The sequence below is a fragment of the Streptomyces sp. WI03-4A genome (genome assembly GCF_033792105.1).
Taxonomy (GTDB): Bacteria; Actinomycetota; Actinomycetes; order Streptomycetales; family Streptomycetaceae; genus Streptomyces; species Streptomyces collinus_A.
The window spans coordinates 230687-283100 of sequence record NZ_JARAUO010000006.1; the positions used below are offsets into that span (position 1 = coordinate 230687).

The 52414-nt window shown below is 73.5% G+C and carries 42 protein-coding genes, 1 tRNA gene and 1 pseudogene (1 of these 44 only partly in view); 24 read left to right on the forward strand and 20 right to left on the reverse strand.

Annotation, left to right across the window (positions count from 1 at the left end; all coding sequences use genetic code 11):
* On the reverse strand, positions 1 to 79 hold the 5' end (the start) of the coding sequence (locus PV343_RS10010; protein ID WP_319146473.1) for a hypothetical protein. Its footprint begins 389 nt before the window's first position; the window shows 79 of its 468 coding nt (coding positions 1–79); its start codon is at positions 77 to 79; the stop codon falls past the left edge of the window.
* A 343-nt stretch (positions 80 to 422) separates the two neighbouring features.
* On the opposite strand from PV343_RS10010, the gene PV343_RS10015 reads away from it, so the two are divergent.
* Together PV343_RS10015 and PV343_RS10020 are read left to right on the forward strand one after the other, a co-directional pair.
* The gene (locus tag PV343_RS10015; protein ID WP_319146474.1) at positions 423 to 1772 is read left to right on the forward strand and encodes a transaminase; all 1350 of its coding nucleotides are present in this window, start codon (positions 423 to 425) and stop codon (positions 1770 to 1772) included.
* A 14-nt stretch (positions 1773 to 1786) separates the two neighbouring features.
* Positions 1787 to 2227 (forward strand): Lrp/AsnC family transcriptional regulator, encoded by a 441-nt coding sequence (locus PV343_RS10020; protein ID WP_317441536.1) that lies wholly within the window; start codon positions 1787 to 1789, stop codon positions 2225 to 2227.
* Between the two features lie 44 nt (positions 2228 to 2271).
* Here the strand turns inward: PV343_RS10020 and PV343_RS10025 are convergent, their stop codons facing one another.
* The 5 genes from PV343_RS10025 to PV343_RS10045 form a co-directional block, all read right to left on the reverse strand.
* Positions 2272 to 3378 (reverse strand): PP2C family protein-serine/threonine phosphatase, encoded by a 1107-nt coding sequence (locus PV343_RS10025; protein WP_319146475.1) that lies wholly within the window; start codon positions 3376 to 3378, stop codon positions 2272 to 2274.
* A gap of 98 nt (positions 3379 to 3476) precedes the next feature.
* Positions 3477 to 4373, reverse strand: coding sequence for a Gfo/Idh/MocA family protein (locus tag PV343_RS10030; RefSeq protein ID WP_319146476.1), 897 nt, complete (start codon positions 4371 to 4373; stop codon positions 3477 to 3479).
* Between the two features lie 35 nt (positions 4374 to 4408).
* Positions 4409 to 5398 carry an ATP-grasp ribosomal peptide maturase gene (gene tgmB / locus PV343_RS10035; protein WP_319146477.1) on the reverse strand — a complete coding sequence of 330 codons (990 nt, stop codon included), beginning with the start codon at positions 5396 to 5398 and terminating at the stop codon, positions 4409 to 4411.
* Between the two features lie 16 nt (positions 5399 to 5414).
* The gene (gene tgmA / locus PV343_RS10040) at positions 5415 to 5606 is read right to left on the reverse strand and encodes a putative ATP-grasp-modified RiPP (protein WP_319146478.1); all 192 of its coding nucleotides are present in this window, start codon (positions 5604 to 5606) and stop codon (positions 5415 to 5417) included.
* Positions 5607 to 5761: 155 nt separating this feature from the next.
* Positions 5762 to 6628: a fructosamine kinase family protein gene (locus PV343_RS10045; protein ID WP_319146479.1), complete on the reverse strand. Its 867-nt coding sequence runs from the start codon at positions 6626 to 6628 to the stop codon at positions 5762 to 5764.
* 187 nt (positions 6629 to 6815) lie between these two features.
* Between PV343_RS10045 and PV343_RS10050 the strand changes: the two genes are divergently transcribed.
* Together PV343_RS10050 and PV343_RS10055 are read left to right on the forward strand one after the other, a co-directional pair.
* The gene (locus PV343_RS10050; RefSeq protein WP_319146480.1) at positions 6816 to 7526 is read left to right on the forward strand and encodes a tRNA-dependent cyclodipeptide synthase; all 711 of its coding nucleotides are present in this window, start codon (positions 6816 to 6818) and stop codon (positions 7524 to 7526) included.
* Positions 7523 to 8722, forward strand: a complete 1200-nt coding sequence (locus PV343_RS10055; protein WP_319146481.1) for a cytochrome P450 — start codon at positions 7523 to 7525, stop codon at positions 8720 to 8722. Before PV343_RS10050 ends, PV343_RS10055 begins: the two co-directional genes overlap by 4 nt.
* Before the next feature lie 84 nt (positions 8723 to 8806).
* On the opposite strand, the gene PV343_RS10060 is transcribed toward PV343_RS10055, so the two are convergent.
* A complete protein-coding gene (locus tag PV343_RS10060; RefSeq protein WP_387951795.1) occupies positions 8807 to 9658 on the reverse strand; it encodes an SCO6745 family protein in 852 nt (283 codons plus the stop codon).
* A gap of 172 nt (positions 9659 to 9830) precedes the next feature.
* Positions 9831 to 10832 (reverse strand): hypothetical protein, encoded by a 1002-nt coding sequence (locus tag PV343_RS10065; RefSeq protein WP_319146483.1) that lies wholly within the window; start codon positions 10830 to 10832, stop codon positions 9831 to 9833.
* Between the two features lie 570 nt (positions 10833 to 11402).
* Here PV343_RS10065 and PV343_RS10070 point away from each other — a divergent pair.
* The 4 genes from PV343_RS10070 (at position 11403) to PV343_RS10085 (ending at position 16146) form a co-directional block, all read left to right on the forward strand.
* Positions 11403 to 12065 carry a hypothetical protein gene (locus PV343_RS10070; RefSeq protein ID WP_319146484.1) on the forward strand — a complete coding sequence of 221 codons (663 nt, stop codon included), beginning with the start codon at positions 11403 to 11405 and terminating at the stop codon, positions 12063 to 12065.
* A gap of 112 nt (positions 12066 to 12177) precedes the next feature.
* Positions 12178 to 12855: a class F sortase gene (locus PV343_RS10075; RefSeq protein ID WP_319146485.1), complete on the forward strand. Its 678-nt coding sequence runs from the start codon at positions 12178 to 12180 to the stop codon at positions 12853 to 12855.
* 251 nt (positions 12856 to 13106) lie between these two features.
* The gene (locus tag PV343_RS10080; protein WP_319146486.1) at positions 13107 to 14060 is read left to right on the forward strand and encodes a LysR family transcriptional regulator; all 954 of its coding nucleotides are present in this window, start codon (positions 13107 to 13109) and stop codon (positions 14058 to 14060) included.
* A gap of 151 nt (positions 14061 to 14211) precedes the next feature.
* Positions 14212 to 16146: a collagenase gene (locus PV343_RS10085; RefSeq protein WP_319146487.1), complete on the forward strand. Its 1935-nt coding sequence runs from the start codon at positions 14212 to 14214 to the stop codon at positions 16144 to 16146.
* Between the two features lie 84 nt (positions 16147 to 16230).
* Here PV343_RS10085 and PV343_RS10090 read toward each other — a convergent pair whose 3' ends face one another.
* Positions 16231 to 17694, reverse strand: a complete 1464-nt coding sequence (locus PV343_RS10090; RefSeq protein WP_319146488.1) for a glyceraldehyde-3-phosphate dehydrogenase — start codon at positions 17692 to 17694, stop codon at positions 16231 to 16233.
* A 208-nt stretch (positions 17695 to 17902) separates the two neighbouring features.
* Between PV343_RS10090 and PV343_RS10095 the strand changes: the two genes are divergently transcribed.
* The 7 genes and pseudogenes from PV343_RS10095 to PV343_RS10125 form a co-directional block, all read left to right on the forward strand.
* Positions 17903 to 19111: a glycosyltransferase family 39 protein gene (locus PV343_RS10095; RefSeq protein WP_319146489.1), complete on the forward strand. Its 1209-nt coding sequence runs from the start codon at positions 17903 to 17905 to the stop codon at positions 19109 to 19111.
* Between the two features lie 126 nt (positions 19112 to 19237).
* Complete coding sequence (locus PV343_RS10100) at positions 19238 to 19930, forward strand: alpha/beta fold hydrolase (protein WP_319146490.1); 693 nt, start codon at positions 19238 to 19240, stop codon at positions 19928 to 19930.
* A 133-nt stretch (positions 19931 to 20063) separates the two neighbouring features.
* The gene (locus tag PV343_RS10105) at positions 20064 to 20387 is read left to right on the forward strand and encodes a hypothetical protein (protein ID WP_020938085.1); all 324 of its coding nucleotides are present in this window, start codon (positions 20064 to 20066) and stop codon (positions 20385 to 20387) included.
* A 102-nt stretch (positions 20388 to 20489) separates the two neighbouring features.
* Positions 20490 to 21344: a PP2C family protein-serine/threonine phosphatase gene (locus tag PV343_RS10110; protein ID WP_319146491.1), complete on the forward strand. Its 855-nt coding sequence runs from the start codon at positions 20490 to 20492 to the stop codon at positions 21342 to 21344.
* A 50-nt stretch (positions 21345 to 21394) separates the two neighbouring features.
* Positions 21395 to 22426 (forward strand): MASE1 domain-containing protein, encoded by a 1032-nt coding sequence (locus tag PV343_RS10115; RefSeq protein WP_319146492.1) that lies wholly within the window; start codon positions 21395 to 21397, stop codon positions 22424 to 22426.
* 157 nt (positions 22427 to 22583) lie between these two features.
* Positions 22584 to 24050 carry an L-seryl-tRNA(Sec) selenium transferase gene (gene selA, locus PV343_RS10120; protein WP_319146493.1) on the forward strand — a complete coding sequence of 489 codons (1467 nt, stop codon included), beginning with the start codon at positions 22584 to 22586 and terminating at the stop codon, positions 24048 to 24050.
* Between the two features lie 5 nt (positions 24051 to 24055).
* Positions 24056 to 25798, forward strand: a pseudogene (locus tag PV343_RS10125) (SelB C-terminal domain-containing protein); the annotation flags it as partial.
* Positions 25799 to 25833: 35 nt separating this feature from the next.
* Here PV343_RS10125 and PV343_RS10130 read toward each other — a convergent pair.
* Positions 25834 to 25926, reverse strand: a tRNA-Sec gene (locus PV343_RS10130).
* 34 nt (positions 25927 to 25960) lie between these two features.
* Here PV343_RS10130 and selD point away from each other — a divergent pair.
* Positions 25961 to 26977, forward strand: coding sequence for a selenide, water dikinase SelD (gene selD / locus PV343_RS10135; protein ID WP_319146494.1), 1017 nt, complete (start codon positions 25961 to 25963; stop codon positions 26975 to 26977).
* A gap of 61 nt (positions 26978 to 27038) precedes the next feature.
* Here the strand turns inward: selD and fdh are convergent, their stop codons facing one another.
* The 4 genes from fdh to PV343_RS10155 all read right to left on the reverse strand — a co-directional run bounded on the left by fdh (position 27039) and on the right by PV343_RS10155 (position 33107).
* The gene (gene fdh / locus PV343_RS10140; protein ID WP_319146495.1) at positions 27039 to 30308 is read right to left on the reverse strand and encodes a formate dehydrogenase; all 3270 of its coding nucleotides are present in this window, start codon (positions 30306 to 30308) and stop codon (positions 27039 to 27041) included.
* A 410-nt stretch (positions 30309 to 30718) separates the two neighbouring features.
* A complete protein-coding gene (gene nrfD / locus PV343_RS10145; protein WP_319146496.1) occupies positions 30719 to 31747 on the reverse strand; it encodes an NrfD/PsrC family molybdoenzyme membrane anchor subunit in 1029 nt (342 codons plus the stop codon).
* Positions 31744 to 32769 (reverse strand): 4Fe-4S dicluster domain-containing protein, encoded by a 1026-nt coding sequence (locus PV343_RS10150; RefSeq protein WP_319146497.1) that lies wholly within the window; start codon positions 32767 to 32769, stop codon positions 31744 to 31746. The genes nrfD and PV343_RS10150 overlap by 4 nt, the downstream gene beginning before the upstream one ends.
* A gap of 161 nt (positions 32770 to 32930) precedes the next feature.
* Positions 32931 to 33107: a hypothetical protein gene (locus PV343_RS10155; protein WP_319146498.1), complete on the reverse strand. Its 177-nt coding sequence runs from the start codon at positions 33105 to 33107 to the stop codon at positions 32931 to 32933.
* Positions 33108 to 33600: 493 nt separating this feature from the next.
* On the opposite strand from PV343_RS10155, the gene PV343_RS10160 reads away from it, so the two are divergent.
* Both PV343_RS10160 and PV343_RS10165 read left to right on the forward strand, forming a co-directional pair.
* The gene (locus tag PV343_RS10160; protein ID WP_319146499.1) at positions 33601 to 37857 is read left to right on the forward strand and encodes a HAMP domain-containing protein; all 4257 of its coding nucleotides are present in this window, start codon (positions 33601 to 33603) and stop codon (positions 37855 to 37857) included.
* A 241-nt stretch (positions 37858 to 38098) separates the two neighbouring features.
* A complete protein-coding gene (locus tag PV343_RS10165; protein ID WP_415923474.1) occupies positions 38099 to 40477 on the forward strand; it encodes a SpoIIE family protein phosphatase in 2379 nt (792 codons plus the stop codon).
* 73 nt (positions 40478 to 40550) lie between these two features.
* On the opposite strand, the gene PV343_RS10170 is transcribed toward PV343_RS10165, so the two are convergent.
* On the reverse strand, positions 40551 to 41000 hold the full coding sequence (locus tag PV343_RS10170) for an ATP-binding protein (protein ID WP_319146500.1): 450 nt from the start codon (positions 40998 to 41000) through the stop codon (positions 40551 to 40553).
* Between the two features lie 135 nt (positions 41001 to 41135).
* Positions 41136 to 41309 (reverse strand): CsbD family protein, encoded by a 174-nt coding sequence (locus tag PV343_RS10175; protein WP_319146501.1) that lies wholly within the window; start codon positions 41307 to 41309, stop codon positions 41136 to 41138.
* Positions 41310 to 41473: 164 nt separating this feature from the next.
* Here PV343_RS10175 and PV343_RS10180 point away from each other — a divergent pair, with 164 nt between their 5' ends.
* Positions 41474 to 41887 carry a MarR family winged helix-turn-helix transcriptional regulator gene (locus PV343_RS10180; protein ID WP_319146516.1) on the forward strand — a complete coding sequence of 138 codons (414 nt, stop codon included), beginning with the start codon at positions 41474 to 41476 and terminating at the stop codon, positions 41885 to 41887.
* Between the two features lie 101 nt (positions 41888 to 41988).
* A complete protein-coding gene (locus PV343_RS10185) occupies positions 41989 to 43668 on the forward strand; it encodes an MFS transporter (RefSeq protein WP_319146517.1) in 1680 nt (559 codons plus the stop codon).
* Positions 43669 to 43687: 19 nt separating this feature from the next.
* On the opposite strand, the gene PV343_RS10190 is transcribed toward PV343_RS10185, so the two are convergent.
* The 3 genes from PV343_RS10190 to mgrA all read right to left on the reverse strand — a co-directional run bounded on the left by PV343_RS10190 (position 43688) and on the right by mgrA (position 45698).
* Complete coding sequence (locus PV343_RS10190; protein ID WP_319146502.1) at positions 43688 to 44308, reverse strand: DedA family protein; 621 nt, start codon at positions 44306 to 44308, stop codon at positions 43688 to 43690.
* 49 nt (positions 44309 to 44357) lie between these two features.
* Positions 44358 to 44543, reverse strand: coding sequence for a hypothetical protein (locus PV343_RS10195; RefSeq protein WP_319146503.1), 186 nt, complete (start codon positions 44541 to 44543; stop codon positions 44358 to 44360).
* A gap of 111 nt (positions 44544 to 44654) precedes the next feature.
* Positions 44655 to 45698, reverse strand: coding sequence for an L-glyceraldehyde 3-phosphate reductase (gene mgrA / locus PV343_RS10200; protein ID WP_319146504.1), 1044 nt, complete (start codon positions 45696 to 45698; stop codon positions 44655 to 44657).
* A 344-nt stretch (positions 45699 to 46042) separates the two neighbouring features.
* Here mgrA and PV343_RS10205 point away from each other — a divergent pair, with 344 nt between their 5' ends.
* From PV343_RS10205 to pgm, 3 genes are all read left to right on the forward strand, one after another.
* Positions 46043 to 47536 carry an MFS transporter gene (locus tag PV343_RS10205; protein ID WP_387951800.1) on the forward strand — a complete coding sequence of 498 codons (1494 nt, stop codon included), beginning with the start codon at positions 46043 to 46045 and terminating at the stop codon, positions 47534 to 47536.
* Between the two features lie 216 nt (positions 47537 to 47752).
* Entirely contained in the window at positions 47753 to 48601 is an 849-nt protein-coding gene (locus PV343_RS10210) for a chitosanase (RefSeq protein WP_319146506.1), read from the forward strand.
* A 144-nt stretch (positions 48602 to 48745) separates the two neighbouring features.
* Entirely contained in the window at positions 48746 to 50386 is a 1641-nt protein-coding gene (gene pgm / locus PV343_RS10215; RefSeq protein WP_319146507.1) for a phosphoglucomutase (alpha-D-glucose-1,6-bisphosphate-dependent), read from the forward strand.
* 81 nt (positions 50387 to 50467) lie between these two features.
* On the opposite strand, the gene PV343_RS10220 is transcribed toward pgm, so the two are convergent.
* Entirely contained in the window at positions 50468 to 51382 is a 915-nt protein-coding gene (locus tag PV343_RS10220) for an SGNH/GDSL hydrolase family protein (protein WP_319146508.1), read from the reverse strand.
* 254 nt (positions 51383 to 51636) lie between these two features.
* On the opposite strand from PV343_RS10220, the gene PV343_RS10225 reads away from it, so the two are divergent.
* On the forward strand, positions 51637 to 52296 hold the full coding sequence (locus PV343_RS10225; RefSeq protein ID WP_319146509.1) for a maltokinase N-terminal cap-like domain-containing protein: 660 nt from the start codon (positions 51637 to 51639) through the stop codon (positions 52294 to 52296).
* Positions 52297 to 52414: the final 118 nt, after the last annotated feature.

Sequence of the window (52414 nt, forward strand, 5' to 3'; positions counted from 1 at the left end):
ACTCCCACTTGCAGGCGCGCGGATCGGCCGCCGCCGCGGCCAGCCACTCCACACCCCGCATCCACATCGTGTTCGTCATGCGCTGCTCCGGGTGATCCTCGCTCGTCCGTCAAGGCGTGGGAAACGGCCGTGGCCGGACACTCGGCGCGCCCGCACGCCAACCCGGCATATGCATGCTCGTAGATATTTCTACCTGGCGGAAGGGGTGGCGCAGCATGGCGTTTGTGACGATGTGTTCGAACACCGAACGCGATTCCGTCAGCTGCCGCAGGGGGGACGCGTCACCCTCGGCTTCTCGCCCCGCGTGTCGCGCGCACGATTCGAGCGTTCCAGCAATCGATTCGAGCGCTCATGCTTGTGTCGGCGCTGTTTTCGGTCGTAGGCTTCCACTGTTCCGTCACCGCATCCACCGAGGTAGCTCCATGGACCGCACGCGTCTGCACTCCCTCCTCGCCCGCGAGAGCGCCGAGGCCGAACGCCGCAACCCGCGCTCCCGTGAGGCATATGCGCGGGCCGACCACCTCTTCGGCCGGGTGCCGATGACCTGGATGAACAAGACGGCCGGTGCCTTCCCCCGGTATCTGGCCGGTGCCCGGGGCGCCCGGATCACGGACGTGGACGGGCACGAGTACATCGACTTCTGCCTCGGCGACACCGGAGCGATGGCCGGTCACTCGCCGGCCCCGGTCACCGACGCGGCCGACCGGCGGTTCGCCGGCCTGGGCGGGGCCACCGCGATGCTGCCCACGGAGGAGGCCGAGTGGGTCGGCGCCGAGCTGACCCGCCGCTTCGGCCTGGCCCGCTGGAGCTTCTCGCTGACCGCGACGGACGCCAACCGGTGGGCGATCCGCCTCGCCCGGGCGGTCACCGGGCGCCCGAAGATCCTCGTGAACAGCTACAGCTACCACGGCAGCGTCGACGAGTCGCTGATCGTCGTCGGCCCGGACGGCCGGGGCACAGCCCGCCCGGGCAACGTCGGCGCCCCCTGCGACGTCACCCTGACCAGCAGGGTCGCCGAGTTCAACGACCTGGAGGGGCTGGAGCGGGAGCTGGCGCACGGGGACGTCGCCGCCGTCCTCATGGAGCCGGCCCTCACCAACATCGGCATCGTCCTGCCCGAACCGGGCTACCTCGCCGGCGTCAGGGAGCTGACCAGGCGCCACGGCACCCTGCTCATCAACGACGAGACCCACACCTTCTCCGCGGGCCCCGGCGGCTGCACCGCCGCCTGGGACCTGGAGCCCGACCTGCTGACCATCGGCAAGGCGATCGGCGGAGGCATCCCGGCCGGCGCCTACGGGCTCTCCGCCGACCTCGCCGAACGGCTGCTGGGCCGCGCCGACCTGGACCTCGTCGACATGGGCGGCGTCGGCGGCACCCTCGCGGGCAACGCGCTGTCGGTCGCCGCGATGCGGGCCACCCTGGAGCAGGTGCTCACCGACGAGGCCTTCGCCCACATGACGAAGCTCTCCGAGCGCTTCGAGGCGGGTGTCCTGGCCGGCGTCGAGGCGCACCGGCTGCCCTGGTCCGTCAGCCGCCTCGGCGCCCGCACCGAGTACCGCTTCACCTCACCGGCGCCGCGCACGGGCACCGAGTCCGCGGCGGCGGCCGATCCGGAGCTGGAGGACTTCCTGCACCTCTACCTCGCCAACCGGGGCATCCTGCTGACCCCCTTCCACAACATGGCCCTCATGTGCCCCGACACCACCGAGCAGGACGTCGACACCCACACCGAGGTCTTCGCCGCGGCCCTGTCCGAGCTGGCGGGGTGAGGGACGTGGCACCCATGGACGAGACCGACCGGGCCATCCTGCGCGAGCTGCAGACCGACGGCCGTATCGCCTACGCCGACCTCGGCCCGAAGGTCGGCCTGTCCGCCTCGGCGGCCCGCCAGCGGCTGCAGCGCCTGCTGGACTCACGGGCCGTGCAGGTCGTCGGCGTCACCGACCCGATGGCGATGGGCGGGCAGGCCATGGCGCTGCTCGGCATCGGCGTCGACGGCGACCCGCGCGCCGTGGCCGACGCCCTCGCCGACCGCCCGGAGGTGGTCTACTCGGTGCTCACCTCCGGCGGGTTCGACCTGTTCGCCGAGGTCGTCGCGCCGGGCCCCAAGGACCTGCTGGACTTCGTCAACGACGCGGTGCGGCCCCTCGACGGCGTGCGCGAGATCCAGACCTTCCCGTACTTCGGGATCCACACCCACCGCTTCCTGTGGGACGTGGGCTGACCTGCCCGGCCCCGCTCCTGCCGAGCCCCCGCCCCGCCCCACCCCTAGGCGGGCGGCGGCTCGGGCGTCAGGACCAACAGGGTCGCGTCGTCCCGCACGTCGTAGCCCAGCAGGGCGATGTCCTCCCACACGGCGTCGGCGAGTTCAGCGGACGGCGTGTCGGTGAAGCGGTCAAGACGTTCGGCCAGGGGGTAGAAGGAGCCGGCGGCGTTCCGGGCCTCCCAGACGCCGTCGGAGGCGAGCAGCAGCCGGTCGCCCGGCCCGAGCGGCACCGTGACCTCCTTCGGCGGGTCGACACCGACCAGGCCGAGGCCCAGCGGCGGGGCCACCGACACCGTCACCTCCCGGGCCCGGCCCGCGTGCAGCAGCACCGGTGCCGGATGCCCGCAGGCGACCACCCGGACCGCCCGGGTGTCGGCCGTGAACTCCAGCAGCAGCGCGGTCGCGAACAGCTCCCCGTGCCGCACCCCGGCCGAGTCCACCGCCAGTCTGCGGTCCATCCGGGCCGCGACCGACTCCAGGTCGGGCTGGTCGAGCACCGCCTCCCGGAACGCCCCCAGCAGCGACACCACCGTCGCCACCGCCGTCAGCCCGTGCCCGCGCACGTCACCCATCACCGCGCGGACGCCGTGCGGCCCCTCGCGCACGTCGAAGAAGTCGCCGCCCACCAGGGTCCCGTCCTGGGCGGCGCGGTAGAGGCCGGCGCACCCGACCCGGCCGACGCGTTCGGGCAACGGCGGCATCACGGCCCGCTGCACCGCCTCCCCGATCGCGCGCTCCGTGTCCAGCTGGGCGTCGCGACGGCTGCGCACGAAGGAGACGAACACGCTCAGCAGGGCGACGAACACGATGGTGAGCAGATCGGTGTTGCCGGGCCGGTTCAGATGGGTGTTCGGCAGGTGCAGCGCCACCACGACCAGCACGCCGAGAACGGCGGTCGCCACCGGTCCGTAGGAGAGGACGGCGAGCGGCGGGATCGCGCCCAGCAGGAAGCCGAGGTCGGAGGCGTGGGGGGTGACGAGGGAGGCGAGCGTCACCCCGACGAGCAGCAGGACCGGCAGCACCCGTACCCAGCGCGGCGGTGGCGCACCCCGCAGCCAGCCGCGCTCCCCTTGGTTCCGAGGCGACGACCTGCCGTGCACCGATGTCACATCCCCAAGCTACGCCGCCACCGGCACCCGGGCCCCCGGTGCGCGGCGCGGCATCGGGGGTGGCCCGCCCCTCGTGGCCGCCCCCGGGTCGGTCCGCCTCATCCCTGGTCGGCCGGCGCCCCCGCCAGCAGGGCCTCGGCCGCCGCGAGGATCTCGGTGACCCGCAGGCCGAACCCGGCGTCGCAGGCGTGCGGGCGTCCCGTGCGCGCGGCCGTCAGCAGCGCGTCCGCGGCGCGGGTCAGGGCCGGTACCGCGCCCTCGGAACTCCTCGGCAGCAGCGCCACCCCGGAATCGCCCCGCAGTTCCAGGTCGGCCCCGGCCGCCGCGGGCGGCGCGGTCAGGCTCAGGGTCAGGGTGCTCGACGCGCCCGTGGCATGGTCCAGGACCAGGTGCACGGTGTCCGCGGGGCCGTGCGCCGCCGCCAGGACCTGCCGGACGTCACCGAGGACCGGCAGCAGCACCGACAGCGCGTGCGGCCCCACGTCCCACAGCGCGCCCTTCTCCCGCCGCCACGGCGAGGCCGCGAACGGGCTGTCCGCGGTGAACACCGCACCGAGCCACTGGGCCCGCGCCGTGAACCAGCCCGCCACCGCGGCCTGCTCGTCGATCCACGCCTCCGGTTCCTTCTGGAAGCGGGTGGTGAAGAACACCACCGACGCCACCCCGGCCCGCTCGGCCGCCTCGGCGACCGCCCGAGCCTCGGCGGCCCCCAGCGCCAGGGGCTTGTCCAGCAGCAGATGGCGGCCGGCCCGGGCGGCCCGCACCGCCATCCCGGCCTGCACGGCCGGCGGCAGCGCCACGGCCACCGCGTCCACGTCCGCCAGCAGCGCGTCCACGTCCTCGTACGCCCGGACGCCGTACTCCCCGGCCAGCGACCCGGCCGCCTCGGGGCGGCGGCCCCACACCCCGGCGAAGCGCAGGCCGGTGTGCCCGGCCAGGGCGGGGGCGTAGGCCGCCCGGGCCCAGGGGCCTGTACCCAGCAGTCCGATGCGCATCTCGCGTTCCTCTCTCCGTGCCGGTCCCGGTGCCCTCACGACGCCCTGCCCCGGTCGCTGTCGGCGCCGGCACCGGGCATCACCGGTTCCCCGTCCCCGGCCAGCCACCGCGCGATCGTCTCGGCGATCGGCAGGCCGGTGTCCATCTCGACGAAGCCGAACTGGCCGGACTGGTTGCACTCCAGGAACCACCAGATCCCGTCCGCGTCCTCCGCGAAGTCGAAGGCACCGTACGCCAGCCCGGCCTCCCGCAGATAGCGCAGGACGGCCTCGGCGACCCGCGGCGGCACCTCGGCCGGGAGCCAGGGGGAGACCGACGGCGCGAAGCGTACGTCCACGTCGTCGGGGTGGGCGTCCGGATCGGCCGGCTTGCGCGCGGCCAGCAGCCGGTCGCCGACGGCCGTGAGCCGGATGTCGGCACGCTTGGGCACCCGCCGCTGCAGCAGCGTCGGGCCGTAGGCGACGGCCGAGAAGTCGGCGTCCGGCGCGACCCTGCTGGTGGGCACCGCGCGCGGCGGCTCCTGCGGGTGCGCACCGGACACCGGCTTGACCACCAGGTCCGGGAACCGTTCGGCGAACTCCCTGGCCGCCTGCGGGAACGTGGTGATCAGCGTGGCCGGCACCGCGAGCCCGCTGCGCTGGGCGAGCCGCAGCTGCCACGGCTTGTGGCGGGCCCGCCGGGCGGCGTCCGGATCGTTCATCCAGCGGGCGTCGGTACAGCGCAGCATGCCGTACAGCGCCTGGGACGACTCCTCGGTCAGCCAGGCGGACGGCTGGGCGGCGCGCGCGGCCGCCGCCCCGGGCCTGCGCACCCAGACGGAGCGCAGGCCGCTCATGCTCACCAGGCGCCCGCCGACGGACAGGTGTCCGCCGCAGGCGCCCTGCACGTACTCGCCCGACAGGGCCACCCCGCTGGTGAGATCGGCGGGGTCGAGCCGGACCACGGGCACGCCCGCCTCGCCCAGCCGGAGGACCACCATGTCCGCCGTCACGTCCTCTTCGCTGGTCAGGATGAGCACGGTCATGATCCGCCGGCCCGCGTCAGTCGTCGAAGTGCGTCTTGGACCCGGCCGTCGAGGTCGTTGTCCCCAAAGCTCTCAGGGTCGCGTGGTCCATGGCGGCGATCCGCCCGTCCGGGAGGACGTTCAACTGCAGTCCGGAGTCGTACGCGTACGGAGTGGTGACGTCCAACTGCACTGCGGGGCGCGCGTAGTTGAGCGTGAACGGTTGCATCGGTCTCTCCCTGATTCGGCTTTCACGTCCTTATACGAATCGAACGGGTGGTTGGTTTCCTCACACTCCGTGACCATGGTCCGGAGTGGGGCCGTTCGGGCGTCCGGGAGTAGGACGCAGGAGGGGCGGGGGAAGGTGCGCCTCCGCCCCGCGATTCAGCGCGCGAGGGTGTTCCGGGCGGCGCCGAGGGCCTGTTCCGCGTAGTCACGGCCGAACAGCACGGCGTGCACGAGGAGGGGGAAGAGCTGGTGCATACCCACCCGTTCCCGCCATCCGTCGGCCAGGGGTGCCATGTCCTGATACCCCGTCACCACCCGTTCCAGATGCGGGCATCCGAACAGCCGGAGCATCGCGAGATCGGTCTCCCGATGACCCCCGTGCGCGGCCGGGTCGATGAGACGTACATCACCATCGGCACCCCACAGGACATTGCCGTTCCACAGGTCGCCGTGCAGCCGTGCGGGCGGCTCGGCGGGACCGGCGAACTCCGGCAGCAGCCCGCAGACCCGCTCCACCACTGCGGCCTCCCCGGGCCGCACGGTCCCCGCGTCGACCGCCGCGCGCAGATACGGCAGCACCCGGTGCTCGGCGTACCAGGCCGGCCAGTCGGGCATCGGCGCGTTGCGCATCGGCGCGCGGCCGATGTACGCCTCCTCGGGCCCGCCGGGCGGGGGCGCGCCGAACGCCGGTGCCCCGGCGGCGTGCAGAGCCGCCAGCGCCTGGCCGAAACGCGACGCCGCGTCCTCGTCTGGACGCCCGGTCGGTACCCGCTCGGTGACCAGCCACCGCTCGTCCTGCCCGAGCACCGCGGGCACCCGGACCGCCGCCGCCTCGCCGAGCCAGCGCAGCCCGGCCGCTTCCGCCCGGACGGCGCCGGGGGCGTCGCCGCGCTTGACCATCACCACCGTGCCGCCGTCGAGCGTCACCTCGGCCGGTGTGCCGGACGCCCGCCGCCCGCCCGCGACCGGGCGTCCGGTGAGCCGGGACGCCGCCTGCCCTGGATCCTCGTCTCGGTTGACCACGGGCTCAGCGTACGACCCGCAAATGAGGCTCTCCTGAAGGCACTTCGACCATTGCTACGACTGATTCCAGCCAAACCCAGGCGGTCACTACCCGTGTCGTCCCGGTACGGCTAGCGTGAGGGCGCCGCACCGCCACACCAGGGGCACAAGGCCCTCGCGGGACTAGCGCGCGGCGGAGGATTTCCCCGTGACCACAGCATCCGTGCTGATGGCCGACGTCTTCGAAGTCCAGCCCTACACCTCGCACTGCGAAGTCATCCTCGGCGAGGGCGCACACGCGGTGATCGGCGTGTCCCCGGGCAACAGCTACTTCTCGGCCCGGCGCCTGCACGACCTCGCCCGCTGGGGACTGGACCACTTCGACAGGGTCGACTTCGTCTACACCGACCTCTACGTGGCAGAGATGTACGAGGCGTCCGGCTACGCCCCCGACGAGGCCCGCCGCAAGGCGGTGAAGAACCTGCGGGGCGTGCGGGCCAAAGTGCGCGACGCGGTCTCCGCGGCCGACCCGGACGGCTCCCGGCTCGCCTGGCGCCCGATGTCGGCGTTCCGCACCGACCCCGCCTACCAGGAGATCCACCGGCAGCTCAAGGACAGGCTGCGCACCGACGCCGACTTCCGTGCCGTCTGCGACGCCCTGGTGAGCCGCTTCCTGGCCGCCCGCGGCGAGCCGGCCGGCGAGCGGCGGCGCGCCGTGTGCCTGGAGTACGTGTGCGCCGAGGCCCCGCTGTTCCTGGACACCCCCGCCATCCTCAAGGTGCCCTCCTCGCTCAACTGCTATCACCAACTGCTGCCGATGGCCGAGCTGTTGTACTCCCGCGGCGCCGGTCTGCGCGCCTCCCGCAACCAGGGCCACGCCATCGTGACGCCCGCCGCCCCGGAAGGAGCCGCGGCATGACCACCGCGCCCGACATCCCCGCCCCGCTGGATTTCCCGTTCTCCTGGGACGGCACCCGGGTGCCCGCCGGCGTCGAGGAACTGCGCGCCACCGCCCCGGTACGGCGGGTGCGGACCATCGCCGGCGACGAGGCGTGGCTGGTGTCCTCGTACGAGCTGTGCCGGCAGGTCCTCAAGGACGACCGCTTCTCCCTCAAGGACACCTCCGCGCCCGGCGTCCCGCGCCAGTACGCGCTGACCATCCCGCCCGAGGTCGTGAACAACATGGGCAACATCACCGGGGCGGGGCTGCGCCGGGCGGTGCTCAGGGCGCTCAACCCCAAGGCGCCGGGGCTGCTGGACCGGCTGCGCGAGGACGCCCACCGCCTGGTGGACCAGATGGTGGCCGACGGGCCCACCGCCGACCTGCGCGGGGTGTTCTGCGAGCCGTACTCGGCGGGCATGCACTGCCACCTCCTCGGCATCCCGGCGACCGAGGCACCGGCCTTCCTGCGCAGCCTGGACATCGCCTTCATGAACTCCCCGTGCCCGGTCACCGGCGCGAAGCTCAACTGGGACCGGGACATCGCCCGGATGTCCGCGCTCCTCGACGACCCCGCCACCCATGGACTCATGGGCGAACTCGCGGCCCTGCGCGCCGACCCCGAGTACGCCCACCTCACCGGCGAGATGCTCGCCACCGTCGGCGTGACCATGTTCGGTGCGGGCGTCGTCTCCACCTCGGGCTTCCTCGCCATGGCCCTGGTCTACCTGCTCACCCATCCCGTCGCCCGTGACCTGCTCAGGGGCCGGCCCGACCTGATCGGCCCGGGTGTCGAGGAACTGCTGCGGGTGAACCTCTCCATCGGCGACGCGCTGCCCCGGCTGGCGCTGGCGGACGTCCGGCTCGGCGACGTGGAGGTGCGCGCGGGCGAACTGGTCCTGGTGCTGGTGGAGGGCGCGAACCTCGACCCGGCGAAGTTCCCCGACCCGGACCGTTTCGACGTGCACCGGGACAACGCCGCCGACCACCTCTCCTTCGGCGGCGGCGCCCACTACTGCCCGGCCACCGCCCTCGGCCGCGCACACGCCCGGATCGCCCTGGAGGTGCTGCTCGACCGCCTGCCGGACCTCGCGCTCGCCGTGCCCCCCGGTCAACTGGTCTGGCGCACCGGCTTCATGAAGCGGATACCCGAGCGGCTGCCGGTGGCCTGGTAGCCACGCGTCCCGGCCCCCTGCGGGCGTCCCCGGCCCGGTGACCCCGGGCGCGGGACGCCCGCGGACACCGGCCCCACCGGTGTCTCACCGGCCGGCGAGCAGCCGTCCGGTCAGCCCCACCGGGTTGCCGGGCGGCAGCAGCCCGGAGCCCAGGACGGCGCGGGCCAGCGGCTCCAGCAGCCCGGCGAGCCGCTCGGTGCGTTCCGCGCCGAGCACCGCCCACGGCCGCCCGGCCGCCTCGTCGGTCCGGGTCTCCACCAGCGCGCGTTCCGCCTCGCCCGCCGGCGTCAGCCCGCCGTCCCCGGTGAGGAGGCCCCGTTCCCGCAGGCCGGTCCCGGCTGCCGTCCAGTCCTCCTGGGCCCACTTGCGGGTCTCGCGCAGGAACGCTCCGTCGGACTCCCCGGCGGCCGCCTTGAGCACCATGGCCTCCACCGGCCCGAGCCCCTGGCCCACCAGGACCGCGACATGTCCGTCGCCCCGGTGCTCGCGCAGGGTCGTCAGGGCCTGCCACAGCCGAGCCGCCGGTCGTTCCGGCCGCTCCAGCGCCTGGTTGGCGCCGGCCAGCACCCGGCCCGCCGTGTCCGCGCCGGCCGCCGCCTCCCACGCGAGGTCGGCCGCCTCGGCCAGCGCGGCCGACTCCACCGCCTCCGCCCCGAACAGGCCGGTCATCGCCGCCTCCATGGCCTCCGAGCGGGCGGCCAGCACGTCCCCGGGAGCCGCGTACGTCCAGGCGTCCGGCAGCGCCCGGGCCACCCGCGCGGGATGGAAGACGTAGAAACTGCTCGTCACCACCGACGGGGACACCGCGCCGAGCGGGGCAGCCCGTAGCGCGAAGTAGCCCATCCAGAACCCGCGCATGCCGAGCCCGTCCGCGGCCCGCCGGGCCTCGGGCGCGAAGTACACCAGATCGTGCACCGGCTCGAACCGCTCCCACATCTCCCGCGCGACCACGCCCGCCACTCGTTCCTCCCACCACGTCCGCCCGTGGCCACAAGACTGCGCTATGACGGCGGTCATAACAAGGGGGGCGCGAGGGGTACGTGAGGAACGCGGGCCGGCCCGGCCGTGCGGCGTCCATGCGGCTCGTGCGTGCGGCTCGCGCGCGCCGTCAGGCGGCGGGGGAGCTCACCCGCCCCACGGCGTTGCCGAACAGTTGGGTGAACCACACCGTCCGGCCGGGGCCGGCCGTGAGCCGGAAGGGCGGCACCCCCTCGGCGCCGCCCGGCACCGCGAAGGCGGTGACCGTGCCGTCCGGGCCGACCCGCCCGATCCGCCCGGCCGGGTCGGCGTACCAGACGTGTCCGTCCGGTCCGAGCGTGATCCCGCTCGCCCCGCTGTCGGCGCCGGGCAGCGCGAACCGGGTGACCCGCCCTGCGGCGTCGATCCGGCCGACCGCGTCCGGTCCCGACACGGTGAACCACATGCCGCCGGGACCGGCGACGATGTCACCGGGGAAGTCCGCGACCCCGGGCAGCGGGAACTCGGTGATCCGGCCGGTGACGGAGATCCGCCCGATCCTGCGGCCGGCCGGCTCGGTGAACCACAGGGCGCCGTCCGCACCCGCGGCGATGGCGGACGGGGCGGCGTCCGCCGTGGGCAGCGCGAACTCGGTGACCCGGCCGGCCGTGGTGATCCGGCCGATCCTGTCGCCGTCCTGCTCGGTGAACCACAGGGCGCCGTCGGGGCCGGCCGCGATCCCGGCGGGGAAGGCGCCCGCCGCCGGCACCGGGAACTCCGTGACCCGGCCGGCGGTGGTGATCCGGCCGATCCGGTTCCCCTTGCCCTCGGTGAACCACAGCGCCCGGTCCGGGCCCGCGGTGATGCCGAACGGGAAGCTGTCCGGACGGGAGGTGGGGAAGTCGGTGACCGCGCCGCCCGTGGTGATCCGCCCGATCCGGCCGACCCCCGACCCGGTGAACCACAGCGCGCCGTCCGGCCCGGCGGTGATGCCGGCGGGGAGGGTGCCGGGCGTGGTGGTGATCGGGAACACCGTCACCGGCCCGGCGTCGGCCCGCGCCGGTGCGGCGACGGCGGCGAGCCCGATCAGGGCGGCCAGGACGGTGGTGAGCAGACGGCGGGTCCCGCCGTCGGGCGGGGCTGCGGCGGGCACGGACGGCCCCTTCCCGGCGACGGGGACGCGCGACGCCGCCGTGCGGTGATGGTTCGTCGGATCCAGGCCATGGATGCCCCCGCCGCCGTACGGCCCAATCCGCCCGGACGGGGGACACCGGCCGGGCCCGACGGAGGCGCGTGCCGGGAATGGCCAACTTCGCCGTCGCCGTGCCGTGTTGATGGCCGGCCGTCCGCCGTCGGACCGCTGCCGCGGCCGCCGCGGCCGTTTCCGTGTCCACCCGGACGGAGGCGCGGCCTGCGAGCCGTCCGTGGCGGGAGGGTGGCGGACGGCCCGGGGGAGGGGGTGCCCCCTGGCTGCCGTCGAACTGCCGTCGGGCTGCCGTCGAGGTGCCGTCGGGCTGCCGTCGAGGTGCCGTCGGGGTGAAGCGCACTGGCCCGGATGGGGGGTGCACCGGCGTGTCGCTGGGACAGACGGGTGGCGTGATGACCCGGCTGGGCGGCCCGGATGGTGCGCCGCCACGGCCTGACTGACGGTGGTTCATGTCGAGGCCGGGTCCATTCAGCTGATGCCGAATCCGCTGCCCGGCCACGGCGGAAGGACCTCGACATGCGTTCTGCCCGCATCATCCTCGCCACGGCGGCCGCAACCGCCGCCCTCTCCTTCTCAGCGCCCGGGGCCGCGTTCGCCGTACCGGCCGGGGACGACTGGGGCCGCGACGACTCCTCGTACAGCAGCGACCACGACAGCGATTCCGGCCGGGGCAAGGGCTCCGACAACGAACGGGGCAAGGGCTCAGGCAAGGACCACGACAACGACTACAGCACGGAGCGCGGCAAGGGCGGCGGACGCGACGAGCCGCGCGGCGGAATGCACACGGGCGGCGGCGCCCTCGCGGCCGTCCGTGGCGACGACTGGGGGTCGGGCGGCGACGACAGCAGGTTCGACCCCGACACCTACCGCGACAAGGACCAGGGCGGTGGCAAGGAGAGCGGTGGCGGCAAGGAGAGCGGTGGCGGCCGGGACGGCGGCGGTGGCGGCAAGGAGAGCGGCGGCGGTCGCGACAGCGGCGGCGGCGGCCGGGACAGCGGCGGTGGCAAGGACGACTGGGGCGGCGGCGACGACCAGGAGAAGCCCCACGGCGGCATGCACACCGGCGGCGGCGGCCTCGCCCAGCCCGGTGTCACCGCGGGCGGCCTGGCCGTGCTCGCCGTAGGCGCGACGGGTCTGTACGCGCTGCGCCGCAAGAAGGCCGTCGCGCCGGCGTCCTGACCGCTCACCCGCCTTCGCGGGGACCGCGGACGCCGCCGGCGCGCACCGTGCCGGCGGCCCGCGCCCCGCGAACCCGAACCCCGTGCTGCCGTGCCGAATGAGGTGGTGTCCGATGGCAGCAGCTCCCCCCACCCCACCCCCCGCCGAACCGGCGCGGGACGAGCGGCAGTCCGGCCGCGGCGGGCGGCTGACCCTGTGGGGCGTGGCGATCGTCTTCCTCGGCGTCAGCCTCTTCGGCGGCCACCACGGGTCGCGCGAGACCCCGGCCGCTCCCCGCGCCTCCGGCCCGACCAGCTCCGTGCGCTCCGACACCCGGCCCGGCGAGGGCGGCGACGCGCTGCCGCACTCCGTGCCGACCAGGCTCCTCATCCCGAAGATCTCGGTGGACGCGCCGTTCGCCGCCCTGACCCTCGGCCCCACGGGCCAGCTCGAACCGCCGCCCGCGGACAACACCAACCTGGTCGGCTGGTACGCCAAGGGCGCCTCTCCCGGCGAGACGGGCACCTCGATCATCGCCGGGCACGTCGACACGGTGACCTCGGCCGCCGTCTTCGCCAACCTGGACCAGCTCGAACCCGGCGACCGGTTCTCCGTCGACCGCGCCGACGGGCGGACCGCGAACTTCGAGGTGGACGACACGGAGACGTTCGCCAAGGACGACTTCCCGAGCGAGCGCGTGTACGCCGACGCCGACCGCCCCGAGGCCCGGCTGATCACCTGCGCGGGTGACTACGACCACTCGGTGAAGGACTACACCGACAACCTGGTGGTCTTCGCCCACCTCGTGTGACGCGTGTGGGGCGCCGGCGCCGCCGGTCCGTCCCCGCTCGCCCGGCACCTCGCAGGGCGGGGACGATCCTCCGTACCCGGTGCGCCACCGGACCGGCCCGTCCGTGCGCCTTGTGCCCGCGACGGCACGGTGGAACGCTTCCGTCCGCCAGCCCGGCCCCGGCCCCGACCGGCGGGGGGCGTGAGCACCGGTTTCCCGGGTGACGGACAATCTCCGGGTGCCGGTCGTGGGACGGAACGGGGAGTGGAGCGATGGAGCTGGAGCTACGGCATCTGCGGGTGCTGTGCGCGATCGCCGACGCGGGCAGCGTCGGACGCGCCGCCACACACCTCGGGTACTCGCAGCCCGCGGTCAGCACCCAGCTCCGACGCATCGAGCGGCACCTGGGCGAGCCGCTCTTCGAGCGCGGAGCCGGCGGGGTGCGGCCCACCCCGTACGGCGCCGAGGTCGTCGCCCAGGCCCGGGACGTGCTGGCCCGCGCCGACGCCATCGGCCACCGCAGACCCTCCGCCGCGCCCCGCCGGACCCTGCGGGTGGCCTCGACCAACTCGCCCATGCTCTCCGGCACGGTGTCCCGCGTCCGCGCCCGGCTGCCCGACCTGTCCCTCACCCTGACCAGCGTCTACGCCTCCTCACGGATCGTCGAGCTGCTGGAGGAGGGCACGGTGGACGTCGCGATAGCCGCCGACTACCCGGGCATGGAGCTGCGGCACTCGGCCGCCGTGCGGCACCGGGGGATCGTCACCGAGCCGACCTTCGTGGCCCTGCCCGCCCGCCACCGGCTGCGCCAGAGCGCCCAGGTGCAGCTCGCGGACCTGGCCGAGGACGACTGGTTCGTCACCCCCGACGACGGCGCCGGCTGGCCCGGCGTGTTCTACGACGCCTGCGCCGCCGCCGGGTTCACACCGGCCGCCGTGCACGAGTTCCTGGGCGACCAGGGCCAGCTGCAGAGCATGATCGCCGACGGCCTCGGCGTCTCCCTGGTGCAGCCGACGCTGCGCCCCATCCCGCACGTCGCGGTCAAGCCGCTGGCCGGTTCGCCGCTGTGGTGCCGCTACGTGCTGGCCTGGCGGCCCGGCACCGTCTCCGAGGACGTGGCGGACACGCTCGTGCAGTCGGCGCTGGCCGCCTACCGCGATCTCGTCGCCCAGGCACCGCACTTGCGGAACTGGGCGTCGCGCACCTGGAGCACCGCCGGGGCCTGAGCCCCACCCGGCCCGGCGGGCCGCGATGTTATGGGCGAGCGGTGCCATGTGCTATGTCACACGCCATTGTTGTCGCGGGCGGGCCGCTGGGACAGTGCCACTCACGCCTCAACACCCCACAGAGGCGCGTCATTTCGTGGAGGAACCCCAGATGCGCTATCGCTTCGCGCTGCCCGGACGCATGGCCGGCGCCGCCGCCGTCTGCGTCACCGTGGCGGGCCTGCTCTCGACCCCGGCCCTGGCCTCGCCCCAGCAGCACCCCACCACCGCCCGCACGGCCCAGAAGCACGCCCCCGCCCCGCCGCCCGCCGGCCCGGCCGCGGGGGCCACCGAGCGTCCCGCGGCCCCGGCGAGGAGACTCAGCCCGGCCCAGCTCCCGCCGCGGGCACCGGCGTCCACGCGCAGCATGGAGAGCGCGCCGCGGGGCGCGGCGAGGGCGGCGTCCTGCACCCCGGCCGACTTCGGCGGCCGGTCCGGAAGCTCCCTCGTCGCGTTCGTGAAGGCGTCCACGCCGGACTGCGTGAACACCCTGTTCGCGGTCACCGGCCGGGACGCCCACGACGTCTTCCGGCAGGCCCAGATGGTCACCGTGGCGAACGCGTTCACGAGCACGGCCGGGAAGTACCGCGGGGACAACTCCGGGAGCCTGGAACAACTGGTCCTGTTCCTGCGCGCCGGCTACTACGTGCAGTTCAACCACGCCGGTGACGTGGGCGCGTACACGTCCAGGCTGACCTCAGCCGTCACGGCCGGCCTGGACACCTTCTTCGCCCGGTCCCACACGCGCGACGTCAGCGCCGCCAACGGCGACATCCTCGGTGAGGCCGTCGTCCTCACCGACAGCGCCGACCAGCAGGGCCGCTACCTGTACGTCTACCGGCGGCTGCTCAACGGCTACGACAGCTCCTACGACGCGGTCGACAGCATGATCAGGGCCGTCAACGACGTCTACACGCCGCTGTGGCGCGGCAACTGGAACCCCGAGTACGTCAGGGCGGTGGCGGCCGACCCGCGCGTCATCGACACCCTGTACGACTTCGCGCTGGCCAACACCGACCAGCTCGGCACGAATCTGGCTTTCCTCGACTCCAACGCGGGCATGAACGTGGCCCGTTACGTCGAGCATCCCGAACTCCGCGACACCGCACAGCCGTTGACGAAGGAGCTGCTGGACGCGACCGCCATGACCGGCCCGACGGCCGGCCTGTGGGTGGCCGTGGCGACCCAGGCGAGCTACTACGACGCCGCGAACTGCTCCTCCTACGGCGTCTGCGACCTGCCGGGCAAGCTGACCGAGGCCGTCCTGCCCACCGTGCACCGCTGCGACGCGAACATCACCGTCCGCGCCCAGGCCCTGACCGCCGCCGACCTCGACGCCGCCTGCGCGAGCGTCCTCGGCCAGGACGCCTACTTCCGCTCCCTGGTGAAGGCCGCGGGCCCGGTGCCCGGCCAGTACGTCTCCACCCTCCGGCTCGTCGTCTTCGCGAGCCGGGCCGACTACCAGACCTACGCGGGCGCGATCTTCGGCATCAGCACCGACAACGGCGGCATGACCCTGGAGGGCGACCCCTCGGACCCGGCCAACCAGGCCACCTCGATCATGTACCAGAAGGACTACGACGACGGCTTCACGGCCCGGATCTGGAACCTCAACCACGAGTACACGCACTTCCTGGACGGCCGTGACGACATGCTGGGCGACTTCGGCCGGCAGATCTCGGTGCCGGACGTGTGGTGGATCGAGGGCGTCGCCGAGTACGTCTCCTACGGCTACCGGGGCCTCGCCGACGACCAGGCGATCCAGGAGGCCGGCAAGCACACGTACCGGCTGAGCACCCTGTTCGAGAACACCTACGACAACAGCGACGTGACCCGGACCTACCCGTGGGGCTACCTCGCCGTGCGCTACATGGCCGAGCGGCACCCCGACGACGTCCAGCGCATGCTCGCCCGCTTCCGCGCCGGTGACTACACCGGCGGCTACGCCGTCTACCACGACGGCATCGGCACCCGCTACGACGCCGACTTCGACCAGTGGCTCACGGCGTGCGCCGCGGGCGCCTGCGCCAGGCCGGCGAAGGCCTGACCGGGCACCCGGGAAAGACGGCGGCCGCCGACCGGAACCCCGGTCGGCGGCCGCCGCACGCCGTACGCCGTCGTGGCCGGCGGGTCAGACCGCCGTGGCCGGGTACGTCGGGTACTCGACGCCCGAGACGTGCTGGACGACCCGGACGACCTGGCAGGAGTAGCCGAACTCGTTGTCGTACCAGAGGTAGAGGATCGCGTTGTCCCCGTCGACCTTGAGCGCGCCGGCGTCCACGATCGAGGCGTGCCGGGAGCCGATGAAGTCGCTGCTGACCGCGTCGGGCGCCGTGATGAAGTCGATCTGGCGCTTGAGCGGCGAGGTCAGGGAGACCTCGCGCAGGTAGTCGTGCACCTGCTCGCGGGTGGTCTCGCGGGCCAGCTGGAGGTTGAGGATCGCGATCGAGACGTCCGGCACCGGGACGCGGATCGAGCTGCCGCTGATCTTCGCCTTCAGGTCGGGCAGCGCCTTCGCGACGGCGGAGGCGGCACCGGTCTCGGTGATGACCATGTTGAGCGCCGCGGACCGGCCCCGGCGCTCTGACTTGTGGTAGTTGTCCAGCAGGTTCTGGTCGTTGGTGAACGAGTGGACGGTCTCCACGTGGCCGCGCAGCACGCCGTACTCGTCGTCCATGGCCTTCAGCGGCGGGACGATCGCGTTGGTGGTGCAGGAGGCGCAGGACAGGATCCGCTCGTCCGGCTTGATGGTGTCGTGGTTGACGCCGTGCACGATGTTCGGGACGTCGCCCTTGCCCGGCGCGGTCAGCACGACCTTCTCGATGCCGGGGCGCAGGTGCTTGGACAGGCCCTCGCGGTCGCGCCACTTGCCCGTGTTGTCGATGAGGATGGCGTCGCGGATGCCGTACTCGGTGTAGTCCACGTGCGACGGGTCGTCGGCGTAGATCACCTTGATCTCGTTGCCGTTGGCGACGATCGTGCTGTTGTCCTCGTCCACCGTGATGGTGCCCTGGAACTGGCCGTGGATGGAGTCCCGGCGCAGCAGCGAGGCGCGCTTGACGAGGTCCCCGGCGGCCCGCGCGCCGCCCCCGCGCACCACGATGGCGCGCAGCCGCAGGCCGTTGCCGGAGCCGGACTTCTCGATCAGCAGCCGGGCGACGAGCCGGCCGATCCGGCCGAAGCCGTACAGCACGACGTCGCGCGGCTCGCGGCGCTCGATCTTGTTGGCGCCCGTGGCACCCGCGACGGCCTCGGCGGTGAACTCCGCCACACTCAGCCCGCGGTCGTCGGCCTGGTACAAGGTGGCCAGCATGCCCAGGTCGATCTGGGACGGCCCGAGGTCCAGCGTGGTGAGCGCCTGGAGGAACGGCATGGTCTCGGTGACCGACAGCTCGGCGCCGGCGATCTGCCGGGCGAAGCGGTGCGTCTTGAGGATGCTGACCACCGACTTGTTCACCAGGGAGCGGCTGTGCAGCAGGACGGTCACGTCCTGCTCGCGGTGCAGCTTCCCGATGAGCGGGATCATCGACTCCGCGATCTCCTCGCGGATCTTCCAGTTGGTGAACGAGTCGTCGTTGACAGCGTTGACAGTCACGGATCCATCTTTCGAGCTAGGCAGCGCTCATATGGTAACCGCACCTCCATGTGGGCTCCGGCGGGGGGCTGCCAAGGGGGCGCGAGCAGGGCGCGCAGGGAGCGCGGGCGGAGCGTGGGCGCGCTCCGATTCCTGAATCAGGGTGGAACACCGTAAGAAACCCGGGTCGCGGATTGCGTGCCCCACGCGGCGTGACCAAGGTCGGGGCGTGAGCACGTCCTCCGTACCCCGGCCCGAGTCCGACGCGGTCTTCCGTCCGCTCCGCCGCCCCTCCCTCGCGCACCTCCGCCGGCACCGGGTCCCCGAGGGCGCCCTGCGGGCCCTCGCGCTGTTCGGGGCGGTCCGGCTCGCCGGTGTCGCCGCCGTGCTCGCCGCCGGGCACCTCACCGGGCACTCCGCGGCCAGGAGCCTGGCCCACTCCTGGGACTCCCGCTGGTACCTGCACATCGCCACGCACGGCTACGGCCGGCTCATCTGGATCACCCCCACCGGCGGGGTACAGGCGGACTGGGCGTTCTTCCCGCTTTATCCCGGCCTCATCCGCGCCCTGACCACGGTCTCCCCGCTCACCGCGGGCCAGGCCGCGCTGCTCGTCGCCTGGGCCGCCGCGCTGGTGGCCGCGTACGGCCTCTACCGCCTCGGCCACCACCTGTACGGGCGCGCCGTCGCCACCGCCCTGGTCGGCCTGTGGGCCGTGCTGCCGCACGCCGTCGAACTGACCATCGCCTACACCGAGTCCCTGTTCGCCGCCCTGGCCGTCTGGTCCCTGTACTGCGTGCTCAAGGACCGCTGGCTGTGGGCCGGTTCGCTGGCCGCGCTGGCGGGCCTGTCCCGGCCGACCGGGTTCGCGGTGGCGGCGGCCGTCGGCATCGCCGCCGCGCAGGAGGTCCTGCGGCGGCGTGGCCGGGTGCCGGCCACCGTGTGGGCCGGCGCCCTGATCGCGCCGCTCGGCTGGTTCGGCTACGTGCTCTGGGTGGGGGAGCGCACGGGCGACCTGTTCGGGGGCTACTTCAAGGTGCAGAGCGCCTGGGACTCGCGCTTCGACTTCGGCGCCGGCGCCCTGCGCTTCCTCAGGGCCCTGTTCCTGTACGGCGGCGGCGTCGTCTACCCGGCGGCCCTGATCATCGTCCTGACCTGCGTCGTGCTCTTCGGGCTGCTCTGCCTGGACCGCGCCCCGCTGGTCCTGGTGGTCTTCGCCGGGGTGCTGGTGCTGCTCGTGGCGTGCGGTTCCGGCTCGTTCTCGTCCAAGCCGCGCTTCCTGCTCCCGGTGTTCCCGCTGCTGATCCCGCCGGCGCGCGCCCTCGCCCGCACCTGGCGGGTGCGGCCGGCCCGGGCGCTGCTCGTCGTCGGCGCGCTCGCCGCGGTGTCCGTCCTGTACGGCGCCTACGTCGTCGTGGTGGCCCACTCCCCGCTGTGAGGCGCCGCTGGAGGGGCGCCGACCGCACTGCTGTCCACCCGAGTCGCCCCGCCGGCCGCGGCGGCTGGATCCGTGGCCGGCGCGCTGGAAGGATCTTCCGGGAGTCCGGACGAGAGAGGCGTGTCGATGAGGCTGCACACCCACGAGTGGGGGACCGGGGACCGGGTCGCCGTCCTGGTGCACGGGATCATGTCCGACCACAGGACCTGGCGCCGCGTCGCCCCGGTCCTCGCGGACAAGGGCTACCGGGTCGTCGGCGTGGACCTGCGCGGGCACGGAGCCAGCGGGCGCGGCGCGTACGGGGCCGAGATCTGGGCCGGTGACCTGGTGGAAACCCTCCCGGGCAAACCGGAGTTGGCGATCGGGCACTCGCTCGGCGCGATGGCGCTGGCCCTGGCCGTCGAGCGGCTGGCACCGGCCCGGGCCGTCTACTGCGACCCGGCCTGGGAGCCGGCCGCGGGCCTCGCCTCGGCCGGCGCCCTGTTCGCGGACTTCAAGACCGCGAGCCGCGCGATGATCACGCACTTCAACCCGCGCTGGGAGGAGGCCGATGTCGACGTGGAACTGGCCACCCTCGCCCTCTGGGACCCCGCGACCGCCCACGCCCTGGCGGACGTCTACGCCGTCAGCAGGACCCCGGCCCGCCCCGTGGTGCCCTCGCTGGTGGTGCGGGCCGGTTCCAGCGCCCTGGTGCCCCCCGCCCTCGCGGAGCGGCTGACTCGGGCGGGCTTCGAGGTCCGCACCGTCACGACCGCCGGCCACACCCTCTACCGGGACGACTTCGAGGGCTTCATGGCGGCCCTCGACGGCTGGGTCTGACCCCGCGGCCGGACCGGGACCGGAGCCGAACCGCGGTCGCGCCCGCTCTCTTCGCCGCGCAGAGGACCGGCCCGCGCAGGAGTCAGCGCCGGACGGCTGGGTAGGCGTGGTGACGCCCGAGGAAAGGATCGTCATGACGACCTACGTCATCACCGTGCCCGGTACCTTCACCGCGGGAGTCGGGGCCGACACCCGCGAGGTACTGGGCCGGGCGCTCAGGCCCGCCGACCCGCACAGTACGCGGATGGGCAGCACCGAGGACCTGGACGTGCTCAGCGTCAACGAGGACAACACCTTCACCCTGCGCCTCACCGTCGACGCTGACACCGGGCCGCACGCCGAGCAGGAGGCCCGCCGGCTCGCGGACTCCGCGCTGCGCAGCGCGGGGCTCGACGAGAACACGGCCCCGCTGGGACCCGCTGTGATCACCGGTATCGACTCGGAGGTCGGCGGCTGACCGGCAGGGCCGGTAGGCGCTCCCCTGGGGCAGGATCATCCGGAATAGGTAAAATCTAGGCGTTTACCCCGAAGGGCCACCCGGCCCGTCCGGAAGTGATCCATGCCCCGCAAGCGCACCACGGACGACGGCGACGAGCTGCTGGCCAGGCTCGGGTCGCTGACCGCCCAGGCGCGCGAGCGGGCGGAGCAGCAGCGCACCCAGGTCGAACTGGCCATCGCGCTGCAGCGCGGCATGCTGCCCCGGGACCTGCCCACCGCCTGCGGCCTGCACCTGGCGGTGCGGTACGCGCCCGCCACCTACGGCCTGAACGTGGGCGGCGACTGGTACGACGCCTTCACCATGCCCGACGGCCGGATCGGGCTCTCCATCGGCGACGTCCAGGGCCACAACATCGAGGCCGCCGCCTTCATGGGGCAGGTCCGGGCGGGGCTGCGCGCCCTCGCCTCCGTCACCAGCGAGCCGGGCGACCTGCTCGCCCGGACCAACGACCTGCTGCTCTCGCTGGGCAGCGACCTCTTCGCCACCTGCACCTTCATGCGGCTCGACCCGGTCACGGGCGTGCTGGAGAGCGCCCGGGCCGGGCACATACCCTTCGTGTGGGCCACGGCCGAGGGCCAGTCCGGGGTGGTCGACGACGAGGGCGGACCGCCGCTCGGCATCCAGCGGGGCATGGAGTACCCGGTGACCCGGCACCACCTGACCACCGGCGGCATGTTCGTCCTGCTCACCGACGGCGTGGTCGAGGGACCCTCGCTGGACATCGAGGACGGGCTCAAGCAGGTGGTGCGGCTCGCGGGCATCGCCGCCGTGGCCGGACTGGAGGCGCACGCGCTCGCCGGGGCCGTGATCAAGGGCGCGGAGAGCGTGGGGCACGAGGACGACGCGGCCGTCCTCGTCGTGGGCCTCGACGGGCCCTGTGTCACCGGTCTCGACGGTGCCGCCGTTCAGCCATAGGGCGGGACGCCGCACCGCTCGCGTGGCCGATCGGCGGCCATCGGTGTGAGATGGCTGCTGTGGCGGGTTTCGTGGAGGTGCGGGGACCGGGCGGCTACGCCGTCCAGGTACTGGCCGTCGCCGCCTGCTACTACGGCGCGGGCAGGCTCGGACTGCTGCGCCGGCTCGTCGTCGAGGGCGCCGTCGTCACCCCCATATGGCCGCCGACCGGTGTTGCCGTCGCCGCCCTGCTGGTCTTCGGTCTCGCCGCCTGGCCCGGCATCACCATCGGGGCGTTCTTCACCGTCCTGACCCTCTCCACCCCCGATGTCGGCATGATGGGGTTCCTGTTCGGCAACACCGTCGCCCCCGTGTGCGCGGTGCTGCTGCTGCGCCGGTCCGGCTTCCGCCTGGAGCTGAGCCGCTTGCGCGACGGGCTCGCGCTGGTGTTCCTGGGCGCGCTGTCCGCCATGATGATCAGCGCGAGCGTCGGCGTCGGCCTGCTGCTGGCCACGGACAAGCTCCCCGTGCACAGCTTCTGGGCCGTATGGCTGGCCTGGTGGGTGGGCGACGCGATGGGCGTGCTGATCGTCACCCCGATCGCGCTGCTGCTGTACAAGTCCCGCTGGCCGCTGCCGCTCGGCCGCTGGAAGGAGGCCACCGCGCTGGCCGTGGTGGCCTGCGCGGTGGTGCCCCTCGCCGCCTACAGCTCGGTCAGCCTGCTCTTCCTCGTCTATCCGCTCCTCATCTGGGCCGCCCTGCGCTTCCAGCTCGCGGGCAGCATGCTCTGCGCGCTGCTCACCTCCGTGCTGGCCACCGTCGCCGCCACGGACGGGGACGGGGCCTTCGCCGGGCTGAGCCGGATCGAGGTCATGGCGAAACTCCAGGCGTTCAACGGGGCGATGGCCCTGACCGCGCTGCTGCTGTCCGCGGTGATCACCGAACAGCGCCACACCCGGCGCTCCGTGGAACGGGCCTGCCAGGAACTGGTCGAAGTGCTCGAACACCTGACCGCAGGGGAGGTGCCGCCGGCCCCGCGGCCCGCTTCCGACCCCGAGGACCGGCCCCGTCCGGGCCGCACCCCGGGCCCCGGCCCCGGCTGACACCGGCCCGCCGCGCGGCGGCCGGGACCACGGCTGACCCGCCCCGTGAACAGGCCGTTCACGGCGTGTCGAACGGCCGGGCCTGGGCACTGGGAGACGATGGGCGGTGCCGTACGGGTACAGGAACGGGGCAGCGGGACGAGGACGGCAGGGCGGCATGGAACAGCGCGTGACAGCGGGCGGGGAAGACCGGCGGACCGCGAACGCCGGCCCCGGGGACCCGGCACGGCACCCCGAACGGCACCCGGAGCCCGCACAGCGCCAGGACTTGGCCCCGCAGCCGGACCCCGCACAGCAGCCGAACCCGGCCCCGGACCCGGCGACCGACGCCCGTCGCCGTATCCCGCGTACCGACGTGCTCCTGCGCGATCCCCGGCTGGCAGCGGCGGCGGACCGGCTGGGCGAGCGCCTGGTCAAGGACGCGATCCGGCAGGCACAGCGCGAGGCGCGCGAGGGGAGCGTCCCGCCCGAGCGGGTGGCGGACACGGCGGCGGCCCTGCTGCCCGCCGGCTGCGGCGGACTGCGCCCGGTCGTCAACGCCACCGGCGTGCTGCTGCACACCAACCTCGGCCGGGCACCGCTGTCGGCGGCGGCCCGGCAGGCCGTGGCTCAGGCCGCCGGACCCACCGACGTCGAACTCGACCTGGCGAGCGGGGTACGGGCCCGCCGCGGCCGCTCCGCCCTCGGCGCCCTGCGCGACCGCGTGCCCGCGGCCGGCGGCGCGCACGTCGTCAACAACGGCGCCGCCGCCCTGGTGCTGGCCGCCACCGCCCTCGCGGCCGGCCGGGAGATCGTCATCAGCCGCGGCGAGATGGTGGAGATCGGGGACGGCTTCCGCCTGCCCGACCTGCTCGTCTCCACCGGCGCCCGGCTGCGAGAGGTCGGCACGACCAACCGGACCACCGCCGCCGACTACGCCGCCGCGATCGGGCCCGACACCGGCTTCGTGCTCAAGGTGCACCCCTCCAACTTCCTCGTCACCGGCTTCACCCGGGCCGCCGAGGCCGGCGAGCTGGCCGGGCTCGGCGTCCCGGTCGTCGTCGACATCGGCTCGGGACTGCTCGCGCCGCACCCGACGCTGCCCGCCGAACCGGACGCCGACACCCAGCTGCGGGCCGGTGCCGCCCTGGTCACCGCCAGCGGCGACAAGCTGCTCGGCGGCCCCCAGTGCGGACTCCTGCTCGGCCGCGAGGACCTAGTCACCACCCTCGCCCGGCATCCGCTGGCCCGCGCCCTGCGGGTCGACAAGCTCACCCTGGCCGCCCTGGAGGCCACGCTCACCGGACCGCCCACCCCGACCGAGACCGCCCTCACCGCCGACCCCGCCGGTCTCACCGAGCGCGCCGAACGGCTCGCCGCCGCCCTGCGGGCCGACGGCACCGACGTCCGGGCCGTCGGCAGCGCCGCCACCGTCGGCGGAGGCGGGGCACCCGGCGTCACCCTGCCCAGCGCCGCGCTCTCCCTGCCCGAGGCGTACGCCGCCGCGCTGCGCGCGGGCCCGGTTCCCGTGGTCGGCCGGCTGGAGGCCGGGCGCTGCCTGCTCGACCTGCGTACGGTCCCGCCCGAGGAGGACGAGCGGCTGGCCGAGGCCGTCCGGGCGGCCCGCCCGGCCGCGGGGAGGTAGGCGGCATGCGTGTCCTCGCCACCGCGGGCCACGTCGACCACGGCAAGTCCGCTCTCGTCCGGGCACTCACCGGCATGGAGCCCGACCGCTACGAGGAGGAGCGCCGCCGCGGTCTGACCCTCGACCTCGGCTTCGTGTGGACCAGGCTCCGGCCGGGCGGCGAGGACGTCGCCTTCGTGGACGTGCCCGGGCACGAGCGGTTCGTCGCGACCATGCTGGCCGGGGCCGGGCCGGTGCCCGCCGTGCTGTTCGTGGTCGCCGCCGACCAGGGCTGGCAGCCCCAGTCGCAGGAGCACCTCGCCGTGCTCGACGCGCTCGGCGTCCGGCACGGCGTCCTCGCGGTGACCCGCAGCGACCTGGCCGACCCCGGCCCGGTGCGCGCGGACGCCGTCGAACGGCTGGCCGCCACCTCGCTCGGCAAGGTGCCCGCTGTCGCCGTCAGCGCCGTCACCGGCCGCGGACTCGACGAACTCCGCCACGAACTGGCCCTGCTCGCCGCCCGGTTGCCGGTGCCGGCCGCCGGGGCCGACGTACGGCTGTGGCTCGACCGGGCGTTCACCGTGCGCGGCCACGGCACCGTGGTGACCGGCACGCTCGGCGCGGGCACCCTGCGCGTCGGCGACCGGCTGGTCACCGGCGACGGCGGGGCGGTCCTGCGGGTGCGCGGGCTGCAGAGCCTCCAGCAGGAGCGGACGGAGGTGAGCGGGGTGGCCCGGGTCGCCGTCAACGTGCACGGCCCCGGGGACGGCGGCCTGCGACGCGGGCAGGTGCTGCTCGCCCCGGACCGCTGGCTGCTCACCGACGTGACGGACGTCCGGGTCACCGGCGAGCCGGCCGCCGACCTGCCCCGCTCGGTCACCCTGCACATCGGTGCCGCGGCCGTCCCGGTCACGGTCCGCCCGCTCGGCGAGGACACCGCCCGGCTCACCCTGACCCGGGCCCTGCCCCTGCGCATCGGCGACCGCGCCGTGCTGCGCGAACCCGGCGGCGGCCGCACCCCCTGCGGGGTCACCGTCCTCGACGTACGGCCGCCCGCGCTCGCCCGGCGCGGCGCGGGCCGGGCCCGCGCGGCCGAACTGGCCGGCATGACCGGCCGGCCCGACGGAGCCGCCGAGCTGCGCCGCCGGGGACCCGTCCGCCGCGCCGACCTGCTCGCCATGGGCGCCACGCCGCCCGCCGAGCCCGTCGCCGGCGACTGGCTGGCCGACCCCGGCCAGTGGACGGACCTGCGGGACCGGCTGGTCCACGAGACGGAACGGCACGCCCGGGAACACCCGTTGGACCCCGGGCTGCCCACCGAGGCGGCCCGCCGCCTGCTCGGCCTCCCCGACCGCGCCCTCGTCGACGCGCTCGTGCGGGGCGAGCCACGCCTGAGCGGCCGTCAGGGCCGCGTCCACCCGGCCGGCACCCGCGGGCCCGACCTCCCCCCGCCGGTCCGGGCCGCCGTCGACGCCGTACGCCGGGACCTGACCCGCACGCCGTTCCGCGCGCCCGAGGCCGACCGGCTGACCCGGCTGGGGCTCACCCGCAGGACGCTGGCCGCCGCCGTGTCCGCCGGGGCGCTGCTGCGGATCGCCGACGGCGTCGTGCTGCTGCCCGGCGCGGACACCGAAGCCGCCGCCGTACTGCGCGGCCTGCCGCAGCCGTTCACGCTGAGCGAGGCCCGGCAGGCCCTCGACACCACCCGCCGGGTGGCCGTACCGCTGCTGGAACACCTCGACGCCCAGGGGTACACGGAACGCGTCGACGACCAGCGCCGCCGTTGCCGGCCCGACCGGGGGAGCGGAGGCGGACGGGAATCGAACCCGCCTGCCCGAGATCCTCGGACACCTCGGTTTTGAAGACCGGGAGGGCCACCAGGCACCCACACGCCTCCACCGCTCGACCAGGCTAGTGCCCAGGAGACAGGTATGACACCGACCCGCCAGGACGCCGTACGCCTCACGCAGTTCGCGCACGGCGGCGGCTGCGCCTGCAAGATCCCGCCCGGCGAACTGGAGGAGGTCGTCGGCAGTCTGGGCGCGCCGCTGCCCGCCGGCGCCGCGCCGCTGCTCGTGGGCCTCGCCACCGGCGACGACGCCGCCGTCGTCACGCTGCCCGGTCAGCCCGGCACGGCCGTCGTGTGTACCGCCGACTTCTTCACCCCCGTCGTCGACGACCCCTACGACTGGGGACGCATCGCCGCCGCCAACGCTCTCTCGGACGTGTACGCGATGGGCGGCCGGCCCCTGGTCGCGGTCAACCTGCTCGCCTGGCCCCGCGACCGGCTGCCGTTCGAACTGGCCCGGGAGGTGCTGCGCGGCGGCCTCGACATCGCCACCGAGGCGGGCTGCCACATCGGCGGCGGCCACAGCGTCGACGACCCCGAGCCGAAGTACGGCATGGCCGTCACCGGTGTCGCCGACCCGGAGCGGCTGCTGCGCAACGACACGGGCCGGCCCGGCGTGCCGCTGTCGCTGACCAAGCCGCTCGGCCTCGGCGTGCTGAACAACCGTCACAAGGCCACGGGGGAGCGGTTCGAGCAGGCCGTGGCCACCATGACCGCCCTCAACCGCGACGCCTCGCTGGCCGCGCTGGCGGCCGGGGCCACCTGCGCCACCGACATCACCGGCTTCGGCCTCCTCGGCCATCTGCACAAGCTGGCCCGGGCCTCCGGCGTGACCGCCGTGATCGACACCGCGGCCGTGCCCTACCTCGACGGCGCCCGGGAGGCCGTACGGGACGGCTACGTCAGCGGCGGCACCCGGCGCAACCTCGCATGGGTCGCACCGCACACCGACTTCGGGACCGCGGACGAGGACACCCGGCTGCTGCTCGCCGACGCCCAGACCTCGGGCGGGCTCCTCGTCGCCGGGGAGGTGCCCGGAGCGCCGGTCGTCGGGGAACTGGTGCCGTACGACGGCACCCACTCCCTCGTCCTGCGCTGAGGGACTTCCGGGACGCGCGTGACCGGGGCCGACGCCCCGGTCACGCGCGTCCCGGCCGCTCTCAGGGCTCGGTACCCGTGTGCTCGTCGATGCCCGCCCGCGCCCGGTAGGCCCGCACCAGCTCCAGCGAGGCCGGTCCGCGCGGCCGGCGGCCGGGGCGGATGTCCACGGCGAACGCCTTCGCCTCCTGGATGTGCGTGTTCGGGTCCAGCGACAGGTGCAGCAGCTCGTTGGCCGCGTCCCCGGTGGTGTAGCCGTTGGGACCCCAGTGGTAGGGCAGGCCCACCTGGTGCAGCCTGCGCCCCTGCACGGTCAGCGGTGCCATCCGGTCGGTCACCAGCACCCGCGCCTCGACCACCCCGCGGGCGCTGACGATCGTCGCCCAGCCCGTGTGCTCCAGGCCGCGCTCGGTGGCCAGCTCCGGGGACACCTCGCAGAAGAACTCCGGCTGCAGCTCGGCCAGATACGGCTGCCAGCGCGACATGCCGCCCGCCGTGTGGTGCTCGGTGAGCCGGTAGGTGGTGGCCACGTACGGGTACACCTGGGAGCCGGGCTCGTCACCGCTCGGCTGGTAGCGGTTGTCCGGCATCGCGGGCATCACCTGCCGGACCGGGTTGCGCTGCTGCTCGTACAGCAGGTTCTGGAACGGCGAGTCCTGCGGTTCGTAGTGCACCGGCAGGGGACCGTCGGTGATCCCGGACGGCACGTACAGCCAGGCCTTGCCGTCGGCCTGCATGATGAACGGGTCCTTGCCGGACAGCGCCTCGGGGCCGGTGGCGCCCTCGGGCGGCATACTGTCGGGCGACTTGTCCTTCTTGAAGTCGGGCACGTCGTGCCCGCACCACTCGCCCTTGTCCGGGTCCCACCACACGAGGGCCTTCCGCTCGCTCCACGGCCTGCCCTCGGGGTCGGCCGAGGCCCGGTTGTACAGGATCCGGCGGTTGGCGGGCCAGGCCCACGCCCACTCGGCCGCCACCCAGTCCTGCTCCCGGCCGGGCTTGCGGCGGGCCGCCTGGTTGACCCCGTCCGCGTAGACCCCGCAGTAGATCCAGCAGCCGCAGGCCGTCGAGCCGTCGGGCTTCAACTGCTCGTAGGAGGACAGGGGGTCGCCCTCGGCGTCATGGCCGTTGATCTCGGCCAGCACCGCCTCCGCGTCCGGCTCGGCGAGCGGGCCCTTCGTCGGATAGTCCCAGGTCAGGTCCAGCAGCGGCCGGTCCATCTCGTCGGTCGACCCGGCGAGCTTCTGCCGGATCAGCCGTCCCAGGTGGTAGGTGAACCACAGGTCGCTGCGCGACTCGCCGGGCGGTTCGACCGCCTGGTGGTGCCACTGCAGCAGCCGCTGGGTGTTGGTGAAACTGCCGTCCTTCTCGGTGTGCGCGGCGGCCGGCAAGAAGAACACCTCGGTGCCGATGTCCTCCGTGCGCAGCTCACCGGTCTCGATCTCCGGGCCGTCCTTCCACCAGGTCGCCGACTCGATCAGCGAGAAGTCGCGCACCACCAGCCAGTCGAGGTTCGCCATCCCGAGCCGCATCAGCTTGGAGTTGGCGTTGCCCACCGCCGGGTTCTCGCCCACCAGGAAGTAGCCCTTGCAGACGCCCTCCAGCTGGGCCATCGTCGTCTCGTACGCCGAGTGGGAGCCGGTCAGCCGCGGCAGGTAGTCGAAGCAGTAGTCGTTCTCCTCGGTCGCCGCGTCGCCCCAGTAGGCCTTGAGCAGGCTCACCAGGTACGCGCGCATGTTGCCCCAGTAGCCCTTGTGCGCCGCCTCCGCCTCCACGAAGGCGTCCAGGTCCTCGTTCTTGTGGGCGTGCGGCATCGGGATGTAGCCCGGCAGCAGGTTGAACAGCGTCGGGATGTCGGTCGAGCCCTGGATGGAGGCGTGGCCGCGCAGCGCGAGGATGCCGCCGCCCGGCCGGCCGATGTTGCCGAGCAGGGTCTGGAGCACGGCGGCCGCGCGGATGTACTGCACGCCGACCGTGTGCTGCGTCCAGCCCACCGCGTAGGCGAAGGCCGTGGTCCGGTCCCGGCCGGAGTTCTCGGTGAGCAGCTCGCACACCTGGCGGAACAGGTCCTGCGGCACCCCGCAGACCTGCTCGACCATCTCCGGCGTGTAGCGGGCGTAGTGCCGCTTGAGCACCTGGAAGACGCAGCGCGGATGGGTCAGCGTCTCGTCCCGCTCCGGCTCGCCCTCGCCGATCACCGCGCCACCCGCGCCGTGCGCCTCGCCGCGCGCCGCCTCGGTCACCGAAGCGCTGTCGCCGCCGCCGTCGACGCGCTTGTCGTACTCCTGGTCACGCTGGCCGGAGGCGGCCTGCACCTCGGTGCCCTCGTACTGCCAGCTCGTGTTGTCGTAGGAGCGGCTGTCGGTGTCCAGGCCGGAGAAGACGCCCGCCAGGTCCTCGGTGTCCTGGAAGTCCTCGCGCACGATCACGGGCGCGTTGCTGTACGCCACGATGTAGTCGCGGAAGTACTTCTCCTGCTCCAGGACGTAGTGGATGATCCCGCCGAGGAAGGCGATGTCGGTGCCCGCGCGCAGCGGCACGTGCAGGTCCGCGAGCGCGCTGGTGCGGGTGAACCGCGGGTCGACGTGGATCAGCTTCGCGCCCCGCGCCTTGGCCTCCATCACCCACTGGAACCCGACCGGATGGCACTCGGCCATGTTCGAGCCCTCGATGAGGATGCAGTCCGCGTTCTGCAGGTCCTGCTGGAAGGTGGTCGCGCCGCCGCGTCCGAACGAAGTCCCCAGACTGGGAACGGTGGAGGAGTGTCAAACACGCGCCTGGTTCTCGATCTGGATCGCCCCGAGCGCGGTGAACAACTTCTTGATCAGGTAGTTCTCTTCGTTGTCCAGCGTCGCCCCGCCCAGGCTGGCGAAGCCGAGTGTGCGCCGGGTGCGGGTCTCGTCGACCTCCCACTCCCAGCCCTCGCGGCGCGTCGCGATCACCCGGTCGGCGATCATGTCCATCGCCGTGTCCAGGTCGAGGCGCTCCCACTCGGTGCCGTGCGGGCGCCGGTACAGGACCTCGTGCCGGCGGGCCTCGCCCGTCGTCAGCTGAAGGCTCGCCGCGCCCTTCGGGCACAGCCGGCCGCGGGAGATGGGGGAGTCCGGGTCGCCCTCGATCTGGGTGACCTTGTCGTCCTGGACGTACACGTTCTGACCGCAGCCCACCGCGCAGTACGGACAGACGGACTTCACCACCCGGTCGGCGGAGGCCACCCGCGGCTCGAGGCGCGCGGTGGGGCCGCTCTTGGCGGCCGCGCCCCGGCCCAGCCGGTCGGTGCCCGTGAGCTGCCGGAAGACCGGCCAGGAGTCGATCCAGGTGCGTACGCCCATGGCGCTCACTCCTCCCGTTCCGTGCCGAGCCGTGCCCGCCGCTCCTGGAGCAGATTCTTCCGCAGCCGCAGGAGCGCGGCATCCCCGGACGCCGCGGGCGTACGCGGCCGCTCGCTTCGGCCGGCCACCGGGCCTCGCTGCCTTCGTCCCGCTCCTGACGAGCGGCGGAGTACCCGGGCCCCCGTACGGCAAACGCGGCCCTCCATCCGTGTGAGGTGTGAGTCCGGCCTGCCGGGGGACCCCGCCGCTGCGGTGTGTCGGACAACGAACCGGCCAAGGTGTCCGTAACGGCGGACCTGGCGGCACAGCTCACGGCCTGCGGCCTGACGGCCGCGTCGGCAGGGACTGCGGCCCGGCGCGGCCCAGCCCCGGCCCGTCCCGGCCGGCGGGGCGCCTCGCCGCGGGGCGGGTCAGCGGTCGCGGGCCGCCAGGCGTTCGCGTTGGGGGACGACCGTGTACTTCGGGTCCTCCGCGGAGGCGACCCCGGCGTGGAAGACGCCGAAGCGGAGGGCGGCCGATCCGGAGAGCAGCGCGGCTCCGGCCGCCAGGGCGAGCCGTCGGTCGCGCAGGCGTCCCGACAGGACCGCCAGCGCGGCGCCGCCCGCCGTCAGGGCCTCCGCCGCCCGCAGCAGCCGGTGCGGCTTCCCCTGTTCGAAGGTCTCCGCGGACAGGCCCATGCGGTGCTTCATCGCCTGGAAGGTGCCCAGCTCCAGCGCGGCCCCGAGCGCGGCCATGCGGCGCGCCGGGCCCGCCTGTCCGGGGGGAGTCGCGGCCAGCGCGAGACCGGCCGCCGCGGTGGCACCGGACCCCGCGAAGACGTACGGCAGCTCCCGGTAACCCTCGTGCCACGAGGGCACGGCGGTGTCCGAGAGCAGCACGGCCGTGTAGGTCGCCACCGCAGGGCCGAGGACGGCGGCGCCCGCCGTGGCCAGCGAGCCCACCCGCCGGGCCCGGCCCGTGAGGTCCGCCGCCGCCGCGCCCAGCGCCAGCGGGGCATAGCCGGACAGCACCCACGAGCCCACGCTCATCGGCGAGGTGGGCTTGAAGACCCGCAGCATGTTCAGGAAGCGCGCCGGGCGGCCCAGGTCGTGCACGAGCGCGACCAGCGACAGGCTGATCGCCCCCGCGGCGCCCAGTTTCGCCGGGCGGGCCAGCGCCGGCCGCCCGGTGACGCCCGCACCGGCCGCCAGCAGCGAGGACGCCCCGGCCAGACCGCCCAGGTACAGGTAGCCGGCGATGTCCAGGGGCTTCCAGGTCGGCTTGTTCAGGACCGGCTTGCCGTAGTACGAGGAGAACTCCGCCTCCGGGACCATCGGCTGCTCGCCCCGGCCGCCCCGGCCGCGCCGGTGCCGCCGGCGCCCCGCCTTCGCGCCCGTCAGCGCCTCGCGTCCCGGCCGCTCGCCCCGCAGCCCCTCCCGGGTGACATCGGATTCGCTCATCGCGGCCTCCTCGCGAAACTGGCGACGGCCAGCGCGCCGAGCGAGACGGCGGCCATCGCCGCGTGCCGCCACATGTCGGGCAGGTCCCGGGTGGTGACGACCGGGTCCGGGGGCAGCCCGTACACCTCGGGCTCGTCCAGCAGCAGGAAGAACGCGCCGTCCCCGCCCACCCCGTCCTCGGGGCTCTCGCCGTACAGCCGGGCATCGGTCACCCCGGAGGCCCGCAGCTGCGCCACCCGGCCCGCCGCCCGCTCCCGCAGCTCGTCCAGCGGCCCGAACTGGATGGAGTCCGTCGGGCAGGACTTGGCGCAGGCCGGCTCCATGCCGACGCCGAGCCGGTCGTAGCACAGGGTGCACTTCCACACCCGGCCGTCGTCCTTGCGCTGGTCGATGACGCCGTACGGGCAGGCCGGCACGCAGTAGCCGCAGCCGTTGCAGACGTCCTCCTGGACGACGACGGTGCCGAACTCGGTGCGGAACAGCGCGCCCGTCGGACACACGTCCAGGCAGGCCGCGTGCGTGCAGTGCTTGCACACGTCCGACGCCATCAGCCAGCGCAGCTCCGTGCGGCCGTCGGGTGACACCGGCGAGATCTCGCCGGCCGGGGCGCCCGCAGGGGCCGCGCCCGCCGGGGGAGTGGTGGCCCCCGGGCCCGGAGAGGCCGCGTCGGTGCCGAGCGTCGAGGCCGCGGCGAACACGTCGACGTCGTCGTGCGAGACCCCGGGTTCCTGCCCGCCGAACGGCTTGCGCTGCTCGATGAACGCCACGTGCCGCCACGTGTCGGCGCCGAGGCCCTGCGTGTTGTCGTAGGACATGCCGGTCAGTTCGAGGCCGTCCTCCGGAACGGCGTTCCACTCCTTGCAGGCCACTTCGCAGGCCTTGCAGCCGATGCACACGGAGGTGTCGGTGAAGAAGCCCATCCTGGGCGGGGCGTCCGGGTAACCGGATGCGCCCGCCACGTCCGGCTGCGGTCCGTACCACAGACTGGCCCGGTCCGCCCCGACCTCCTGATCGCCGCTCATGCCGTGTCCACCTCGCTCACGACTCGTTCCCCTCCGCCGGTCCCCCGGGTACCTCGCCGGGCGCCGCTCGTACCCACGCCACGCGACGCCGTTGCCCATCGGTGAGGGGCGGCTCCACGCTCTTGCCGAAGTGCCGGCGGCTCAGCACAGCCACACGCCCGTCACGACCAGGCTGTAGAGGGCCGGCTCGCCAGCGGGAAGGACCAGTGGTCGGGGAACGCCTTGCGCAGGAACGCCTTGCCCGCGGACGCGACCGGCACGCGCCGGTCGAGCGCGGTCACCAACCGCTCGCCACGGCCCTCCGGCCGGGACGACGGATCTTCGTCGGACGCCGCCACCGCGTGCTCGCTTTCCGCCCGGTCCTCAGTCCCTCACTCTCGGTGCTCCCATTCGAGCCTGGCACGGGTGCCCCGGGTCCGCTCGTCCAAAACGGCGCGCACGGACCGCGGACGACGGGCGGCCCGCGGGCCGTTGGCGGCGGGCGGCTCGCGGCCACCCGGCGGCCGGCACGGCTTGCCGGCGGTCGTCGGGGGTGACTCGACGGTGACGGTCCCGCGATGATGACGCCCATGACGACGACAGCGCAGCGCGCAAACCCCCACACGTACCCCGCCGCACGGGTTCCACACCCGTCGGTTTCCTCACCGCGGGAGCGCGACCCACGGCTTTGTCCACAGTCGTGAAGGTGGGTTAGCCTGCCACGTATTTCTCATCGAGCAATTCCGTGAACTGCGGAAATGCAATCACCGAAACCGGGTCGGGCCGTGTGCCCGGTTGTGGTTCCGAGCCCTTGGGGGACAAGGGCTCCTGGGGAGCGGAACGAGGGTGCGCATGGCCGGCAAGGCGACCGGGACGACCGAAGCGGTCCCGGCGGAACAAGAGCTGCGGAGACTCCTCGCGGGTCTGACCGCCGTACGCGACGGCGACTTCGGCACACGTCTGCCCAACGACGCCAGCGGTCTCATGGGCGACATCGCCACCGTCTTCAACGGCATGGTCGACCAGCTCTCGGTGTTCACCTCCGAGGTGACCCGGGTGGCCCGCGAGGTCGGCACCGAGGGCACCCTCGGAGGACAGGCGGAGGTCCCGGGCGTCTCCGGCACCTGGGCGGACCTCACCGACTCCGTCAACGCCATGGCGGGCAACCTCACCACGCAGGTCCGTGACATCGCGCAGGTCGCGACCGCCGTGGCCAAGGGCGACCTGTCGCAGAAGATCGACGTGCCCGCGCGCGGCGAGATCCTGCAGCTGAAGGAGACCGTCAACACGATGGTCGACCAGCTCTCCGCGTTCGCCGACGAGGTGACCCGGGTCGCCAAGGAGGTCGGCACCGAGGGCCGCCTCGGGGGACAGGCACAGGTGCCCGGCGTCGCCGGCGTCTGGCGCGACCTCACGGATTCGGTCAATTTCATGGCCGGAAACCTCACCGCCCAGGTGCGCAACGTCGCCCAGGTGACGACCGCCGTGGCGCAGGGCGACCTGTCGCAGAAGATCACGGTGGACGCGCGGGGCGAGATCCTGGAGCTCAAGAGCACCATCAACACGATGGTGGACCAGCTCTCCGCGTTCGCCGACGAGGTGACCCGGGTGGCCCGCGAGGTCGGCACCGAGGGGCGCCTCGGCGGCCAGGCGGATGTCAAGGGCGTCAAGGGCACCTGGCGCGACCTGACCGACTCCGTGAACTTCATGGCGGGCAACCTCACCGCCCAGGTGCGCAACGTGGCCCAGGTGGCCACGGCGGTGGCGCAGGGCGACCTGTCGCAGAAGATCACGGTGGACGCGCGGGGCGAGATCCTGGAGCTCAAGAACACCATCAACACGATGGTCGACCAGCTCTCCGCCTTCGCCGACGAGGTGACCCGGGTGGCCCGCGAGGTCGGCACCGCGGGCAACCTCGGCGGCCAGGCCACCGTGCGCGGGGTCTCGGGCACCTGGAAGGACCTCACCGACAACGTCAACGTGATGGCCTCCAACCTGACCGGTCAGGTCCGCTCCATCGCGCAGGTCGCCACCGCCGTCGCCCGCGGCGACCTCTCCCAGAAGATCACCGTCGAGGCCAAGGGCGAGGTCGCCGCACTGGCCGACGTCATCAACACCATGGTCGACACGCTCTCGGCGTTCGCCGACGAGGTGACCCGCGTGGCCCGCGAGGTCGGCACCGAGGGACGCCTGGGCGGCCAGGCCCACGTGCCCAACGTGGCCGGCACCTGGAAGGACCTCACCGACAACGTCAACTCCATGGCCAACAACCTCACCGGCCAGGTGCGCAACATCGCGCTGGTGACCACCGCCGTGGCCAAGGGCGACCTGTCCAAGAAGATCGACGTCGACGCCCGCGGCGAGATCCTCGAACTGAAGACCACGATCAACACGATGGTCGACCAGCTCTCCGCGTTCGCCGACGAGGTGACCCGGGTGGCCCGCGAGGTCGGCACCGAGGGGCGCCTCGGCGGCCAGGCCGAGGTCGAGGGCGTCTCCGGCACCTGGAAGCGCCTGACGGAGAACGTCAACGAGCTGGCCGGCAACCTGACCCGGCAGGTGCGTGCCATCGGCGAGGTGGCCAGCGCCGTGGCCGAGGGCGACCTCACCCGGTCCATCACCGTCGACGCCGCCGGCGAGGTCGCGGAACTCAAGGACAACATCAACTCCATGGTGGAGTCCCTGCGCGAGACCACCAGGGCCAACCAGGAACAGGACTGGCTGAAGACCAACCTCGCCCGCATCTCCGCCCTCATGCAGGGCCACCGGGACCTGTCCGTCGTCGCCGAGCTGATCATGGACGAGCTGGCGCCCCTGGTGTCCGCCCAGTACGGCGCCTTCTACCTCGCCGAGGACGGGGCGTCCGGACCTGAACTGCGGCTCGTCGGCTCCTACGGCCGCCCGGAGGACGACACCAGGCCCACGCGGATCGCCTTCGGCCGCTCCCTGGTCGGCCAGGCCGCGCGCAGCCGCCGCATCATCGGCGTGGACCAGCTCCCGCCCGGGTACGTGACCATCTCCTCCGGGCTCGGGCAGATCGAGCCCACCGACCTGCTGCTGCTCCCCGTCGTCTTCGAGGAGCAGGTCCTCGGCGTCATCGAACTCGCCTCGGTCACCGCCTTCACCGCGGTCCAGCGGGACTTCCTGCAGCAGCTCGTGGAGACCATCGGCGTCAACGTCAACACCATCGTCGCCAACGCCCGCACCGACGAACTGCTCCAGGAGTCGCAGCGCCTGACCAGCGAACTGCAGTCGCGTTCCGCCGAGTTGCAGGCGCGTCAGGAGGAACTCCAGCAGTCCAACGCCGAACTGGAGGACAAGGCCTCGCTGCTGGCGGACCAGAACCGGGACATCGAGGCGAAGAACCTCCAGATCGAACAGGCCCGGCAGGAACTGGAGGCGCGCGCCCAGCAGTTGTCGCTGGCCTCGCGCTACAAGTCCGAGTTCCTCGCCAACATGAGCCACGAGCTGCGCACGCCGCTCAACAGCCTGCTCATCCTCGCCCAGCTGCTGGCCCAGAACCCCTCCCGCAACCTCACCCCGAAGCAGGTGGAGTACGCGGGCATCATCCACTCCGCCGGCTCGGACCTGCTGCAGCTCATCAACGACATCCTCGACCTGTCCAAGGTCGAGGCGGGCAAGATGGACATCACCCCCGAGCGGGTCCCCCTCAAGCAGCTCATCGAGTACGTCGAGGCCACCTTCCAGCCGATGACCTCGCAGAAGAGCCTCGACTTCACCATCACCACCGCCCCGGGCGCACCCGCCGACCTGCTCACCGACGACTCCCGGCTGCGGCAGATCCTGCGCAACCTGCTGTCCAACGCGGTGAAGTTCACCGAGCAGGGCTGCGTCGAACTCCGCGTCGAACCGGCGCCGGACGACGAGGTGCCCCAGGGCGTGGTGCGCGGCGGCACCATCGTGGCCTTCCGGGTGAGGGACACCGGCATCGGCATCGCGGAACAGCAGCGGGAGACCATCTTCGGCGCCTTCCAGCAGGCCGACGGCACCACCAGCCGCAAGTACGGCGGCACCGGCCTCGGTCTCTCCATCACCCGGGAGATCGCCCACCTGCTCGGCGGCGCCGTCACCGTCGAGAGCACGCCCGGCAAGGGCAGCACCTTCACCCTCTTCCTGCCCGTGGCCCGCGCGGACTTCGAGGAACTCCTGCGGGGCGGCCGCGGGACACCCCAGCAGCTCACGGCGTCCCCGGTCGACGAACCGGCCGAACGGGAGCCCGTGCCCGAGGCCCGGCCGGGCACCGCCCGCGGGCAGCGCGCCCGCCGCCTGCTCGTCGTGGAGGAACGGCCGCGCGGCCTGCTCACGCTGGTCGCCGAGAGCGTCGTCGGGGACCTCGCGCACGGCCCGGGCGGCACCCCCGTCGACATCATCACCGCCGTCGGCGCGCAGGAGGCGGCCGGCGCGCTGGCCGCGGAACCCTGCCACTGCGTCGTCGTCCAGCTCGGCGCGCCCGACGGCGAGTCCGCCCGCTTCCTGCGGGCCCTGCGCGGCGACTCGGCCCTGGCCAGCGTCCCCGTCCTGGTGCACAGCTCGCACCGCACCGACCAGCAGGCCCAGGACACCGAGGGCGGCTCGCAGGAGTACCTGTACAGCCTGGACGAGCTGCGCGAGCGGATCGCCCTGCACCTGTCGGCCGAGGAGCCCGGCGAGGTGCTCACCCTGGTCCGCGGCGACGAGCCGCAGCCGGCCGAGCCCCACCAGGTCGACGAGCGCGACCGGGGCCGCAGCGTCCTCGTCGTGGACGACGACGCCCGCAACCTGTTCGCGCTCAGCGGCATCCTCGAACTGCACGGCTTCCGGGTGCTGCACGCGGAGAACGGCCGCAAGGGCATCGAGACGCTGATGAACAACCCGGACGTCGAACTCGTCCTGATGGACGTGATGATGCCCGAGATGGACGGCTACACCGCTACGGCCGAGATCCGCCGGATGCCGCGGTACGCCGACCTGCCGGTCATCGCCGTGACCGCCAAGGCCATGCAGGGCGACCGGGAGAAGAGTCTCGCCTCCGGCGCCAGCGACTACGTGACGAAACCGGTGGACACCCATGACCTCATCGCCTGCGTCCGGCGTTGGCTCCCCGCATGAGGACACCCACGACCGCCCCACCGCCCGTCGGCTCAGGAGCACGCACACGGTGAACGCCCACGACCCGTCGGCCGGACCCGAGGCACCCGTCCCGGGTCCCGCCGGCACCGACGCACCGGAGGCCCACGACGCTGCCGACGCGCTGAAGGCGGTCGCGCTCCCCGGCACGCCCGGACCGGCCGACGTGCCGGGCGCGCCGGCCGTCCCTGGTGCGTCCGGGGCGGACGAGACCGGCCTCGACCTGGCGGATCTGGCCGGCCTCGCCGACCTGGACCTGCCCACGGTGCCTGCCAGTTCACCGGCCGGCCGGCTGGCCGCGACGGTGGAGCGACTGCGCACGGAGGTGCGGACGGCACAGGCCGAGGCCGAGGGCCGGGCCCTGATCGAACTGGCCAAGGGCATCCTGGTCGAGCGCCTCGGCTGCGGCCCCGCGCAGGCCGCGCGGCAGCTCGCCGAACTCGCCGAGCAGGCCCGGGTGTCGCCGCTGGAGTTCGCGGTCGAGGTCATCAACCAGGCGGCGCGGGACCGGGTCTCGGAGGTCGCCGAGGCGTTCCTGGCCGCGACCGCGGACCCGGCGGCGCCGGTCGAGGACTCGGCCGCCGTGCGGCTGCGGGCCGCCGAGAGCGGGGTGCTCGCCGCCAACGACACCCAGGCGGTGGCCGACTCGCTGCTCCAGCACGCGCTGCGGCCGCTCGGCGCGGTGGCCGTCGCCGTCTGGGCCGCCGGCCCCGACGGCTCCCTCACCCTCGCGGGCAGCGCCGGTTTCCCGCCCGCCGAGGCGGCCCGCTGGCGCTACGTCCCGCCGGACGTGGCCACCGTCGCCCGGCGCGGACTGACCGAGCCCGACGGGCTCTGGCCGGGGTCCCTCGCCGGGTCCGGGCTGCCCACCATCGGCCGGCGGGACTTCGCCGACGGCGCGCGGGCCGCCGTACCCGCCGGGACGGGCGGCCGGATCCACGGCGTCCTGGAGATCGCCTGGGCCCGCCCGGAGGGCCCCCAGCCGCCGCAGGTGATCCGCCAGATCGAGGCGCTCGCCGAACTGTGCGCGCACACCCTGGAGTCCCACACGCTGCCGCCCGGGGGCGGGCAGGAACCCCGACTGCTGCCCGACGCGGCGGAGCTGATGGACCTGGCGGACGGGCTGCACGACCCCGCCCTCGTGCTGGTGCCGCACCTCGACGACACCGGGCGGCTCGTCGACTTCCGCATCCAGCACGTCAACACGCACTTCCTCGACCCGGCGGGACGGCCGCGCGCCATGATCAACGGCGCGCTGCTGCTGGAGGCCTATCCGATGGCCGCCGCGGCCAGCGAGCTGTTCCAGCGCGTGGAGCGGGTGCACGCCACCGGCGAGCCGTTCCGCGCCCACCGGATGCGGCTGACCGCGCTGGTCGACCAGGTGCCGCTGGCCGCCGTCGCCGACATCAGCATCAGCCGGCACGGCGCCGCCGTCCTGCTCATCTGGCGCATCGAGGACGAGACCGCGCGCCTGGCCAGCCTGCTCCAGCACGCCCAGCGGCTCGGCCGCATCGGCGGCTTCGAGGAGAACGTGCTGACCGGCGAGATCACCTGGAACGGTCAGCTGTTCGACCTCTACGGCCGCCCTCCGACCAGCCCCCCGGTCCCGCTGGAGGACCTGGCCGCGCACGCCCACCCCGACGAGGCCGTCACCATCGGCCGCTTCCTGCGCACCCTGCTGCACCACCGGCGCCCGGCGTCCGCCGCGTTCCGGCTGCTGCGGCCCGACGGGGTCACCCGGCACATGCGCGTGGTGGCCGAACCGGTCCTGGACACCGACGGCCAGCTGTTCGTCGTACGCGGCGCCTACCAGGACATCTCCGCCCAGCACTGGACCGAGGTGGCGCTCGCCGCCACCCGCGACCAGCTCGCCCACACCGAGCAGCAGGCCGACGAGCGCAACCGCCTGGCCCTCCAGCTCCAGCACGCCATCATGCCGCCCGCGCAGACCCCGCTCCAGGTGCCGGAACTCAAGGTCGCGGTGCGCTACCGGCCCGCCGAGACCGAGCAACTGGTCGGCGGCGACTGGTACGACGCCGTCGTACTGCCCTCCGGTCTCGTGCTGCTGTGCGTGGGGGACGTCGCCGGGCACGGCATCGAGGCGGCGACCAGCATGGTCGTGCTGCGCAACGCCCTGCGCGGCCTGGCCGTGACCGGCGCCGGGCCCGCGCAGCTGCTGTCCTGGCTGAACATCGTCGCCCACCATCTGACCGGCGCGGTCACCGCGACCGCCGTCTGCGGCCTGTACGACGGTGAGCGGCGCACCCTGCGCTGGGCGCGAGCGGGTCATCTCCCGCCGGTCCTGGTGCGCGACGCGGAGGCGGTCGCCCTGCCCCCGATCAAGGGTCTGCTGCTGGGCGCGGTGCCGGAGGCCGGGTACGAGGAGACGGAGGTGCAGCTCGCGGCGGGTGACACCCTGCTGATGTACACCGACGGCCTCATCGAGCGCCGGGACCGCTCCGTCGAGGAGTCGGTGTCGCATCTGCTGGTCACGGCCAGTACGGCGCCCGTCAGCCTGGACCAGCACCTGGACCGGCTGCTCACCTACAGCAGGTCGGACACCGACGACGACACCTGCATCGTGGGAATCCGCGTGGCCTGAGGGCCTGAGGTCTCTGTGGGGAAGGCGCCGTCCGCGCCGGGCCGGGCGGCCGCCGCGGCCGCGCCCGGCGGGCTCAGCCGCCGTGGGCGCCGGTCAGCGGGACGGTGGCCGCGACGCGCTTGCCCTGCGGCAGGGGAGTGACCTGGAGCCCGTCGCTGAGCAGGTTCACCAGGTTCAGCCCGTGACCGCCGACGCGGCCCGGGTCGGCGGGCCGTGCCCGGAGCGGCTCCACCGAGGTGTCGGTGACGGTGATGCGCAGCTCGTCGCCGTCGGCGGACAGCTCGAGACCCAGCGCGCACGGGCCGGGGGCGTGCTTGACGGCGTTGGTGACGAGTTCGCTGACGACGAGCTGGGCATCCTGGACGGCGCGCCGCTCCGGCGCGAGCTGCGCGCGTGACAGCAGCGCGTCGACGGCGTCTCTCGCCTCGGCGATGCAGGGCACCCCGGCGTCCCAGGTGCGGCTGTGCCGCAGGGACTCGGGGCGGGTCCGCGTCGTCGCGCGGGTGCTCACGGGGATGTCCATGCTTGGCTGCCCTTTTCCTCCGGGGCCGGGGCCCCTCGTGACACGGCTCGAGCCACGGCGGGGCAGGCCCGGGAAACCCGTTCCAGGGGATATCCCGGGCCTGCCCCGGTCCGTTGCTGATCAGTGCCTGGGAGATCAGTGCTTGAAGACGTCCTTCGTCTTCTCCTTGGCCTGGCGGGCGTCACCGCGGGCGGCTTCCATGCGGCCCTCGGCCTCCAGGCGCTCGTTGCCGACGGCGCGTCCGGTGGCCTCCTTGACCTTGCCCCGGACCTGCTCCGTCTTGGCCTTTGCCTTCTTGCTGCCAGCCATCGGGTCTCACATCCCCACGTCTCTCGGTGTGCGGTCCACATTCGGCTTGCCGCTCAGCGGCGGTCCAAACAGCCTCGAATTACTTACGCTTGGTTGAACAGCCCAGACTGATAAACCTATCGTTACTACCTGTGGGGACGACGAACACGAGGAACGAGGACGGCATGGCGCTCGCCGCCGGTCTGCGGCTCGCCCTGGGCCGGATCGTGCGCAGGCTGCGCCAGGCCCACGCGGTGGGCGACCTGACCCTGTCCGGGGTCTCGGTACTGGCCCGGCTGGCCGCCGCCGGACCCGATTCGCCCGGCTCGCTCGCCGAACTGGAGCGTGTCCGGCCGCAGGCGATGGCCACCACGCTCGCCGGTCTCGAGCAGCGCGGACTCGTCAGCCGTACCCCCGACGCGGCCGACGGCCGGCGGGCCATCGTGTCCCTCACCGAAGCGGGGCGCAGCGTGCTGGAGGAGCGCCGCTCGGAGTCCGTGGACCGGCTCGCCCGTGCCCTGGACGAGTTCACCCCCCAGGAACGCGCGGCGCTGCGAGCCGCGATGCCCCTGCTCGACCGGCTGGCGGACCGGCTGTGAGCGGGCGGACGCCACCGCCCGGCGGCCCCGCCCCGCGCGGCCGGCTGCTCGCCCGCTCGGCCCGCCACCGGGACACGCCCCCCGGCCCCGGGTACAAGTGGATCGCCCTGTCCAACACCACGCTCGGGGTCCTGATCGCCACGATGGACGCCTCCATCGTGATCATCTCCCTGCCGGCGATCTTCCGCGGGATCGGCCTCGACCCGCTCGCCGCGGGCAACATCGGCTACCTGCTGTGGATGATCCTCGGCTACCTGCTGGTCTCGGCCGTGCTGGTCGTGGTCCTCGGCCGGCTCGGCGACATGTTCGGCCGCGTCCGCATCTACAACCTCGGCTTCCTGGTCTTCGCGTTCGCCTCCGTCGCCCTGTCCCTCGACCCGTTCCGGGCCGGCGCGGGCGCCCTCTGGCTGATCCTGTGGCGCGTCGTCCAGGCCTTCGGCGGCTCGATGCTCACCGCCAACTCGGCCGCGATCCTCACCGACGCCTTCCCGGCCCGGCAGCGCGGCACCGCACTCGGCATCAACCAGATCACCGCGCTCGCCGGGCAGTTCCTCGGCCTGCTCGCCGGCGGTCTGCTCGCCGAGGTCGACTGGCGGGCGGTGTTCTGGGTGAGCGTCCCGGTCAGCGTGGCCGGCACCGTCTGGTCGTACCTCAGCCTGCGGGAGACCGCGGCCGGCGGGCGCGGCCGGGTCGACTGGCTCGGCAACATCACCTTCGCCACGGGCGCGGGCCTCCTGCTCGCCGGGATCACCTACGGGATCCAGCCCTACGGCGGCCACCCCACCGGGTGGACCAACCCGTGGGTGCTCTCCGGGCTGATCGGCGGAGTCCTGCTGCTGCTGGTGTTCCGCGTGGTGGAGACCCGGGTCGCCGAGCCCATGTTCCGGCTGTCCCTGTTCCGGGTGCGGGCCTTCGCCGCGGGCAACCTGGCCGCCCTGCTCACCGCGATCGCCCGCGGCGGTCTGCAGTTCATGCTCATCATCTGGCTGCAGGGCATCTGGCTGCCGCTGCACGGCTACGACTTCGAGGACACCCCGCTGTGGGCCGGCGTCTTCATGCTGCCGCTGACCCTGGGCTTCCTGATCGCGGGGCCGGTCTCCGGCTACCTCTCCGACCGGTTCGGCGCCCGCCTGTTCTCCACGGCCGGCCTGCTCGTGGTCGCCGCCTCCTTCCTCGGCCTGCTGGCCCTGCCGGTCGACTTCGCCTACGGCCCGTTCGCCGGGCTGCTCTTCCTCAACGGCCTCGGCCAGGGCATGTTCTCCTCGCCGAACACCTCGTCCGTCATGGGCAGCGTCCCGCCCCGCTACCGGGGCGTCGCCTCCGGGATGCGGGCCACCTTCCAGAACTCGGGCACCGCCCTGTCCATCGGCGTCTTCTTCTCGCTGATGGTCTCCGGGCTCGCCGCCACCCTGCCGTCCACGCTCGGCAGCGGTCTGACGGCCCACGGCGTGCCCCCGGCCACCGCCCACGAGGTGGCCTCGCTGCCGCCGGTCAGCACCCTCTTCGCGACCTTCCTCGGCAACAACCCCATCGCCCACCTGCTCGGCACCGGGGGCACCCTCGACCACCTGACCGCGGCCCAGCGCGCCACCCTGACCGGCCACACCTTCTTCCCGCGGCTGGTGTCCGGCCCGTTCCACCACGGGCTGACCATCGTCTTCGGCGTCGCGGCCGGCATGGCCCTGGTCTCTGCCCTCGCCTCCGCCCTGCGCGGCGGCCACGAGCCCGCCGACGGCGACCCCGCGAAGGACGCTCCCCGGACGTACGCGCGCGAGGGATAGGCGTGTGGTCCGCCGCCGGTCAGCGTTCGCGGTGCCGGCGGACGACGTGGCGGGTCACGAAGGCCGCGAACAGGACGCCGAGCGCGACGAGGACGTAGACCTGGTAGCGGCTGATCTCGTCGTAGACGGTCGTGATGTGGCTGCCCACGAGGTAGGACAGGGTGGCCCAGAGGCCGACCCAGAGGGCCGCGCCGAGGGCGTTGAAGAGCAGGAAGCGGCGCCAGGCCATGCCCGACGTGCCCGCGATGATGCCGTTGGCCTGGCGCAGTCCCTCGACGAACCGGGCCACCGTGACGATCTTGCCGCCGTGCCGGCCGAAGAACTCCTCGGCCGCCTGGAAGCGCTTCGGGGTCAGGAAGACGTAGCGCCCCCACCGGTGCACGAAGGCGCGGCCGCCGCTGCGGCCGATGAGGTAGCCGATGTTGTCCCCGAGGACGGCCGCGACGAAGGCGACGGCCGCCACGGCGTAGATGTTGAGCCGGCCCGCCCCGGCGAAGACGCCCGCGGCGAGCAGGATGGTCTCGCCGGGCGCCGGCACGCCGAAGTCCTCCACGAGGATGACGGCGCCCACGGCCCAGTAGCCGTAGTGGTCGAGCAGCGGCGCCAGGTGGGCCAGAGGGCCCGGCAGGGGAGGGGCCATGCCCCCCACCGTACGTCGCACCCGCGCCGCACCCGGCGCCGGGCGGTGACTAGCGCGCCGGGCCCGTGCCGAACCCGTCGTCGCCCCAGGTGTCGGGCTGACAGGTACGGCAGAGCTCGTGCGTCCCGTCGCGGGTGACGACGGTGCCCCAGCCCAGGCAGTGCTCACAGTCGCGGGCGAGGGTCAGATCGGGGTGAGGCGGCAGACAGGGGCTGTGGTGGGCTCCGTAAGCCATGCGGTGAGCGGCTCCTTGAGGGCACGGGGTCGCGGTCCGAATGACTCCATTATGTCTGACTTTTTCTTTATGTCTATAGCCGATGTCACTCCGTGCCAGTGATCACCGTGGTCACCCGAGGTTGCCCAGGCGCGCGTCCCGCCACAGGTCCACCCCGCCGTCGGTGGCGTACTTGTCGATCTCGGCCAGCTCCTCGGCGCTGAAGTCGAGGTTCTCCAGCGCGGCCACGTTCTGCTCCAGCTGCTCGGTGCGGGAGGCGCCGATGACCAGGGAGGTGACCCGCTCGTCCCGCAGCGCCCAGGCCAGTGCCATCTGGGCCAGCGTCTGCCCGCGCCGGGCGGCGACGTCGTTCAGCGCGCGCAGCCGCTGCCGCATGTCCTCGGTCAGCCAGGCCGGGTCGAACGACTTGCCCTGCGCGGCCCGCGAGTCCCGCGGCAGCCCCTCCAGGTAGCGGCCGGTCAGCAGGCCCTGCGCGAGCGCGGTGAACCCGATGACGCCGAAGCCCTCCTCCTGGGCCGCGTCCAGCAGGCCGTCGGTCTCCACCCAGCGGTTGAGCATGCTGTACGACGGCTGGTGGATGAGCAGCGGGGTGCCCAGGTCCCGTAGGATCGCGGCCGCCTGCCGGCTGCGCTCGGCGTCGTAGGAGGAGATCCCGACGTAGAGGGCCTTGCCCTGGCGGACGGCGGTGTCGAGCGCGCCCATCGTCTCCTCCAGGGGCGTGCTCGCGTCGAGCCGGTGGGAGTAGAAGATGTCCACGTGGTCGAGGCCCATGCGGCTCAGGGACTGGTCCAGCGAGGCCAGGACGTACTTGCGGGAGCCGCCGCCCTGGCCGTAGGGCCCGGGCCACATGTCCCAGCCGGCCTTGGTGGAGATCACCAGCTCGTCCCGGTACGGGGCGAGGTCCCGCTTGAGCAGCCGGCCGAAGTTGATCTCGGCGGCGCCGTAGGGCGGCCCGTAGTTGTTGGCCAGGTCGTGGTGGGTGATCCCGAGGTCGAAGGCGCGCAGGGCGATCTCGCGCTGGGTCTCGAAGGGACGGTCGTCGCCGAAGTTGTGCCAGTAGCCCAGGGACAGGAGCGGGAGGTCAAGTCCCGAGCGGCCGGTGCGCCGGTAGCGCATGGCGCCGTCGTAGCGAGCGGGGTCCGCGACGTGGTTCATCGGGTCGTCTCCGGGATGGTGCTGCAGGAAGGGCCCGCCGGGTGCGAAGGGCCCCGTCCACCCTGCGCCCGCGTGATTCGTAAGTCCAACCGATGGCCCTCATGGCATTGATCGGTGCTGTTTCTGAATCGGGCGGCCGGGGCACTCGGGAGGCCCGTGCGATGCGTTGCTGGTGTGACGAATGTGAATCCGGGCAAGCGCAGGGTGCACGCCGCGCGGCGCCCGTCGGACGGACGGTGACGGGGCGGGCGCGCAGGGAACGCGCGGCAACGGCCGCGACGAGAGGAGAGCCCGTGGGTACGGCGACGCCCGGACGAGAAGCCCGCGACGGTGAGCGGCCGAGGGTGCCCGAGGCCGTGGCGGAGCTGCCGCGCCAGGTCCGCGAGGACCTGAGCCGCAGGCTGCGCCGCAACCGGCGGGCCTTCCGCAAGGAGGACGTCCAGGTCGTGGAGCCGCCGCTGCTCAGGCGGGCGGTGGGCGCCTCCGCGCTCGGCAACTGCATGGAATGGTTCGACTTCGGCGTCTACAGCTACCTCGCCGCCACCATCGGCAAGGTGTTCTTCCCCGGCGCCTCCCCGGCCGCCCAGGTGATCTCCTCCTTCGCCACGTTCGCCGCGGCCTTCGTCGTACGGCCGCTCGGCGGACTGGTCTTCGGCCCGCTCGGCGACCGGATCGGCCGGCAGAAGGTGCTCGCGACCACCATGATCATGATGGCCGTCGGGACGTTCGCGATCGGGATTATCCCCGGCTACGCCACCATCGGCATCGCCGCGCCCGTGCTGCTCCTGCTGGCCCGCATGGTCCAGGGCTTCTCCACCGGCGGTGAGTACGGCGGGGCCACCACCTTCGTGGCCGAGTACTCCCCGGACCGCAGGCGCGGCTTCCTCTCCAGTTGGCTCGACTTCGGCACGTTCGTCGGGTACGCCCTCGGCTCGGCGCTGGTCACCGCGCTCAACCTGCTGCTGACGGACGCGCAGATGCTCTCCTGGGGCTGGCGCGTCCCGTTCCTGATCGCCGGGCCGCTCGGCGTGATCGGCCTGTACATGCGGCTCAAGCTGGAGGAGTCGCCCGCCTTCCAGCAGCAACTGGACGAGCACGAGAAGGGGCTGGCGCAGGAGTCGGCCGGCAGCGAGTTCAAGGACATCATCCGCAATCACTGGCCGGCGCTGCTGGTCTGCATGGGCTTGGTGCTGCTCTACAACGTCACCAACTACATGGTCACCGGCTATCTGCCGACCTATCAGACCGAGACGCTCCACCGCTCCAGCGGCTCGGCGGACGTCCTGGTGCTGACCGGCATGGTGTGGATCGTCGTGCTGATCACCTTCCTGGGCCGGCTCAGCGACCGGGTCGGCCGGCGGCCCGTCTACGCGGTCGCCGCGGCGGCGATGATCGTCCTGGCCGTCCCCTCCTTCCTGCTGATCAAGGCGGACGGGACCTGGCTGCCGATCCTCGGGGTACTGGTGCTGTCCACCCTGCTGGCCTGCTTCGCCGCGCCGAGCGCGGCCACCCTGCCGGCCCTGTTCCCGACGGCGGTGCGCTACGCGGCCATGGGCATCGGCTTCAACATCGCCGTGGCCGCGTTCGGCGGCACCACTCCGCTCGTCACCGCCGCGCTGGTCAACGCCACCGGTGACGACCTGATGCCCGCCTACTACCTCATGCTGGCCGGCGCCATCGGCCTGCTGACCGTGCGGTTCCTGCCGGAGAGCGCCCAGGTGCCGCTCAACGGCTCCCAGCCGATGGTCGGTTCGCGGGAGGAGCGGCGGGAGCTGATCACCACGTCGAAGGAGCTGTACGCCTACGCGCGGGAGCGGTCGAAGACGCCCCGCGGGTGACGCTCCGAACGCCCCGACGGGCGGGGTGACATGAGGGCGCGGCCCCCGCCGCGGCGCACGACGCCGCGGCGGGGGCCGCCCTGTTCGATCCTACGAACTTCTCGCGGGACGGGTTACCGCACCGGCTCTACGTTTGGTAGGAAACTTTCCTATCAGTACAACCAGCAAGTGCGGTACGGACCAACTCCCCACGCCCCACCCCTTTTTGGAGCCCCTGTGGTGCACGCAGACCGTGAAACGGCAGCCCCGGCAGCCCCTGGCCGCCTCTCCCGCCGGACCTTCGTCGCCGTGTTCGGCGCCGTCGCCTCCGGCGCCCTGCTCGGCGCCCCGCGCGTGGCGGCGGCACCGTCGGCCGCGCCGGGCCTGGACGACCCGGCGAAGAAGGAGATCGCCATGAAGCTGGTGTCGAGCGCGGAGAACTCCTCGCTCGACTGGAAGGCCCAGTACAAGTACATCGAGGACATCGGCGACGGCCGCGGCTACACCGCCGGCATCATCGGCTTCTGCTCCGGCACCGGCGACATGCTCGACCTCGTCCAGCTCTACGCCGACCGCAAGCCGGGCAACGTGCTCGCCAAGTACCTGCCCGCCCTGCGCCGGGTGAACGGGACGGACTCGCACAGCGGTCTCGACCCCGACTACCCCAAGGACTGGCGCAAGGCGGCCCAGGACGGCGCGTTCCAGCAGGCCCAGAACGACGAGCGGGACCGGGTCTACTTCAACCCCGCGGTCGCCCAGGGCAAGGCGGACGGGCTGCGTGCCCTGGGGCAGTTCGCCTACTACGACGCCATCGTCATGCACGGCGACGGCGACGACCCCACCAGCTTCCGCAACATCCGCAAGCGGGCCCTGCGCACCGCCAAGCCGCCGGCGCAGGGCGGGAACGAGACGACGTACCTCAACGCCTTTCTCGACGCCCGGGTGTGGGCCATGAAGCAGGAGGAGGCGCACAGCGACACCAGCAGGGTCGACACCGAGCAGCGGGTCTTCCTGCGCAAGGGCAACCTCGACCTGAACACGCCCTTGGACTGGAAGGTGTACGGGGACGGCTACCACATCGGCTGAGCCGCCGGGCGGACCCGGCCCCGGTGCCCCTGAGCCGTACCGGGGCCGTTCGCCCGCCGTCGGTGGCGCACTCGCATGCCGGAGCCCTGACGAGGAAAGATGGGTTCCGAGCGATCGACCACACCGATGCGGAGGAGCGGACTCATGCCGCACGAGCGAGCCGGCCGGCCGGCCGGTCCCGAGGACCTTGTCGACGTGGCCCGGCTGGTCACGGCGTACTACACGCTGCACCCCGACCCGGCCGACCCGGGGCAGCGGGTGGCGTTCGGCACGTCGGGACACCGGGGTTCGTCCCTGGCGACCGCCTTCAACGAGGACCACATCGCGGCCACCAGCCAGGCCATCGTCGAGTACCGGACGGCCAACGGGACCGACGGCCCCCTGTTCCTCGGCGCCGACACCCACGCCCTGTCCGAGCCCGCCAGGGCCACCGCCCTGGAGGTGTTCGCCGCCAACGGCGTGACGGTGCTCGTCGACAGCGCGGACGGCTACACGCCGACCCCGGCGCTCTCGCACGCCATCCTCACCCACAACCGGGGCCGCACCTCGGGCCTCGCCGACGGCGTGGTCGTCACTCCGTCGCACAACCCCCCCGCCGACGGCGGCTTCAAGTACAACCCGCCCAGCGGCGGACCCGCGGCGTCCGACGCCACCTCCTGGATCCAGGACCGCGCCAACCAGATCATCGCGGGCGGCCTGAAGGACGTGCGGCGGCTGCCGTACGCCCGCGCGCTCGCCGCCGACTCCACCGGGCGGTACGACTTCCTCGGCGTCTACGTCGGCGACCTGCCGAGCGTCCTGGACCTCGACGCGGTCCGCGCCGCCGGGGTGCGCATCGGCGCAGACCCGCTCGGCGGCGCCTCCGTCGCCTACTGGGGCCGGATCGCCGAGGAGCACGGACTCGACCTGACCGTGGTCAATCCGCACACCGACCCCACCTGGCGGTTCATGACGCTGGACTGGGACGGCAAGATCCGCATGGACTGCTCCTCGCCGTACGCCATGGCCTCGCTGATCGAGCAGCGCGACCGCTTCCGCATCGCCACCGGCAACGACGCCGACGCCGACCGGCACGGCATCGTGACCCCGGACGCCGGGCTGATGAACCCCAACCACTACCTGGCCGTCGCCATCTCCTACCTCTACCGGCACCGCGAGCGGTGGCCGGCCGGGACCGGCATCGGCAAGACGCTCGTGTCCTCCACGATGATCGACCGCGTCGCCGAAGACCTGGACCGCCGGCTGGTCGAGGTCCCGGTCGGGTTCAAGTGGTTCGTGGACGGACTGGCCGGCGGCACCCTCGGGTTCGGCGGCGAGGAGTCGGCCGGCGCCTCCTTCCTGCGCCGCGACGGGTCGGTGTGGACCACCGACAAGGACGGCATCCTGCTGGCCCTGCTCGCCTCCGAGATCACGGCCGTCACCGACCGGACGCCCTCGGAGCACTACGCCGACCTCACCGCCCGCTTCGGCGAACCCGCCTACGCCCGGATCGACGCGCCCGCCTCCCGCGAGCAGAAGGCGCTGCTCGCCAAGCTGTCCCCGGCCCAGGTCACCGCTGACACCCTCGCGGACGAGCCGGTCACCGGTGTGCTCAGTGAGGCGCCGGGCAACGGCGCCGCCATCGGCGGGATCAAGGTCACCACCGCCAACGCCTGGTTCGCGGCCCGCCCCTCGGGCACGGAGGACGTCTACAAGATCTACGCCGAGTCGTTCCACGGCCCCGACCACCTCGCGCGGGTGCAGGAGGAGGCCAAGGCCGTGGTCCAGGCCGCGCTCGGCGGCTGACCGCAGGGTCCCCCGTCCCGTGGGACCACGACGGCCTCCGCCCCGGGCGGGCGGAGGCCGTCGCAAGGCGGACCGAGGATTTCAGTCGCGTCCGCGAGCGTGGCCGAGCCGGTCGAGCACGGCCTCGGCCATGGCCGCCTCGCCCTTGGCGTTCGGGTGGGCGGGGGCCGCGGGCGAGGCCGGCTGCAACGGCTCGATCCAGCGGTCCGCGGGCGCCTTGCACATGTCGTGGCCCACCGTGGGGCCGTAGGTGTCTACGTATTCGGCCCGGTTCCACGAGGCCACCAGACGCAGCATCAGGTTCAGCCGCTTCTCGGTGTCGCGCAGATAGGGGAAGTCGCCCTTGGCGAACGGCACCGACGGGAAGCAGCCGCTGCCGTCGTCCGGCAGCAGGTCCGGGTAGCCGACGAGGAGCACCCGCGCGTGCGGGGCGCGGGCGTGCACGGCCCGCAGCACCCGGTCGATCTTCGGCGCGGTCTGCACCACGGTGAGCGCCAGCCGGTCGTAGCCCGCGGCCCGGTAGGAGCGCTCGCAGGGGTTGCCGGCCGGGTCCTGGACGCCGAGCCGAGCGCAGGTGCTGATGATCGAGCCGAAGCCGACGTCGTTGCCGCCGATCTGTACCGTCACCAGGTCCGTGTTCCGCCCCAGGGCGTCGAGTTGCGGGGCGTTGGTGCCCTGCGCCTTCCACATCTCCTCGGTCGTGGCCCCGGCGCAACTCACGTCCTTGAAGGCGGTCATACCCTGTCTGGCCGCCAGCAGCGAGGGGTAGTCGTGGTCGGAGCGGGCGCAGTTGGCGTCGACCTGGCCCGGGATCGCGGGCCCCGAGGTGTAGGAGTCCCCGAGGGAGACATAGGTGAGGTCGCGGGGGTGGGCGGGGTGCGCGGCGGCGGGTGCCGTCGACGCGGCGACGAGGGCGCAGCCCCCGATCGCCGCCCCCAGCACGGCACTCCGCCGCCGGGATCTCGCTGGTTCCGCCGCAACGCTGTCGTTCGCCATGGGTTCCTCCCCCTGAGGCCGGGACGTCGCACGCGGTCCGCACCGAGGCGGACCGCGCGGTCAACTGGGCCTGTATACCGTCCGGTAGGTCTCCCGGACCAGAAGCGGGAACGAACATTCCCGCCCGCCCAGGGAGATGGGCAATGGGCACGGCCCGCGGTCACCCGTCCTGGCGTCCGGCGCGCTCCGGGGGACCCCGGCCCGTGTGGGAGGCTTCCGGAGTCCGCACCGCACCACGGAAGAGAGCCGCCGGCATGGCCGTGATCCACCACACCACCCTCAAGCCGACCAAGCTCGAACTCCTCACCACGTGGCTGCCCAACCGCCCCTGGTACCGCGGCGGTCAGGGCGCCCCGGTGCTGGTGAAGTCCGGTGGCTTCCGGCTGGACGACCCCGAGGGCGAGGTCGGCATCGAGTGCATGGTGACCACCGACACCTCGGCCCCCGAGCCGACCTCCTACCTGGTCCCGCTCACCTACCGCGGCGCACCCCTGGACGGCATGGAGCACGCGCTCGTCGGCACCATGGAGCACGGCGTGCTGGGCAAGCGCTGGGCCTACGACGGCTGTCACGACCCGGTGCTGGTCACCCAACTGCTGCAGCTGATCGGGGGAACCGTCGAGGCGATGGCCCAGAGCGTCAGCGACACGCCCGACCGCGAGGTGACCCGTTCCCACACCGGCGAGCCGTTCACCGCGCCGGTCCCCGCGCCCGACCCCACCGACGACGAGCACGGCACCCGGCTCGCCGCCCCGCACGGCACGACCCTCCACCTGCACCGCGTCCTGACGCCGGCTTCCGGCGACCCGTCACCCGGGCCGAACACCGTCGGCCAGGTGACCGCGGGCTGGTCGGCCCCGGACGGCACCCGCCCGCGCGCGGTCTTCGCCCACCTGACGGCCGCCGCCGGCTGATCGCCCGGGCCCGGTCCTCCGTCCGCGGGGCCCCGGGGCTGCGCGACCTGAGCCCGGCGCCTGCGCCCGCGCCCCGCGGTTGAGCCCCAGCGCCTGCGCCCGCGGCCCGGGGCCGCCC

Coding starts and splice junctions, on each gene's coding strand:
- PV343_RS10015 (WP_319146474.1), top strand. CDS start 423: ATGGACCGCACGCGTCTGCACTCCCTCCTCGCCCGCGAGAGCGCCGAG.
- PV343_RS10020 (WP_317441536.1), top strand. CDS start 1,787: ATGGACGAGACCGACCGGGCCATCCTGCGCGAGCTGCAGACCGACGGC.
- PV343_RS10030 (WP_319146476.1), bottom strand. CDS start 4,373: ATGCGCATCGGACTGCTGGGTACAGGCCCCTGGGCCCGGGCGGCCTAC.
- tgmB (WP_319146477.1), bottom strand. CDS start 5,398: ATGACCGTGCTCATCCTGACCAGCGAAGAGGACGTGACGGCGGACATG.
- tgmA (WP_319146478.1), bottom strand. CDS start 5,606: ATGCAACCGTTCACGCTCAACTACGCGCGCCCCGCAGTGCAGTTGGAC.
- PV343_RS10055 (WP_319146481.1), top strand. CDS start 7,523: ATGACCACCGCGCCCGACATCCCCGCCCCGCTGGATTTCCCGTTCTCC.
- PV343_RS10060 (WP_387951795.1), bottom strand. CDS start 9,658: ATGTGGGAGCGGTTCGAGCCGGTGCACGATCTGGTGTACTTCGCGCCC.
- PV343_RS10070 (WP_319146484.1), top strand. CDS start 11,403: ATGCGTTCTGCCCGCATCATCCTCGCCACGGCGGCCGCAACCGCCGCC.
- PV343_RS10075 (WP_319146485.1), top strand. CDS start 12,178: ATGGCAGCAGCTCCCCCCACCCCACCCCCCGCCGAACCGGCGCGGGAC.
- PV343_RS10080 (WP_319146486.1), top strand. CDS start 13,107: ATGGAGCTGGAGCTACGGCATCTGCGGGTGCTGTGCGCGATCGCCGAC.
- PV343_RS10085 (WP_319146487.1), top strand. CDS start 14,212: ATGCGCTATCGCTTCGCGCTGCCCGGACGCATGGCCGGCGCCGCCGCC.
- PV343_RS10100 (WP_319146490.1), top strand. CDS start 19,238: ATGAGGCTGCACACCCACGAGTGGGGGACCGGGGACCGGGTCGCCGTC.
- PV343_RS10105 (WP_020938085.1), top strand. CDS start 20,064: ATGACGACCTACGTCATCACCGTGCCCGGTACCTTCACCGCGGGAGTC.
- PV343_RS10110 (WP_319146491.1), top strand. CDS start 20,490: ATGCCCCGCAAGCGCACCACGGACGACGGCGACGAGCTGCTGGCCAGG.
- PV343_RS10115 (WP_319146492.1), top strand. CDS start 21,395: ATGGCTGCTGTGGCGGGTTTCGTGGAGGTGCGGGGACCGGGCGGCTAC.
- selA (WP_319146493.1), top strand. CDS start 22,584: ATGGAACAGCGCGTGACAGCGGGCGGGGAAGACCGGCGGACCGCGAAC.
- selD (WP_319146494.1), top strand. CDS start 25,961: ATGACACCGACCCGCCAGGACGCCGTACGCCTCACGCAGTTCGCGCAC.
- nrfD (WP_319146496.1), bottom strand. CDS start 31,747: ATGAGCGAATCCGATGTCACCCGGGAGGGGCTGCGGGGCGAGCGGCCG.
- PV343_RS10150 (WP_319146497.1), bottom strand. CDS start 32,769: ATGAGCGGCGATCAGGAGGTCGGGGCGGACCGGGCCAGTCTGTGGTAC.
- PV343_RS10160 (WP_319146499.1), top strand. CDS start 33,601: ATGGCCGGCAAGGCGACCGGGACGACCGAAGCGGTCCCGGCGGAACAA.
- PV343_RS10170 (WP_319146500.1), bottom strand. CDS start 41,000: ATGGACATCCCCGTGAGCACCCGCGCGACGACGCGGACCCGCCCCGAG.
- PV343_RS10175 (WP_319146501.1), bottom strand. CDS start 41,309: ATGGCTGGCAGCAAGAAGGCAAAGGCCAAGACGGAGCAGGTCCGGGGC.
- PV343_RS10180 (WP_319146516.1), top strand. CDS start 41,474: ATGGCGCTCGCCGCCGGTCTGCGGCTCGCCCTGGGCCGGATCGTGCGC.
- PV343_RS10190 (WP_319146502.1), bottom strand. CDS start 44,308: ATGGCCCCTCCCCTGCCGGGCCCTCTGGCCCACCTGGCGCCGCTGCTC.
- PV343_RS10195 (WP_319146503.1), bottom strand. CDS start 44,543: ATGGCTTACGGAGCCCACCACAGCCCCTGTCTGCCGCCTCACCCCGAT.
- mgrA (WP_319146504.1), bottom strand. CDS start 45,698: ATGAACCACGTCGCGGACCCCGCTCGCTACGACGGCGCCATGCGCTAC.
- pgm (WP_319146507.1), top strand. CDS start 48,746: ATGCCGCACGAGCGAGCCGGCCGGCCGGCCGGTCCCGAGGACCTTGTC.
- PV343_RS10220 (WP_319146508.1), bottom strand. CDS start 51,382: ATGGCGAACGACAGCGTTGCGGCGGAACCAGCGAGATCCCGGCGGCGG.
- PV343_RS10225 (WP_319146509.1), top strand. CDS start 51,637: ATGGCCGTGATCCACCACACCACCCTCAAGCCGACCAAGCTCGAACTC.